This is a genomic window from Clostridium sp. UBA7791, from assembly GCF_002480755.1.
GTDB lineage: Bacteria > Bacillota > Clostridia > Clostridiales > Clostridiaceae > Clostridium_J > Clostridium_J sulfidigenes.
Genome location: NZ_DLCT01000013.1, coordinates 212,314 through 269,984 on the forward strand (window position 1 = coordinate 212,314; position 57,671 = coordinate 269,984).

At 29.0% G+C, this 57,671-nt stretch carries 58 protein-coding genes and 1 tRNA gene; 13 read left to right on the forward strand and 46 right to left on the reverse strand.

The annotated features are described in order from the left end of the window. Positions 1–79: 79 nt before the first annotated feature. Together B3Z56_RS16420 and glsA are read right to left on the reverse strand one after the other, a co-directional pair. Positions 80–178, reverse strand: a complete 99-nt coding sequence (locus B3Z56_RS16420) for a DUF554 family protein (protein ID WP_346846530.1) — start codon at positions 176–178, stop codon at positions 80–82. Positions 179–222: 44 nt separating this feature from the next. Beyond that, complete coding sequence (gene glsA / locus B3Z56_RS16425) at positions 223–1,137, reverse strand: glutaminase A (RefSeq protein ID WP_346846529.1); 915 nt, start codon at positions 1,135–1,137, stop codon at positions 223–225. Between the two features lie 158 nt (positions 1,138–1,295). On the opposite strand from glsA, the gene B3Z56_RS16430 reads away from it, so the two are divergent. From B3Z56_RS16430 to B3Z56_RS16440, 3 genes are all read left to right on the forward strand, one after another. Further along, a tRNA-Leu gene (locus B3Z56_RS16430) sits at positions 1,296–1,382 on the forward strand. Between the two features lie 124 nt (positions 1,383–1,506). Continuing rightward, positions 1,507–3,366, forward strand: a complete 1,860-nt coding sequence (locus B3Z56_RS16435) for a S8 family peptidase (protein ID WP_346846528.1) — start codon at positions 1,507–1,509, stop codon at positions 3,364–3,366. Next, on the forward strand, positions 3,363–5,081 hold the full coding sequence (locus B3Z56_RS16440) for a S8 family peptidase (RefSeq protein ID WP_346846527.1): 1,719 nt from the start codon (positions 3,363–3,365) through the stop codon (positions 5,079–5,081). Before B3Z56_RS16435 ends, B3Z56_RS16440 begins: the two co-directional genes overlap by 4 nt. Positions 5,082–5,156: 75 nt before the next feature. On the opposite strand, the gene B3Z56_RS16445 is transcribed toward B3Z56_RS16440, so the two are convergent. The 3 genes from B3Z56_RS16445 to B3Z56_RS16455 all read right to left on the reverse strand — a co-directional run bounded on the left by B3Z56_RS16445 (position 5,157) and on the right by B3Z56_RS16455 (position 8,466). Further along, positions 5,157–6,326 carry a SpoIIE family protein phosphatase gene (locus tag B3Z56_RS16445; RefSeq protein ID WP_346846526.1) on the reverse strand — a complete coding sequence of 390 codons (1,170 nt, stop codon included), beginning with the start codon at positions 6,324–6,326 and terminating at the stop codon, positions 5,157–5,159. Further along, entirely contained in the window at positions 6,319–8,013 is a 1,695-nt protein-coding gene (locus B3Z56_RS16450; RefSeq protein WP_346879206.1) for a [Fe-Fe] hydrogenase large subunit C-terminal domain-containing protein, read from the reverse strand. The genes B3Z56_RS16445 and B3Z56_RS16450 overlap by 8 nt, the downstream gene beginning before the upstream one ends. 243 nt (positions 8,014–8,256) lie before the next feature. Beyond that, positions 8,257–8,466: a DUF3006 domain-containing protein gene (locus B3Z56_RS16455; RefSeq protein ID WP_346846524.1), complete on the reverse strand. Its 210-nt coding sequence runs from the start codon at positions 8,464–8,466 to the stop codon at positions 8,257–8,259. 180 nt (positions 8,467–8,646) lie between these two features. On the opposite strand from B3Z56_RS16455, the gene B3Z56_RS16460 reads away from it, so the two are divergent. Next, a complete protein-coding gene (locus B3Z56_RS16460; protein ID WP_346846523.1) occupies positions 8,647–9,111 on the forward strand; it encodes a DUF4883 family protein in 465 nt (154 codons plus the stop codon). A 262-nt stretch (positions 9,112–9,373) separates the two neighbouring features. Here B3Z56_RS16460 and B3Z56_RS16465 read toward each other — a convergent pair whose 3' ends face one another. The 3 genes from B3Z56_RS16465 to B3Z56_RS16475 form a co-directional block, all read right to left on the reverse strand. Then, a complete protein-coding gene (locus tag B3Z56_RS16465; protein WP_414632287.1) occupies positions 9,374–10,780 on the reverse strand; it encodes an aminopeptidase in 1,407 nt (468 codons plus the stop codon). 205 nt (positions 10,781–10,985) lie between these two features. Then, positions 10,986–11,897, reverse strand: a complete 912-nt coding sequence (gene hprK / locus B3Z56_RS16470) for an HPr(Ser) kinase/phosphatase (protein WP_035133701.1) — start codon at positions 11,895–11,897, stop codon at positions 10,986–10,988. Positions 11,898–11,959: 62 nt separating this feature from the next. Further along, positions 11,960–12,160: a DUF896 domain-containing protein gene (locus B3Z56_RS16475; protein ID WP_035133744.1), complete on the reverse strand. Its 201-nt coding sequence runs from the start codon at positions 12,158–12,160 to the stop codon at positions 11,960–11,962. A 346-nt stretch (positions 12,161–12,506) separates the two neighbouring features. On the opposite strand from B3Z56_RS16475, the gene B3Z56_RS16480 reads away from it, so the two are divergent. After that, on the forward strand, positions 12,507–12,701 hold the full coding sequence (locus B3Z56_RS16480) for an aspartyl-phosphate phosphatase Spo0E family protein (RefSeq protein ID WP_035133703.1): 195 nt from the start codon (positions 12,507–12,509) through the stop codon (positions 12,699–12,701). Here the strand turns inward: B3Z56_RS16480 and B3Z56_RS16485 are convergent. From B3Z56_RS16485 to B3Z56_RS16505, 5 genes are all read right to left on the reverse strand, one after another. Further along, a complete protein-coding gene (locus B3Z56_RS16485) occupies positions 12,698–13,264 on the reverse strand; it encodes a flavodoxin family protein (RefSeq protein ID WP_346879207.1) in 567 nt (188 codons plus the stop codon). The genes B3Z56_RS16480 and B3Z56_RS16485 overlap by 4 nt on opposite strands. A 6-nt stretch (positions 13,265–13,270) precedes the next feature. After that, a complete protein-coding gene (locus B3Z56_RS16490; RefSeq protein WP_346846520.1) occupies positions 13,271–13,663 on the reverse strand; it encodes a hypothetical protein in 393 nt (130 codons plus the stop codon). A gap of 358 nt (positions 13,664–14,021) precedes the next feature. Beyond that, the gene (def, locus tag B3Z56_RS16495; RefSeq protein ID WP_035133709.1) at positions 14,022–14,501 is read right to left on the reverse strand and encodes a peptide deformylase; all 480 of its coding nucleotides are present in this window, start codon (positions 14,499–14,501) and stop codon (positions 14,022–14,024) included. A 92-nt stretch (positions 14,502–14,593) separates the two neighbouring features. After that, positions 14,594–14,935 carry a hypothetical protein gene (locus B3Z56_RS16500; protein ID WP_346876969.1) on the reverse strand — a complete coding sequence of 114 codons (342 nt, stop codon included), beginning with the start codon at positions 14,933–14,935 and terminating at the stop codon, positions 14,594–14,596. A gap of 44 nt (positions 14,936–14,979) precedes the next feature. Further along, positions 14,980–16,983, reverse strand: coding sequence for a S9 family peptidase (locus tag B3Z56_RS16505; RefSeq protein WP_346846518.1), 2,004 nt, complete (start codon positions 16,981–16,983; stop codon positions 14,980–14,982). Positions 16,984–17,316: 333 nt separating this feature from the next. Between B3Z56_RS16505 and B3Z56_RS18045 the strand changes: the two genes are divergently transcribed. Further along, positions 17,317–17,868 carry a metal-dependent hydrolase gene (locus tag B3Z56_RS18045; RefSeq protein ID WP_414632290.1) on the forward strand — a complete coding sequence of 184 codons (552 nt, stop codon included), beginning with the start codon at positions 17,317–17,319 and terminating at the stop codon, positions 17,866–17,868. Between the two features lie 78 nt (positions 17,869–17,946). Here B3Z56_RS18045 and B3Z56_RS16510 read toward each other — a convergent pair whose 3' ends face one another. After that, positions 17,947–18,870 (reverse strand): DMT family transporter, encoded by a 924-nt coding sequence (locus tag B3Z56_RS16510; protein ID WP_346846517.1) that lies wholly within the window; start codon positions 18,868–18,870, stop codon positions 17,947–17,949. Positions 18,871–19,117: 247 nt separating this feature from the next. Here B3Z56_RS16510 and B3Z56_RS16515 point away from each other — a divergent pair, with 247 nt between their 5' ends. Further along, a complete protein-coding gene (locus B3Z56_RS16515) occupies positions 19,118–19,381 on the forward strand; it encodes an ATP cone domain-containing protein (protein WP_150842366.1) in 264 nt (87 codons plus the stop codon). Positions 19,382–19,439: 58 nt separating this feature from the next. Here B3Z56_RS16515 and B3Z56_RS16520 read toward each other — a convergent pair whose 3' ends face one another. The 7 genes from B3Z56_RS16520 to B3Z56_RS16550 form a co-directional block, all read right to left on the reverse strand. After that, positions 19,440–19,964 carry a biotin transporter BioY gene (locus B3Z56_RS16520; protein ID WP_346846516.1) on the reverse strand — a complete coding sequence of 175 codons (525 nt, stop codon included), beginning with the start codon at positions 19,962–19,964 and terminating at the stop codon, positions 19,440–19,442. A gap of 265 nt (positions 19,965–20,229) precedes the next feature. Next, the gene (locus tag B3Z56_RS16525; RefSeq protein WP_035134925.1) at positions 20,230–20,769 is read right to left on the reverse strand and encodes a DUF402 domain-containing protein; all 540 of its coding nucleotides are present in this window, start codon (positions 20,767–20,769) and stop codon (positions 20,230–20,232) included. Between the two features lie 36 nt (positions 20,770–20,805). After that, positions 20,806–21,345, reverse strand: coding sequence for a 2'-5' RNA ligase family protein (locus B3Z56_RS16530; RefSeq protein ID WP_346876972.1), 540 nt, complete (start codon positions 21,343–21,345; stop codon positions 20,806–20,808). A 159-nt stretch (positions 21,346–21,504) separates the two neighbouring features. After that, positions 21,505–22,035: a 2'-5' RNA ligase family protein gene (locus B3Z56_RS16535; protein WP_150842363.1), complete on the reverse strand. Its 531-nt coding sequence runs from the start codon at positions 22,033–22,035 to the stop codon at positions 21,505–21,507. Between the two features lie 4 nt (positions 22,036–22,039). After that, positions 22,040–23,080 (reverse strand): S66 peptidase family protein, encoded by a 1,041-nt coding sequence (locus tag B3Z56_RS16540; RefSeq protein ID WP_346879357.1) that lies wholly within the window; start codon positions 23,078–23,080, stop codon positions 22,040–22,042. Positions 23,081–23,163: 83 nt separating this feature from the next. Next, a complete protein-coding gene (locus tag B3Z56_RS16545; RefSeq protein ID WP_346846513.1) occupies positions 23,164–23,640 on the reverse strand; it encodes an NUDIX hydrolase in 477 nt (158 codons plus the stop codon). 368 nt (positions 23,641–24,008) lie between these two features. Further along, on the reverse strand, positions 24,009–24,875 hold the full coding sequence (locus B3Z56_RS16550; protein ID WP_346879208.1) for a CAP domain-containing protein: 867 nt from the start codon (positions 24,873–24,875) through the stop codon (positions 24,009–24,011). Between the two features lie 371 nt (positions 24,876–25,246). Here B3Z56_RS16550 and B3Z56_RS16555 point away from each other — a divergent pair, with 371 nt between their 5' ends. Together B3Z56_RS16555 and B3Z56_RS16560 are read left to right on the forward strand one after the other, a co-directional pair. Beyond that, the gene (locus tag B3Z56_RS16555) at positions 25,247–25,858 is read left to right on the forward strand and encodes a histidine phosphatase family protein (RefSeq protein WP_346879209.1); all 612 of its coding nucleotides are present in this window, start codon (positions 25,247–25,249) and stop codon (positions 25,856–25,858) included. A gap of 30 nt (positions 25,859–25,888) precedes the next feature. After that, positions 25,889–26,422 (forward strand): GNAT family N-acetyltransferase, encoded by a 534-nt coding sequence (locus B3Z56_RS16560; protein WP_035134932.1) that lies wholly within the window; start codon positions 25,889–25,891, stop codon positions 26,420–26,422. 142 nt (positions 26,423–26,564) lie between these two features. Here B3Z56_RS16560 and B3Z56_RS16565 read toward each other — a convergent pair whose 3' ends face one another. The 10 genes from B3Z56_RS16565 to B3Z56_RS16610 all read right to left on the reverse strand — a co-directional run bounded on the left by B3Z56_RS16565 (position 26,565) and on the right by B3Z56_RS16610 (position 38,125). Further along, the gene (locus B3Z56_RS16565; RefSeq protein WP_346879210.1) at positions 26,565–28,331 is read right to left on the reverse strand and encodes an ABC transporter ATP-binding protein; all 1,767 of its coding nucleotides are present in this window, start codon (positions 28,329–28,331) and stop codon (positions 26,565–26,567) included. Beyond that, positions 28,328–30,073, reverse strand: coding sequence for an ABC transporter ATP-binding protein (locus B3Z56_RS16570; protein ID WP_346879211.1), 1,746 nt, complete (start codon positions 30,071–30,073; stop codon positions 28,328–28,330). Before B3Z56_RS16570 ends, B3Z56_RS16565 begins: the two co-directional genes overlap by 4 nt. Positions 30,074–30,119: 46 nt before the next feature. Continuing rightward, the gene (locus tag B3Z56_RS16575; protein ID WP_346879212.1) at positions 30,120–31,037 is read right to left on the reverse strand and encodes a GNAT family N-acetyltransferase; all 918 of its coding nucleotides are present in this window, start codon (positions 31,035–31,037) and stop codon (positions 30,120–30,122) included. Positions 31,038–31,115: 78 nt separating this feature from the next. Continuing rightward, positions 31,116–32,417: an alpha/beta hydrolase gene (locus tag B3Z56_RS16580; protein ID WP_346879213.1), complete on the reverse strand. Its 1,302-nt coding sequence runs from the start codon at positions 32,415–32,417 to the stop codon at positions 31,116–31,118. A gap of 139 nt (positions 32,418–32,556) precedes the next feature. After that, the gene (locus B3Z56_RS16585) at positions 32,557–33,099 is read right to left on the reverse strand and encodes a GNAT family N-acetyltransferase (protein WP_346876979.1); all 543 of its coding nucleotides are present in this window, start codon (positions 33,097–33,099) and stop codon (positions 32,557–32,559) included. Positions 33,100–33,787: 688 nt separating this feature from the next. Then, complete coding sequence (locus B3Z56_RS16590; protein ID WP_346846504.1) at positions 33,788–35,473, reverse strand: bifunctional metallophosphatase/5'-nucleotidase; 1,686 nt, start codon at positions 35,471–35,473, stop codon at positions 33,788–33,790. 186 nt (positions 35,474–35,659) lie between these two features. After that, positions 35,660–36,079, reverse strand: a complete 420-nt coding sequence (locus B3Z56_RS16595; protein ID WP_346846503.1) for a hypothetical protein — start codon at positions 36,077–36,079, stop codon at positions 35,660–35,662. A gap of 190 nt (positions 36,080–36,269) precedes the next feature. Further along, entirely contained in the window at positions 36,270–36,545 is a 276-nt protein-coding gene (locus tag B3Z56_RS16600) for a YgjV family protein (protein ID WP_414632288.1), read from the reverse strand. Between the two features lie 297 nt (positions 36,546–36,842). Next, positions 36,843–37,661, reverse strand: a complete 819-nt coding sequence (locus tag B3Z56_RS16605; RefSeq protein WP_346879214.1) for an Mrp/NBP35 family ATP-binding protein — start codon at positions 37,659–37,661, stop codon at positions 36,843–36,845. 296 nt (positions 37,662–37,957) lie between these two features. Next, entirely contained in the window at positions 37,958–38,125 is a 168-nt protein-coding gene (locus B3Z56_RS16610) for a hypothetical protein (protein ID WP_346846500.1), read from the reverse strand. 389 nt (positions 38,126–38,514) lie between these two features. On the opposite strand from B3Z56_RS16610, the gene B3Z56_RS16615 reads away from it, so the two are divergent. The 4 genes from B3Z56_RS16615 (at position 38,515) to B3Z56_RS16630 (ending at position 43,081) form a co-directional block, all read left to right on the forward strand. Beyond that, positions 38,515–40,107 (forward strand): ABC transporter substrate-binding protein, encoded by a 1,593-nt coding sequence (locus B3Z56_RS16615; protein WP_346879215.1) that lies wholly within the window; start codon positions 38,515–38,517, stop codon positions 40,105–40,107. Positions 40,108–40,190: 83 nt separating this feature from the next. Then, entirely contained in the window at positions 40,191–41,150 is a 960-nt protein-coding gene (locus tag B3Z56_RS16620; RefSeq protein WP_346876982.1) for an ABC transporter permease, read from the forward strand. Continuing rightward, complete coding sequence (locus B3Z56_RS16625) at positions 41,143–41,988, forward strand: ABC transporter permease (protein WP_346846497.1); 846 nt, start codon at positions 41,143–41,145, stop codon at positions 41,986–41,988. Before B3Z56_RS16620 ends, B3Z56_RS16625 begins: the two co-directional genes overlap by 8 nt. A gap of 73 nt (positions 41,989–42,061) precedes the next feature. Beyond that, positions 42,062–43,081, forward strand: coding sequence for a hypothetical protein (locus B3Z56_RS16630; protein WP_346879216.1), 1,020 nt, complete (start codon positions 42,062–42,064; stop codon positions 43,079–43,081). A gap of 85 nt (positions 43,082–43,166) precedes the next feature. Here B3Z56_RS16630 and B3Z56_RS16635 read toward each other — a convergent pair whose 3' ends face one another. From B3Z56_RS16635 to B3Z56_RS16705, 15 genes are all read right to left on the reverse strand, one after another. After that, complete coding sequence (locus B3Z56_RS16635) at positions 43,167–44,045, reverse strand: DegV family protein (protein WP_346846495.1); 879 nt, start codon at positions 44,043–44,045, stop codon at positions 43,167–43,169. Positions 44,046–44,195: 150 nt separating this feature from the next. After that, positions 44,196–44,759 carry a ferritin family protein gene (locus tag B3Z56_RS16640; RefSeq protein ID WP_346846494.1) on the reverse strand — a complete coding sequence of 188 codons (564 nt, stop codon included), beginning with the start codon at positions 44,757–44,759 and terminating at the stop codon, positions 44,196–44,198. A 177-nt stretch (positions 44,760–44,936) separates the two neighbouring features. Next, positions 44,937–45,797, reverse strand: coding sequence for a polyamine aminopropyltransferase (gene speE / locus B3Z56_RS16645; protein WP_346846493.1), 861 nt, complete (start codon positions 45,795–45,797; stop codon positions 44,937–44,939). Between the two features lie 26 nt (positions 45,798–45,823). Then, positions 45,824–46,633: an adenosylmethionine decarboxylase gene (speD, locus tag B3Z56_RS16650; RefSeq protein WP_035134951.1), complete on the reverse strand. Its 810-nt coding sequence runs from the start codon at positions 46,631–46,633 to the stop codon at positions 45,824–45,826. A gap of 188 nt (positions 46,634–46,821) precedes the next feature. Then, a complete protein-coding gene (locus B3Z56_RS16655) occupies positions 46,822–46,962 on the reverse strand; it encodes an LDCC motif putative metal-binding protein (RefSeq protein ID WP_156964382.1) in 141 nt (46 codons plus the stop codon). A gap of 132 nt (positions 46,963–47,094) precedes the next feature. Then, positions 47,095–47,310, reverse strand: a complete 216-nt coding sequence (locus B3Z56_RS16660; RefSeq protein WP_346876985.1) for a hypothetical protein — start codon at positions 47,308–47,310, stop codon at positions 47,095–47,097. A gap of 258 nt (positions 47,311–47,568) precedes the next feature. Beyond that, complete coding sequence (locus B3Z56_RS16665; RefSeq protein WP_346879217.1) at positions 47,569–49,590, reverse strand: methyl-accepting chemotaxis protein; 2,022 nt, start codon at positions 49,588–49,590, stop codon at positions 47,569–47,571. 286 nt (positions 49,591–49,876) lie between these two features. Further along, positions 49,877–50,884, reverse strand: a complete 1,008-nt coding sequence (gene hypE, locus B3Z56_RS16670; protein ID WP_346876987.1) for a hydrogenase expression/formation protein HypE — start codon at positions 50,882–50,884, stop codon at positions 49,877–49,879. Between the two features lie 84 nt (positions 50,885–50,968). Further along, on the reverse strand, positions 50,969–52,060 hold the full coding sequence (gene hypD, locus B3Z56_RS16675) for a hydrogenase formation protein HypD (protein ID WP_346876988.1): 1,092 nt from the start codon (positions 52,058–52,060) through the stop codon (positions 50,969–50,971). A 1-nt stretch (position 52,061) separates the two neighbouring features. After that, the gene (locus B3Z56_RS16680; protein ID WP_346846488.1) at positions 52,062–52,280 is read right to left on the reverse strand and encodes a HypC/HybG/HupF family hydrogenase formation chaperone; all 219 of its coding nucleotides are present in this window, start codon (positions 52,278–52,280) and stop codon (positions 52,062–52,064) included. 1 nt (position 52,281) lies between these two features. Continuing rightward, complete coding sequence (hypF, locus tag B3Z56_RS16685) at positions 52,282–54,585, reverse strand: carbamoyltransferase HypF (protein WP_346879218.1); 2,304 nt, start codon at positions 54,583–54,585, stop codon at positions 52,282–52,284. A gap of 1 nt (position 54,586) precedes the next feature. Continuing rightward, complete coding sequence (gene hypA, locus B3Z56_RS16690; protein ID WP_346846486.1) at positions 54,587–54,928, reverse strand: hydrogenase maturation nickel metallochaperone HypA; 342 nt, start codon at positions 54,926–54,928, stop codon at positions 54,587–54,589. Further along, the gene (locus tag B3Z56_RS16695) at positions 54,921–55,382 is read right to left on the reverse strand and encodes a hydrogenase maturation protease (protein WP_346846485.1); all 462 of its coding nucleotides are present in this window, start codon (positions 55,380–55,382) and stop codon (positions 54,921–54,923) included. The genes hypA and B3Z56_RS16695 overlap by 8 nt, the downstream gene beginning before the upstream one ends. Then, positions 55,379–56,794 carry a nickel-dependent hydrogenase large subunit gene (locus B3Z56_RS16700; protein ID WP_346846484.1) on the reverse strand — a complete coding sequence of 472 codons (1,416 nt, stop codon included), beginning with the start codon at positions 56,792–56,794 and terminating at the stop codon, positions 55,379–55,381. Before B3Z56_RS16700 ends, B3Z56_RS16695 begins: the two co-directional genes overlap by 4 nt. Before the next feature lie 2 nt (positions 56,795–56,796). After that, positions 56,797–57,669: a hydrogenase small subunit gene (locus B3Z56_RS16705; RefSeq protein ID WP_346846483.1), complete on the reverse strand. Its 873-nt coding sequence runs from the start codon at positions 57,667–57,669 to the stop codon at positions 56,797–56,799. Between the last annotated feature and the right edge of the window lie 2 nt (positions 57,670–57,671).

Consider the following 57,671-nt stretch of genomic DNA (forward strand, 5'->3'; position numbering starts at 1 on the left):
TCTTAGAAGGTTTATTAAATGCAAAAATATATTTCTAAATACAACTGAATATTTATATAAACAAATAAATAATAACTAATCAAAAAATTGCTGGTAAATAATTCTTAACTTTAAATCTTGATATCTTCATCATATTTAAGGCTAATTCAATAATTAAAAGTGAACCAACACAAGTCATTTCTGCAATAGATATATTTTTATCCTTACATTGTTTTTCAACTTCTAAAATATGCTTAAATCTAATTCATGGGATAATTTTTCTAGAATTTTAATTCCACCTATGCTATTTCCCTGAGCATCAAGAGCAGGACCTACAACTCCAATTCCCATCCTCCTAGGTACTGCAGCCATTATTCCACCACCTACTCCACTCTTTGCTGGAATTCCTATATGTACAGCAAACTTACCAGATGCATCATACATGCCACAAGTAACCATTATGGTTTTAACTATTCTGCATGCCTCTCTAGATATAACTCTTTCATTATTTATAAGAACTCCATCATTGGCAAGCATAGCTCCTATCCTAGCTATATCTTTACAAGTTATCTCCATAGAACAAGCTTTAAAGTAGACATCTAAAATTTCCTCTACATCCCCTTCTATTATACCATTACCCTTCATGTAATAAGCTAATGCTCTGTTTCTATTTCCTGTTTTCTTTTCACTCTCATACACATTGTAATTTATACCTATCTCATCATTTCCAGTTATTTTTCTAGTAAAATTAAGTATTCTATTTATTTTTTCATCAGCTGTTTCTCCATTAATTAAAGACACTGTTGCAATAGCTCCTGCGTTTATCATAGGATTTAATGGTTGTTTTTGTTCGTGAGTTTCCAAGTTAGTTATGGAATTAAACCCTGAATCTGTAGGCTCCATCCCCACTTTAGTGAAAACGTATTCTGTACCATTATCTAAGATTGCTAACATTAGGGTTATTACTTTAGACATACTTTGTATTGTGAATTTAATATCCCAATCACCTGCAAAATATTCTTCACCACCTAAATTGGTAACCCAAATACCTAAAGCTTCAGGATTAGCTTTTGCTAGTTCTGGTATATATGAAGCCACTTCACCTTTACTTGTCCATTTTCTACAATCTTCAATTATATTTTCCAAGATCCTCTTCATTATCATGTCTCCCCTCTGATTTAATTACTTACAGTTTTATTATATTAATCAAGTACCTATTTTTCAATACTTAAGTATTAACTTCTACACTATCCTTATCTAAGATAAAAATACTATTGTAATCCTTAGGATATTGTGGTAAAATACTAAATGTACTAGCCGGTGTGATGGAATTGGCAGACGTGCGGGACTCAAAATCCCGTGGTGGCAACACCGTACCGGTTCGACCCCGGTCACCGGCACCAGTAAAAAACCTCTTGATTAATCAAGAGGTTTTTTTATATTATAAACTTATTTTAGCAAATAATATCATGAAATATTTAAACTGAAATATAATAATATTATAAAGTATTATTATCAGGAGTATCTATGATTAATTCAAGAGATTGTAGTTTATATTACGATGAAAGTGTATCTAACTTTCTTGTTCAATATAAAAATAAAGATGAGTTTAAAGAACAGATAGATAAAATACCCTATGCTTGTGGTGATGTAATTACAGATAATCTAGCTGTAGTAGCAGTGTCCCATTTAGAAATGAATAGATTGTTAAAAGAAGTTCCCCAAATTATTTTTTTCGACTTTAGAAAAATGTTTGTATTAGGTGAAACTTCAAAATCTACTTCCCCTCCTTCTGTGGGTAATATAAATTCCATATTAATAAATCCTTATTTGAATTTAACTGGCAGAGGAGTTCTAATAGGTATTGTAGATACTGGTATAGATTATCTTAATAATGAATTTATTAGAGAAGATGATACCTCAAGAATAGTTAGCCTATGGGATCAAACTATCTCAAACAATAGTTCTAGCACCTATATGGGTACTACTTATTCTAATGAACAAATTAATGCAGCAATTAAAGCTTATAGAAACAATGAAGATCCTTATACCATTGTGCCATCTAAAGATACTATTGGGCATGGCACACAGGTTGCAGGGATTATAGGTGCCAGAGGTAATAACTCTGATGTAAGAGGTATAGCCAATGACAGTGACTTTGTAATTGTAAAGCTCTTTGAATCTACTAATTTTAGAAAAGCCTTATTAGAAAATGGTGTAGAGTATACCCCAGTATATAATGCCAGTGAAATCGTATCTGGAATCGAATATTTAAAAAATGTTGCTATTGAACTTAAAAGACCCATGGTAATATATTTAGGCTTAGGTTCTACAGAAAGTAGCCACGATGGAACTAGCTTGATTTCCAGATATGTATCCTCTATAGGTACTATTAGAGGAATATGTTTAGTCTCAGGCGTTGGAAATGAAGGAGCTGCTCAAACCCATGCTACTGGTTATATCAAAAACAAAACTGACCCATCATCCCTAGAGCTTAGAATAACAAAAGAAATGAAATTTTTCACATTTAACATATGGGTTAAAAAGCCAAACAGAGCTTCTTTGGTCATAGTATCTCCTACTGGTGAAAGCTCTAGCCTATTAAAATCCAAGGATGTTAATGAACAGAATACTAAATTCGTATTCTTAAACACTAGATCAAGAGTTCTATATTTTAATCCTGAACATTTTACTGGCCATGAAGTTATCCATGTAGAATTTTATGACATAAAACCTGGCATATGGACTTTTAGACTAATAGGAGAATATTTAATTGATGGTCGATATGATATTTGGCTACAACCCCATAATACTTTACCTGGCGGTACCGAATTTCTTCAACCTAACCCATTAAATACACTAACTGAACCATCCACAGCTGTTAATGTTGTTACTGTTTCTTATTACGGTGAAGATAATGCTTTAATTTCCACTTCTGGAAGAGGTTTTAATACCAACAACCTAATCAATCCTGATATAGCTACTTTAGGCACAAATATTTTAACAACCAAAGTTACTGGTGGCACTACCACCATGTCTGGTAGTTCTGCTGCAACTGCTATAGTTGCAGGAGCCTGTGCAATATTATTAGAATGGGGAATTATTAATGGCAATGATCAAACTATGTATTCTCAAAAAATTAGAAGTTATCTAATGCATGGTGCTGCTAGGAGCAGTTATTACCGTTTTCCTAATCAGGAATTAGGATATGGATATTTAGACCTATTAGGTGTTTTTAACTTTATAAGTAGATCCTATTCTACAGATATATCTCTTAACAGAACAAACACTTGCGATGAATGTAATAAAAATGATGATTATATTGTATATACTACTAATAATGTGTTTATAAGAATTCCAAAATGTATTGTAGGTGATTTTATATGAAGCGACATTTAGATGTTCCTGATAACATTTTTTATGATATAAATTACGATCATTATATTGTTCAGTATCAAGGAAATATTCAACAAGATATCACTCAAGAGCCGAGTCACTATTTAACTATAATTAATGACAGATATGCAATCATATCTCTGCCTAAAAACGTAGAAATATCTGTTGGTGACCCTGAATATCCATCCATTGTATATGTAAAACCAGTTGAAATGTATACCCTTCAACAGATTACCCCTACAGAGGCCTCTCAAGTAGGTTTCTTACAGCTAGACCTACCTTTAACTTTAAATGGCAGTGGTGTAAATATAGCAATTCTTGATACAGGTATAGATTACTTAAGCGAAGAATTTATGAGGGATAATGGAGAAACTAGAATAGAATGTATTTGGGATCAAACAATACCTTCTAATGGCAAAACTTTAGATTACTTTATTCCATACGGTACTGTATATGAAAAAGATGATATTCAATCTGCTATACAAGCAGCTAGAGAAGGCAAATCCCCCTATGATATAGTACCAACCATAGATGAAATTGGTCATGGTACAAATATGGCTGGGATAATTGGAGCCACTGGTAAAAATCCTCAGTTAAAGGGTGTAGTCCCAAATTGCGATTTTGTAATTGTAAAACTAATCGAAGATTTTTCCTATAAATCACAATTTAATGTTAAAGTTCCCCTTTATAATATAACTACTATTTTTGCAGCCCTAGAATTTTTATATAGATATTCTTTAACTTCATCTAAACCAATGGTCATCCTCTTTCCTCTTGGTACAAATTTAGGTAACCATTATGGAACTGGAATCTTAGAGCAGTATATAGAGTCTTTAAGCCAAAATAGTGGACTTGTAGTTGTTGTTCCAACTGGGAATCAAAGAGATAAAGGATGCCATGCTTCTGGAATATTATCTGAACCTGGAGAACTTCATATAGTAGAAGTTGATGTATCTCCAGAGCAAAATAGTTTATGGATGGATATTTGGGTAGATTCACCTAACATCATGTCAGTAGAAATTATATCTCCCTCTGGTGAAAGCACTGGTGTTATTGGGGCCGTAATTAATAGTACAGAATATTATGATTATATATTCGAAAAGACTTCGGTTAAGGTTAATTACTATTTACCTGAAGATATTACCGGTCATGAATTAATTCGAATTAGATTTTATGACATACAATCAGGCATATGGAAACTTAGATTGATTACAAATACTGTATTAAAAGGTAACTTTAATGCTTGGATTCCGGAAGAAGGCTTAACTGTTGGTGGTACTCACTTTAGCCATGCTGATCCCTTTGGAACATCTACTAATCCAAGCAATTCCCCTTATGTAATCTCTGTTGCAGCTTATAATCAAAATAATAATTATCTTCTAAACTACTCCGGCGCAGGTTTTAACGACCTTAAATTCAATTATGTTGATATAGCAGCTGGTGGTGTAAATGCTATAGCCGTAGCTCCTAACAACGAAATTGCAACAGTTAATGGTACCTGTGTAGCTGCTGCTGTTGTTGCTGGTGCTTGTGCCATGTTATTTGAATGGGGATTTACTAGACTTAATGATCCCTACATGTATTCTCAAAGTATAAAAACCTATATTGCAAGAGGCGCTGTACAACGTCTTGGCGATATATATCCTAATCCTCAATGGGGCTATGGATTATTAAATATACTTCAAATGTTTCAAAATATGATTTAACTATACTGGTAAAACCCTAATCATAAAATATACTATGATTAGGGTTTTGTAACTTTTCTTCTTTTAAACTCTTTTTTAACACATACTCACTTTAACATTTTTACCCATATTACTAAGTATCTTTTCTAATTCTCTTATTATTCCTAATTTTATAGTATAACTAATATGACTATTGGAATCATCATGAACAGGATTTATTGCATTCCCTATAAAAAAATTTATATCAGTTGATTCTTCAAATAAAATTTTTGCTATCATGGAAGCTCCGTCTATTTTATTTCTTAAATCTAAGGATATATTTGATGTAACACTATATTGTTTAGCAATATTTAAAACTTTTTCCAAAGTTATAACTCCTTCTGTAACTAAATCTACTCCTTCAATACACGCAGTTGATGGTGTTTCCTCATTGCATGTATTATTGTTTATTACAATAGGTTTATTTAAATATCTACTTACTATCTTAGCCGTAGTTCCTCCACAAATTATCTTCTTACCTTTTCTTGAAAAAAAAAGTTTTAATACCTTATTATCATCTTCTTTATGCTCTGGTGGACCTATCATAAGATTTACTACTTTTCTCTCACAAATTTTAAACACAGCAACGGTTATGTCATCATCTGGGGAATTTAAATATAAATCCATAGATGCATTTGCTATGGTTGCTGCCATCCTTTGTGGTGACATTTCTGGAGTGTACCATCTCTGAACGTATTCTATAACACTTTCTCTTCTCCACCCATTTTTTGTAGTTCTTCCAAGACCAGCACTTGTAACTCCATCAGTTAAAAGTATTATCATATCTCCTATATAAAGCTTAATATTGCTTTCATATATTTCTTTTTCATATATAACTTTGCACATTGAATCATATACAACGTTTTTCCCTTCTCTAATTAAAATTACCGACGGATTATCAAATTGTGCTAAATATGCATCACCTCGTTGATAAATTTGAAGTATAGTAAAAGTTGAATATGCCATATTTCTAACTTTGCAAATTGGTAAGCTTTTAGCTATTGTATATACGCTTTCCTCTATAGACATATTACTAGCCATCATGGTGCCTAATATCTTTGATGTTAAAGTTGCTAGTATATTAGCCTTAATACCACTTCCCAACCCATCAGACAATACAAATGTGGTCTTATCTTTACCTTTTAGTGTAGTATAAAAATCTCCAGAGATAGATTCACCATGTTTGTTAAAGCTTGCAAATCCGCTTTCCAAAAACAAATTAGTCATAATCCTCTTCCTCCATAAGTATTGCTTCTTTAAGGTCTGTAAGTGCTACTTGAGTTTCAGCGGCTGTTTCTCCAAGTAATGATGCAATCTCATGTACAATACACATATGCTTTTCAACAATTTTATCAGTTATCTCTGCTCTATGTGTCTTTTCTTTAATTAATTTCTCTCTTTTTAGTTTTAGTTTAGTTATATCCTTCATTATACAAATAACAATTCCGCTATTTTTATCATATATAAAATTCTGTTTAACAAACTTACCGTATTCAGGTAAGTAAACATTTTCATTCGCTACATTCTCTTCTTTGCTAATTACCTTTATAAAATCAAATTCATCCAAAATTCTAGATACTGAAAAACCAATAATATCTCCGGAATTTTGAATTTCAAATATATCACAAGCTGATTTATTAATCTGTTGAACTTTTAAATTAGTATCTACAGTAAGAATAGCATTAGGTGTAACACTTATAATCTTATCTGAAAAAGATTCTGCTTTTTCCTTCATATAGGGTAAACACATACTTATTTCTGCTTTTCCTAAAATTACTGCTATTGCTTTTTCTCTACAAGTTGAATACCCACAAGTTCCACAGTTCAATTCATCCTCAATACTGTTTTTCCCCATTTTTCTTAATATACTGCTAGTCTCCCTATCACTAGGAGATTGAACAACTACTTGTTCATCTGTAATTCTTCTACTTGTATCAATACTATATTTCAAATCAAAATCAGTAGGATTACATTCATTCAATGCTATACTTTCTACCTTATTCATTGAAGATATCCGTAGGGCTTTGTTATGAGATGATGCTGGTCCATTTATACAACTACCACTACACGCACTCATTTCAATAAAACAATTATCTAGATTATTATTAATTATTTCTTTTAGGGTTTCTATGCAATTATCTAGACCATCAATAGCAATATATCTATACTCAGAACTTTTATTCATTGTATTCAAAATTCCTCCAGTTATGGGGAATAATCTTGAAACATAAGTGTTTTTATCTATGTTTATATTATCTTCAAATTTTAATCCTTCTTCATTTATCCAAATATCTAGTTCTTCAAAAGTAATGGTTATATCATTGTATTCTTCTCCACTTCCACATTCTTCTTTTTTAGATATGCATGGACCAATAAACACAACAATAGCATCCTTTATATTACTTTTCAATAACTTACTATGAGCTTGCACTGGTGAAATTACAGGTGCTAAATACTTTACCGCTTCTGGATAATGCTTCTGAACTAATTTAACAACCGTAGGACAACATGAAGATATAATTATATTTTTCCAATGATTTTTAATCAAATTTTCATATTCACTTTTGACTATGTATGCTCCTTCTGCCGTTTCAAAAGCATTACTAAATCCAAGCTTTCTTAGCACATTAGCAAATTGTGAAAACTGAGTAACGTTGTAATTTGAAATATAAGAAGGCGCTATACTAGCAATAACCTGTTTCCCATCCCTGATCAAATTCTTTATAGTTAATACATCATTACGAACTTCTTTGGCATTCTGAGGGCAAACAACCATACAATTACCACATAAAATACAATCTCTTTCAATAATCTGAGCTTGATGATTTTTTACCTCTATAGCTTTAACAGGACAATTTCTAATGCATTTATAACAGTTCTTACAATTAGCTTTTTTAAATTTCAGTATACCCATGGAAAATCTATCCCCTATCATAAAATAAATAATGTAAACTATTTAACAATATCAATTTGATAAAGTTTTAACAACTCAATTGTATAGCCGAATAGTATAATTGTCAATTCTAACTAAGGCTCAAATTCCAAGTGCTAAAATATATTCTATAATTTTATTTTCTTAGTGTATATATGTATAAAGTATATTGTTTTCCATAAAAAAAGATATGCTTAACATATCTTTTTGATTAAATTAACACTATTATATCCACATATTATCTGTAAGTTTTTCAATTTCTTTCTTAAGTTTTTCCGTCTCTTTATTATTAATAATATATTTATCATTAACTAAATCCATACAATCTCCCTCTTTAACGCCCTTTGGTAAATATATAATTGGTATATTTACCATTTCCATATCTTCCTTTTCACATACAGCGTACTCTTCTTCAAACCTATCTATAATTATCATAACCTTCCTCCTTTTATACTATTATTAATATAAACATAATTTTTATAATTAAATGGTAAATATTTATAATACAAATATTGCATTTTTATTTATACATATTATACCTAGTATTTTTTCTTATTAGTAGTAATAATTACACCTTAACTTTCATAATTTATAAGGAATAGAGGGGTTGATATTTTGAAAAAGAAATTTTTAATTTTATTTATTATTATTATAACAATAACCACTGGCTGTACAAGGGTAAAGTCATCACTAAATAAAGAAAAAACATATCTTGATTATTATACTCAAGAACTAGTAACAAATCTTAATAAATCAGAGCCAACGCGTATTTCTGTATTTTATAAAGAATTTTTTAAAGAATTTGATTTTCCTTCTACAGAATCTAAAGATATTGTTAGTTTTTTAAATTCCTTAGATGAAAGCTATTTCATAAAAAAACCTAATGATTTACCTGAATCTTATAAATATAAAGTATATATTGAATTCCCAAATAAAAAATATGGCATAACTATATTTAACGAAAAATATATATCTATCTATGATTGGGATGGTAAATATGAAGTTGATTACTTAAACATTACTGAAGTGCCAATTTCCTATAACTTATATGGTATTTGTAAATACTTTACAGAAGAATAGTTAGCAATAAAAGAAAATATAAAAGGCAGAAGAATATTTCTTCTACCTTTTATATCTTATCCTATGACTACCAGCTCTAATACTACCCTCTTCTTCAAAGTAGGTGTAAAGAGCTGGTACGTCCCTGGATAACGATTTCCCCTAAAGGACAACGAATTCTAAGTATCGAAAATACTGATACTAAGAATTCTGCTAGTAACCTTCAGAGGGAGTGTAAAAACTCCCTCTGAAGCAAAGAACTCTGTTTATATAAATATTTAAATTAGATATCTAATAAAAATGCCTCATAAGCTCTGCAAGTTTCATATATGTCTGCTTTACTTGCAATTTCCCATGGCGCGTGCATATTGTGTAGAGCTACACCTGAATCTATAACTTCCATTCCATATTCAGCAAGAATGTATGCTATAGTACCACCGCCACCTTGGTCAACTTTTCCAAGTTCTGATGTTTGCCAATAAACATTATGTTTATCCATTACTCTTCTTAACTGAGCAATAAATTCTGGATTTGCATCATTACATCCACCTTTTCCTCTTGCTCCAGTATATTTATTGAATACCACACCCTTACCGAAGAATGCGTTATTTTGCTTTTCACTTACTGATGGATAATTTGGATCAAAAGCTGCACTTACGTCTGAAGAAAGCATTTTAGAATTTGCAAGTGCTCTTCTAACTTTAAGTTCACTATAATCTTCAACAAGGTTTACAAGTTCTGCTACAGTGTTTTCAAAGAATCTTGACTGCATTCCTGTTGCACCTTGACTTCCAACCTCTTCTTTATCTACAAGTAATGTGATACAAGTTTTATCTGTACTCTTAATTTTCATCATTGCTTCAAAAGAAGTATATGCACATATTCTATCGTCATGACCATAGGCCATAACCATTGAACTATCTAAACCATAACTTCTAGCTCTTCCTGCTGGAACAACCTCTAGCTCTGCTGATACAAAGTCTTCCTCTGTAATTCCGTATTTTTCATTAAGAAGTCTTAATATGTTAAGTTTAACTCTATTTTTAGCTTCTTTATCTTCTACTGGTATAGATCCAACACATACATTTAAACTTTCGCCTTCGATTCCTTTAGCTAATGTCTTAGCCATTTGATCTGCAGATAAGTGAACTAATAAATCTGATATTCCTACTACTGGCTCCCTATCATCTTCACCTATAACTATGTTTACTACACTTCCATCTTTTTTAATCACAACACCATGAATTGCTAGAGGTATAGTAACCCACTGATATTTTTTAATTCCTCCATAGTAATGAGTTTTAAGCATTGCAAAATCTGAATCTTCATATAATGGATTTTGCTTTAGATCAAGTCTTGGTGAGTCAACATGTGCTCCTAATATTTTAAAACCTTTTTCTATAGGTTCTGTTCCTATTAAGAATAATGCAAGAGTTTTTCCCATGCAATTAGCATAAACTTTATCTCCAGCTTTAAGCTTTCTTCCTTCAGCTATGCACTGATTTATATCTAAATATCCGTCTTTTTCTGCCATTTCTATGAATTCAGTAACACATTCTCTTTCAGTTTTACACTTTGACATAAAATCTATATATCTATCTGATAATTCGAATGCCTTATCAAGGTCTTCCTTTCCGTATTTATCCCAGACCAATTCATATTTCTTTTCTAATTTTTTTAAATCTTCCACTAAAATCCCTCCCAATAAAATCATAGTCATATAATTATACTTTTATATTAACTCAACTCAAATTGATTTACAATTTAAATTTGTGAAAATTTCAAATGTATACTATATTTAAATTTATTACAGTAAACTTTATAAGTAAGTGCCTAATACAACTTAAAATTTTTATAAAATTATTCTTTAAATTATATTTTTCGCACTAAAACTCTTAAGGATTTTGACTATCCATGATTCTCTTTTCAATTGTTTCTACCGCAGTACAATTTGATGTGGCATTATATCTAAAATTAGCTGCTGCAGCTTCGATTATAACTGCTATGTTACGCCCTGGCTTTAAAGGTAATACTATTTTCTCTACCTCAACCCCTAGTATCTCCATATACTCTTTATCTACTCCAAGTCTTTCATATTTATCATTTACGTCCCAGTTAACTAAAGAAATAACTAAGTTGATATTTTTTTGAGAAACTATACAGCTACTACCATAAATTGCTGATAAATCAATAATCCCCATACCTCTAACTTCAAGCATTCCTGTAGTTATATAAGGACAAGAACCATATAACTTTCCATCTATTTCTTTAATATCTACTGCATCATCAGCTCCAAGCCTATGACCTCTTTTAATAAGCTCCAATGCTGCTTCACTTTTTCCTATTCCACTTTCTCCTATAATCAATATGCCAATTCCATACACATCTACTAAAACACCATGAAGCCTAGTTTCTGGAGCTAACTCTGAGTCTAAAAAATTACTAACCCTATTAATGAATTTTGTAGTCTTATCAATACTTCTGAGAACCGTAACATTTTTATTTCTTGCTTCTTCTAAAAATTCATCATGTACTTTTAATCCACTTGTAATTATTACTCCAGGTATTGGGAAAGAAAAGTATTTTTTTATTCTACGTATCCTTACTTCTGGATCAAGACACTTTAGATAACTCCACTCAGTTTTACCTACAACTTGAATTCTCTTATTATCAAAATAATCATAGAAACCAGCAAATTGTAATCCAGGCCTATTTATCTCACTTACCACAATATTAGATTCTAAATCTCCTTCTACCAAAACCTCTAAATTATAGTTGTTAACTAAATCTAAAACTTGTACTCCCATCTTACGCCTCCCCTACCTCATATCTTGCATTTATAATTATTGATTACTTAAATTCTATTTTACTAATTATTATGTTTTGGGTCTACAGGTTTATATCCACTAATTTGAGCCTTAAAATTTCTTTTAACATTATCTATATACCTTCTTCTCAAAACTTGCTGTCTATTTTTTTCAGCTTCTGTTAAACCAGATTCTTGGCTCTTTTTATATAAAAAATTTATTTCCTCAATAACTTCTTCTATTTTCATATTATCAATATTTATATATTCTTTATTCATTTTTCCTCCTAATAGTCTATTATACGATTATATAATAACTCCCCCCAAATAATTACTATAATGTGAATTATAGCATTATTTATAGGTATTTTTTTAATTATTTTAAATTTATATTTGTTACATGTCGCAAAGTGTATTATTATATTTACTTCGATATCCGAGAAATGGCTTTAAGTCATCTTCATATATTTACTTATAAGTTTTTTATGATATATTTATCGCTTTTATGGTGATTTTTGTAAAACTTAATATGAATTTGACTATTAATAATCATTAACATTATGCTATATCTCTGTTAAAATAAAAATATAAAGTTTAAGGATGTGATGGTATGTTATTAAAATTTAAATTCCTAAATCAAAAAATTAAATCTTTTAAACTACTACTACATGTACTGCTTAGATTTAAGAGACCTACTGATAATATTGTTGTAATATGCTCTCAACATTTAGATGAATATATCGTAGAATATCAAAAGATGAGTAATAATTCTAATAATGATAAAAAACATAAGAAATTAGCCTAATTTACTTCCACATTTATCATGTTTTGACATTTTAAAATATCATCATAATGTTTATTAATATAATTATAATTTATGTCTGTATTGTCTATATATAGTTTAAATAAAATATCACAGTTAAGGGTATTAAAAAAATATTTACCTATAGTTTCCATATGGTTAAACATATTATTCCAGGAACTGCCCCCATTAAATATAAATATACCCTGTTTTCGTTCTTTTGTATTTTGTTTAAAAATAAACTTTTTACTCCAAAGCACTTGACACCTATCTATCAATGATTTTAATGGTGATGGAAACATACCAAAATACATAGGAGATGCTAAAATTATTATATCACATTCTTGTATATGTTTATAAATATCCGTCATAGAATCTTTAATTGAGCACTCCCCTAATACTTTACTACAATATTTACAATCAATACATGGATTAATATTCATATCATAACAATTAATATGCTTTATTTCCACGTTGGGATTAATACCTTCCAAAATTGAATCTATTATTTTATTTGTGTGACCTTCTTTATTGGGAGAACCATTTATTATAATTATTTTTTTCATAATTAATTATAACTCCATAATTAATTCATCAATATCTACAGGTAAAACTTCTCTATAAAATGCAACTAAAAAATTCATTGAATCATAATCCTCTTCAGAAAGCTCATAAGACAACATTTCATAATCTAAATCATACTCCTCTGAAATTTCATCTACTATGTCATTAATATTATCTATTGCAGTATCATTTAAATAAGGTAGAAAATACTCTTCATACCATTGTTCTCCTTCTCTTTTTTCCTCACAATCTTCATTGGCAAATTCTCTAGCTCCTTCAATTTCTAACTCGTCAAATTCGTAAGAAAATTTAATTATGAAGCAGTGATCATGCTTTTTTACTTCTGTAATATTTTCTAAAGCATTATCCTCTAAAATCTCTATAATTTCTTGTTTATTCATAGTATAGTACTCCTTTATTTTTATTTATTATATTTCTACTACATTTACTTAATTTTTGCATTTCTAAGTCTCTATATGCAAGATTTCTTTAATTCACTAAATTTATAAATTAATATTTGTTTATGTATTTCTTTATATTATATACTTTCACTTATTATATAATAAAGCTTAAATTTTACCTTTATTATATAATAATCTAAATTTTAGTATAAATCTATATGAAAGTTTTTAAATAGCCTATTTAAAGTTATTTATAATAACTTTAAATTCACAAAATAAACAAGAACTGTTAAAAGGTTATATTTATAAATAACCATTTAACAGTTCCATCTATTTTCACATTACCAATAAATAACTTTTATTCTTTACCTTCCACTAATTCATACATTTCATCAGCTTTTTCCATATAAAGAATTCCTTCTAAATGATCCATCTCATGACAAAAAACTCTTGCCATAAAATCTTCTACTTCATACTTTATAAGTTTACCATTTTCATTTAATGCTTCAACTATCATTTTTGTAGGTCTTTCAACCAATCCTTCATATCCCACATAGCTAAGACATCCCTCATAATCTCTAGCTGTTTCTTTAGATACTTTAATAGCTTTAGGATTAATCAGTATTAAAGGCGAAGAATTATCAGGCGTTAAGTCAATTAATATAACTCTTTTATTTACAGCAATTTGTGGAGCTGCAAGTCCAATACCTTCAACCGTTGATAATGTATCCTTTAAATCTTGAATTAAATCTCTTATTTCTTCATTTATCTCAACTACAGTATCACTAACCCTTTTTAAATGTTCATCTCCATATTGAACTATCTTCTTTACTGCCATCTTAAGTTACCCCTTTCATATTCTTTCATAAGTATATTAAACCATATTTTTATATATTTTTCATCCTATGTTTTTAGTATCTTACTAAAATACTAAGAAAAATAACCTACATAATAGCATATTAAAATTATCAAAGAAATACATCCCCTTAGTATATGATGTTTTAAATTCAGCTTATTAAATAATTTATATCCATGAATTATTGCAGCTACATGTATTGATATCAATCCTAACAAAAGTATATATAACATATTACTTCCACTTTTAAACTGTGTAATAGAAGCAAGTAAAATAGCTACGCTTCCTGTAATCATCAATAAATTAGGGAAAATACTTTCTCTACTTTCTTTGATGGCCATAGCACAAGCAAACATAGATAATCCACCATAGATTATTATTAAAATCAAGGATATAAGTTTAAAAGTCATAGCCATATTACTCCTCCTATTCTGAATTTTTTCATTTATAATTCATACAATTATTTTAGATGTTCTTCAAACCAATTTGTTATTTCTGTAATTCTTCTTATTCTATGCTTTGGTTTTCCACTTCTGCTAAGCTCATGGTTTTCTCCTCTAAACATGCAAAGTCTAGCTTCAACTCCATGATATTTTAAAGCTGTGAACATCTGTATACCTTCAGCTAACCAACATCTATAGTCTTCTTCTGAATGTATAAATAAAGTTGGTGTCTTAACTTTATCTGCATATTTAAGCGGTGAATGATACCATAACTTATCCACATTACTCCATGGAGTCCCACCATTTTGATCATCTACAAAATAGAACCCTATATCTGTAGTGCAAAACTTAGAAATCCAGTTAGATATACTTCTTTGAGATGCTGCAGCTTTAAATCTATCAGTATGACCAATTATCCAGTTAGTCATAAATCCTCCATAAGATCCACCAGTTACCCCTACATTGTTTACATCAATATTTTTATACTTCTCTAAAACTATATCTGTAAAAGTCATTATATCATGGTAATCAATAGTTCCATATTTCCCTCTAATGTCTGCATAAGCTCTCCCATGACCGTCACTACCCCTTGGGTTACAAAAGAATACAAAGTACCCCATATTAGCCCAAAGTTGCATCTCATGATAAAAAACTTCACCATATACAGTTTTAGGTCCACCATGAATATCTAAAATAGCAGGATATTTTTTATTTTCTTCAAAGTCTACAGGTTTTAATACCCATCCTTCTATTACAACACCTGGTTCTGTTTCAACCTCAACTCTTTCTGGTTTCGAGATTTTTAATTCATCATGAATCCACTGATTAAATTTTGAAATTTCACACTCGCTACCATCTTTTAAAGAATATATTTCTTGTAATTTTTGATTTCTAAGGCCTATAAATAATATACTACCATTCTTAACATCAAAACAATCTACAGACCCTTTATTAAAACATATTTTTTCTATATTTCCATCTATATTGATTCTATTTATATAAGAACTATCTATTTCTGTAGTTATAAAATATAAGTATTTACTATCTCTTACAATAGATTTTCCTCCTCCATATCTACAATCTGAACCTACAGAGTTCCATGTACTTTTATCAAAATCTGGAGTTAATAAGGTTTTAATCTTAGTATTTATATCTATTAGGTAGAATCTACCATCTTCATTAATTCCATATTCTTGCATATCACTTCCAAGTACTATTAATTTCTCTTCATCCATGAAATTTACATAGCTATAAGAAAATTTTTCTTCTCCGTTAATTAAAGAAAGCTCATCTAATTTAATATTATAAATATATAGCTCATCATTAATTGCTGCCTTATCTTTATAGGAGCTTGCAACAAATACTACCTTACTTTTATCTTCACTTAATTCTAATGACATAACCGAAGTATACTCATCAGTTATTAAGTTTATCTCCTCTGTACTTACTACATATTTATATAATCCACTTCTCTTTTTATTAGTGAATCCACCACCATTGCTCCAAAATGGAATCTCATCTAAAACTTCATAGTCCTTCTCTTCTTTTCTAGACTTTAATTCCTCAACTTTTTCAGCGTCAGAAAGTCCAATTAAACTTTTTCTCCCAACTTTATGAATCCCTGTGAATAGGAATGTATCTTCATCCACCTCAACTATAGTTTCAACTAACATAGGGATTTTAAAAGCCTTAACAGCTTCTCCACCACGGATATTTAACTTGTAGAATTGAGTAAATTCATCACCATCTTCAAGTTTCTTTTTATCCTTACTATCTCTTACTCCTTGAAATAATATAGTCTCATTATCTTGGAGCCATATATAACTTCTTTCTTTATTAAAAGCAGTCAATTGATGATACTTATTCAAAGTTAAATCATAAAGCCATAAATTAGAATCATATGTGTTATCCTCTAAATTACAATTAGACACTACAAAGCAAGCAGTATCTCCCTTTGGTGAAAAGTTTAGAGATGATAAAAAGTTATATTTTGTAAAATCTTCTAGTTGAATGTTTTTCATAACGCTCCCCCCAATTACATATTAAAATAATTATACCATATTTTAACTTCATTGTAATTATTATAGTATACCTTATTAACATACTTCACTATTTTTTTCTTAAACTAAACCAATTAATCATTGTACAGCTTTACTCCTTGTAGAACAGTAAAGGAAATATCTTTTTTAAATTTCACTTACTTGATTAATATAGTTCCATTATCAAAATTTTATCATACATATCACAAAAACATATGTACGTAACCCTATAATTAATATATAATGTATTTAACTACTGAGCAGATATTATAGCTTTAATAATTAGTAGTAAAACAAAAGATGACAGGTGAAAAAATGACAAAACAAACACATGAATCTGGTGGATTTTTAATTGGAGTTATAACTATTTACCCAATGGTCCTAAAGAACTTAAACAATTACTTATTAATTTATCAGTTATTATTGATAATTTTATATTTTCGTGCAGTAAATATTGGAGCACTCTTTCCTGATATAGATCTTAAAAGTTCTTATATAAGTAAAAGATATCCATTAATTTCAAAATCCTTAGGTAAAAAATTTAAACACAGAGGTTTTACTCATAGTTTACTGTGTTTAATAGTATTATATATAGTTTATATTTTTTTTATTTACATAAGCAACTGGAATGTGGTAATAGAAATATTATGCTATGGCTTTTGGTTTGGGTATGCATCACATATATTTCTAGATTTATTTACTCACCAAGGTGTAGAATTATTATTTCCACTTAAAATTAATATTAATTTCCTTAATCTTAAAACTAATTCAATAGGTGAAAAAATCTTTAATAAAATATTAAAGATTTTATATTTACTACCATTATCATATTATATTTATAAAATTTATATTTGTTTTCTACCATAACCTACTATGATTAAAGCTTGTATTATAATCTACTACATTCATAATTGCAGTAGCTATAGTACAAGCTTTAATATAATATTAAATATTTTCTACCATATCTTTTGAACCTTTTTCTGAAGGCTTTAGTTGAGAAATTATTATAGCTATAAATATAAGTATACATCCAACTAAGCCTCTAGCACCAATTCTTTCTCCTAAGAACATAGCACCTCCTAATGCACCAAATACAGATTCCATGCTAAGAAGTATAGCTGCATGTGACGGTTTTGCATTTTTTTGTGCTACTACTTGAAGAGTATATGCAACTCCTACAGATAAAAGCCCACCATATAATATTGATACCATAGCTCCAGAAATCCCTACCATATTAATATCTTCAAATATAATAGCCATTACTAAACTTAAAATTGAACATGTAGCAAATTGTACACTTGATAACTTTAATGGATCTATTTTTTTAGTAAAGTTGTCAATTAATAAAATATGTACAGCCCATCCTACAGATCCTATTAATACTAATAAATCACCATTTGATATAGAAAAATCTTCATTAATACTTAATAAATATAATCCAATAATTGCTATAACTATTCCTAGCCAAGTACTTTTATTAACCTTTTGCTTTAAAAATAATCCTAATATAGGAACTATAACCATATAGAGTCCAGTAATGAAACCAGCCTTTCCGGCAGTTGTACCCATAACTCCCATTTGCTGAAGACTTGTTGCTATAAACAAGGCACAACCCGCAATTATCCCAGCTTTAACTGTAAGTTTTAAAGAATCTCTATCATTATTTTTGGTTTTCTCATTTTCCCCCTTTTTCTTATTTAAAAATAAAATTAACGGTATCAACGATATACTTCCAAGGGCAAACCTAATACCATTATATGTAAAAGCCCCTACATGTTCTGCTCCTACCTTTTGAGCTACAAATGCTAACCCCCATATTGCAGCTGTAAGTAGAAGTAAAATATTTGCTTTTAGTTGAGTCTTAGTCATAATAATCCCCTTTCAATTTAAACCTTTTTCATTATGAGAAAATTTATTTCTCATAATGAATAATCTATATGTTTTTTAACATATACTTATTAAATTCTACAAATTTTTCATTATTCCTCTTTTAAATAAAATTTTATTAGTACTACAATTTTATTACTTAAATATATGTTATTATTATATATTTAAGTGTATAATTACTATAAATAAACTTATGTGTGAATAATAACTATAGTAAGGAGGCGTTTAAATGAAATTTATAAAGAAGAATGGAAATGTTGTTTCCTTTGAACCATCAAAAATTAAAACTAGTGTTGAAAATGCTGGCTCTGATGTAGATATTCAACTTAACTCTAAAGAACTAGAACTAATTGTTTCAGATGTAGAGTCAATCTTAATATCTTTATCTAGAGAAATAACTACTGGTTATGAAGTAAGAAGTATTGTAGTAGAAGCATTAATTAAATATGGATATAAAAACATAGCTAAGTCATATATGCTAAATATACTTTAATCCTAAATCAGTTATAAAAAGCACAGTAGTTAATATCTACCGTGCTTTTATTAATCCTCTATACATATTTTTTTAACTTTTTAACTAAGAAAGCTGATAAAATGATTTTTAATATATCTCCAATTAAAAATGGTACTACACACATAAGCAACGCCTCTATTAGTCCACTTTGAATTATATGCATAAACCATACTGTTCCTACGAAGTAACATCCTAAGATACCTACTACCATAGCCACTGTATAAGAATATATACTGTTCCCTAACCTTTTAACTATAACTCCAATTATAATTGTAGTTATAATATATCCTACTATATATCCCCCTGTAGGACCAACTAGAATTCCAAGCCCCCCTGTAAAGTTTGCATAAACAGGAACTCCGATAGCTCCAATTATTACATATACCAATTGACTAATTGCACTTATCTTAGTTTCTAACAAACCTCCTGCAATAAAAACTGATATCATAGCAAGATTTATAGGAACAGGAGTAAATGGCAGTGGTATTGATATTTGTGAGAGAATAGCTGTTAATGCAGCAAAAATAGCGCATAATATAATGTTCTTAGTTGTAATTTTCAATGTTGTACCTCCAATATTAATACTTATTATATTTATTTCAAATATTTATTCCCTCATATATTAACATATGTGTACATCCATTTCTATAGCTTTTGCGAAAATTGTAATCTTTTTATTAAGATTAGGTTTACAATTTCTTTTGTGGATTTTTTAAATTGTACCTATACTAAAAAATATTACACTAATCCTTATGAAATGTTCAACTTTGTTTGAAACATGCTCAGAGGTATCTTATACAAAACATTTCTTATATGTAATATATTTCCTAAGAAATATTTTGTAAATGGTTATAATATTTCTTAGTAAGTTCATATAATTTTTCAAAGTTTTTATTTATCCATACAATAAGTTCCTTAGCCTGTTCTTTTGCATCTCCATATTGTTTTTCTGTTATTTCCTTATTATTTAAAGCCTCTTCTAATTCCTCTTCGTCTAATAAAATTACTTCTCCTGTAGTTAACACTACTATATCCAAAAATAAGTCATCATAAAAAGGTATTCCATCCTCAGTAAGTTCATATTTTTCTGAAATGTCAAAATACCATTGAATTATATTGTGTTTTTCATCAATCATAACTGTTAATACATAGTTTTTATTTTCTGGAAAATACTGAATCCAAGAATATTCCTTATCCACAATACAATAATCCACACCCTTAGTTTGTATAATTAAGGGTTCTGTTATCTCTTTCATATGGATACTTGATATATATCCTCTTAACTCTTCATTATCTATGAATTCAATTTTAAACTCTTTCCTTAATACTCTACTCCAATCTGGCTTATTAGCAAATCTTCTCTTCATTATATATCGTCTCCTTATAATGCTTATTAATATAATCTACTCTTGTAAATTAATCTCTATTTCCCTAATCGATCTGTCATTTTTAACTACAATTTCTGCAGATATCTTGTCCACCTTAGAAAAAAACTTTTCTTTCACGTTTCCAATTTTTTTATAAGCAATATTTAGCTCTTCCTCAGAACTAAATTTACCAATAGTCATATGTGGTATAAATTCAATCTGACTTAACCACTGTGGCTTATACGCCTTAAGTATTCCATCATATAATCTACTGTGAATTTCTCTTATTTCTTCTTTGCCTTTCTTTACCTCTAAACATAAATATAAACTTGAATCACTGCTAATTTTTATTATTCCTTCAAGTTCCACATTAAAGGGCTTTACACCCTTTAATGCTTCATTCATCCAATTCCTCAATTGGTACTCTTTAATTTTACTTTCAAAAGGAAAGACTAACGTTATATGAGGGCTCACATTATTTACAAAAGGATCATAAGTTTCTCTTATTTCATTAATTGTATTTATATTTTGAAACTCTGGAAATATCATTATACATCTTTTTATATCATTACCCATAGCTACTCCTATCCAGATATATATTATAAATATATAAAGTTTATTCTAGCATAAACTAAAAATTTATTGTAATTTTAATTATATATATAACTATATCTATATTAATTTTCTATAATAACTATTGATATTAAATTATCACTCAGTAGTTATTATATTATTTTACTTTTGGAAAAGATACTCTCTATGTAATACCCAAGTATTAGTCTCCCACCTATAAATACATACATTATCAAAATAGCCATGAAAATTGCATGGATACTTATTTACATAATTCCAAAGATCATAATATATGGTTTTTATTCTTTTTGAACTTATGGTAATATGAAATATTTTATCCTTACCATCTTTATTAGTAAATTCAATATAAGGAATCCTACTCATTTTACTAATTAATTCATCGTGAAGAGCCTTTCCCTCTTCACTCATTATCATATCCATATATATCACTCTATCATCAAAGTGATTATAACCGTTAATCTCTAAAGGCTCTCTTTTATGAGATATACAATAATTTTCTATAGATTTCTCTAGTTCTTTAATATCTCCATCATATTCAAAGGGGGCTTTTATAGTAAAATGTGCAGGTAATTTTGAAGACTTAGCCTTAAACTTATCATAAACTTCTTTTCTAAGATTATTGTTAAAATCTCCTGCTTCTCCCTTTATAACGGAAACAATAACGTATCTCATTTTATCACTTCCTAACTCCACTTTCTATTATTGAAAAACCCTTCTCTTCACAATCTATTTCAGCTTTTGCTCCATAAGGAATTGTAATCATAGGTGCTGTGTGTCCAAAATTCACATTAAATAGTATTGGTAAATCTTTTAGTTTCAATTCATCTCTTATGACCTTAATAAAAGCTTCCTTATACTCATTATAATAAACATTATCATAAGGTTTTCCAAAAACTATTCCATTTATATTTTGTAAAATTCCTTGAGCTCCATAGTTTCGTAGCCAATATTCCACATAAGTAGGTTCTGGTTTATCTTCTGATGTTTCCAAAAACAATATTCCATCTTTCCACTTGTCACTACTTGGCCATACTTCAGTTCCTTTTAACATTTCTAATACATCAATACAACCACCTATTAAATGTCCTTGAACCTTTCCACTTCCTTGTAATATTTCATATTCCATATTTCTATTTACTTTTCTTGGAATAAATTTATTCTCTATTTGCCAAGGTAGATGTTCACTTGTCCAAATTTCTGATGGTCTAATATTACCAATAACATCATTAGTAAATAATACTCTATTTATATAAAACTTAGTATAGTCAAACATTTTTATATTTTCTGCAAATTCAGAAAGTACCGCAGGTCCATAAAAGCTACAAATTCCAGCTTTCATACATATAAAATGTGTAACTGTACTATCAGAATAACCAATAAAGATTTTGGGATTATTTCTTATTACTTCGTAATCAATATAAGGTAAAATTCTTATGCTTTCATCGCCCCCGATACAAGAAAAAATACCTTTAATCGAAGGATCTTTAAAAGCTTCCATCAAATCCTTTGCCCGTTCTTCTGGATTATTGTATACATATTCTGTACCCTTAAGAGTTGTCTTCATTTCAATAACTTGAAGCCCAAAATCTTCTTGGAGTCTTTTTTTCCCAACTTCATATCTCCAAAGAATATTTTCATCTCCTGCTCCGCCCCAAGATAGACTTATAGTTGCAACTTTATCTCCTTCCATTAACATAATGGGTTTTTTAAGTCCCATGGAGTTTAAATCATTTCCTTCATTGTTTTTATAATCTGATTTTAACACATCTTCAAAGTTTTTTCCCATTTTTTAACTCCCTCCTACCTAATGCTTATAGGTTTATTTATACTTGCTCCATCATCTAAAGTATATATTCTGCAAACTTTATTAAATAAATGAGGCTGTATTGATGGATAAGTAAGATTTTTAGGTTGATTATCGAATAAGCAAATTTCCCTAATTTCCAAGTTAGGAAGTTCACCTAACTCCTCAATATCGGCAAAGAAAAGTGCCCCATAGGATTCATCATATTCATCAGTGTCATTACTCTCCCTTACAACAGAGTATATATTTACAGGATTAAGTTTAAATTTTATAGCTCCTGTTTCTTCTCTCAATTCTCTATTTGCAGTATCCTTTATACTTTCATTCTCTTCTCTATGTCCTCCTGGAATCTCCCAAGTATCTCTTTCTTTATGCTTTACAAATATCCATTGATTCATATATCTTGCCATTATTACTGCAAATTTCAATTTATAATCATCTATTTCGCTAAATTTATAAAAATTAACTTTCATTATTCCACTCCTTACCAATATAAGATTACTCTATAAACAGAGTTCTTAGCTTCTCTGAAGCTTACTAACAGAATTCTTAGTATCAATTTATTTGATACTTAGAAGTCGTTGTCCTTTAGGGGAAATCGTTATCCAGGGACGTACCAGCTCTTACTCCCACTTTGAAAAAGATGGAGTATTAGAGCTGGTAGTCATCGGATTAGCCTTTATTATATATTACAATAAACTTACAGTATTAACAAATGAATAATAACTTTTAATAAATGTTTTATGTAAAATAAAAGCACTAAAGATATTTTTTATCTTAGTGCTTTTTTAATTTAATCCTTAATTATATATTTACAGTGAAACTTTTAATGCTTGTACTATTATTTATAAAACTCTTGTGTAGCATAGTATCTATTCCCAGCTTTATATACACCAACACCTATACTTGTAAAGTTAGGAGATAGTATGTTTTCTCTATGTCCTTGTGAATTCATCCAATTTATCATAAATTGATTTGCAAGTTCATTTATATCAGATACTCCACCTATATAAGCTATATTCTCTCCCCAAGATCTATAAGAAATACCATCTCTAGCCATTTGTGCTGTTATAAGCTCACCCTCTAGATTTCTATGGTCAAAATAATTTTTATCTCCCATATCCTTTGATTTTATTCTTGCGTATTTCTCCATAAGATTACTGTAACTTAGGGTGCTCATACCCGCTGTAGCTCTCTCTTCATTTACTTTTGTAAATATAAGCTGTTCTATTTGCGATGAAAAATCACCTGTAACTGTTGTAGTCGGTGTAGTTGATTTAGATGGTGTATTCACTTTTTCCTGAGATGGTACCGATGACTTTTCAGTATTACTATAAGAATTACCTCCAGTTATTTCTTCTTGATTATTAACTGTAGTATTAGAACTTTCTTTTTCCTCTAAATTACTTCCTTCATAATTATTAACTACATTTTTATCATTTTGTGAATTATCAGCTTGTCCACCACCCCGAGATAACCTAGTATCTTTACTAAGGTTTATTTCTTCATTACTGTTTTTATCTTTTTCATCTACTTCATCAGACAAAGCAATTTCATTTCTCTTGTCCTCTATTGTGTCTTCTTTTTCATCTACACTTTCAATTGTTGAATTATTAATGTACTTAGAATTATTTTGTAAAGTTAATCCTACCAGTGCAGTGCCTGCTAATGCTCCACATATAATTAATGTAATAAGTTTCCTTTTCATTAGTATCACTCCTTTTAATTCCCTTATTATTTATTTATAACATAAAATATAGAATTTTTTATTAGTAGAACACTTCCTATGATTCTATAATAATTAATAATTTCATATTATTTACTTATAATAACGTTCCTCTCTTCCATAAATTTTTCTACTAACTATAATACAGATGCTATAATTGTTACCCTTTTCCAGGTTAATAAATGAATATAATCTATATATAAATTTTAATTTATTAAAAAATTTATTATTCTTCACCTATGAATAGCCACTTAATTGCAATTATATTTAACTAAAAATTCATATAATTCATTTTATTTATATTATATAATTATTTTATAACCTTAAATTAATTATGAGGGGGAACTATAAATTTGGATATCATTATAATTAGACATGGTCAATCAGAAGCAGACATATTAAATGTTCATGAAGGAAGAGCAGATTTTCCATTAACAGAGCTTGGAAATAAGCAAGGTTTAGCTATGTCAAATTTTTTATCAATTAATTATAATATTGATAAAATTTATTCCAGTCCGTTAAAACGTGCTAGTGAAACTGCTAAAATATTATCTAATGCTACTAACATTCCTATTATATATGAAAATGGGCTTATGGAATTTAATAATGGACTATTAGCAGGGTTATCTAGAGAAGAGGCAAATGAACGCTATCCTGAACCTGCTATAAGATGGCCTCACACATCTATGTATGGAATGGAAAGTATGATAGAATTCAGAGCTAGGGCTGAATCCATATTATCAAAGATAGTTAGCGAAAACTCCTCTGATTCTACTATAGCCATTGTTGCTCATGGTGGCATTATAAATATGCTTTTTAGAAGTTTTCTTGAGCTTCCTATAAATTCACAACTTTTTATATCTACAGGTGATACTGGAATACACCACTGGCAGATAACTAGCTGTTGTCATAGAATAATTTATACAAATAAATTATCTCATTTAGATACCTTAGATAGTAAATAATCTATTAATATAAGTTATGAAAGGAAATAAATGATGATATATAAAGAATTAAAAATAACTGACTTAGTTCCTGAACTATTAAATGATTTTGATAGACATGAGAAAATATACAGAGCTTGGAGACTAAGAGATGATGGAAGTGAGTATCTAAAAGATATCTATTATGAAGAGAATTGGGATAATAATGAGCTATTATGCATATGTAATGAATTAAAATCTACATTTGAAAAAGGTGGTTCAGTTTTTGCAGCCTTTGATGAAAGTAAATTAGTAGGGTTTGCTTCCCTAGAAAATGAATTCTTTGGGAGTAAAAAACAATATATTCAATTGTCCAATCTTCACATTACAAACAGCCACCGCCATAAAGGTATTGGGAAAACACTATTTAACATGTGTATTGATAAAGCTAGAGAATTAAAGGCTAGTAAAGTTTATATCTCTGCCTCATCTTGTGAAAATGCTCAAACCTTTTATAGGTGTATGGGATGTATACTAACTAAAGAAGTAAATAAAAAGCTATATAATCTTGAACCCTTTGATTATCATATGGAATATATCTTATAAAATATATTATATTTAACTCAATATAAAATGCTTAAAAGGAAGGAAATTAATTAAACATGTAATTAATCTCCTTCCTCCTATTCAATAGGTAAATAAAGTCTAACTTTGGATATTCAGAAACTTCTTCTATATAGGCTATCTTCTATGCTTCAAGGCCCCATATCTGCCTCATTTCTTCACAGTTTTTAAGAAGTTCTTCAAGTTTTCCCTGTCCTGCAATTTTTCCATCCTTCATAACTAAAATTTTATCTGCATTCTTTAAGGCTACATGTCTATTAGAAACTACTAAGGCCGTTATATTTTTTCTTTCAAACATCCTATCCCAAAGCTTTATTTCTGTTTCTATGTCTAAGGCACTAGATATATCATCAAAGACATATAAATCAGCCTTTCTTACAAACATTCTTGCTACAGCTACTCTTTGTCTTTGACCTCCGGAAAGTTTTACTCCTTTAGAACCTATCAATGTATCTATTCCATCCTTAAAATTCTTAATATCCCTATCTAAAACTGCTGAATATATAGCTTGCTCCAATTTTTCTCCTTCATCCTTTAGTCCTAAAAGAACATTATTTTTAATAGTATCACTAAATAAATTAGGATTCTGAGATGTATAAGCTACTATTGGCGGTGTTAGCTTTTCACTATTTTTTTTAACTTCTTCATTATTTAGATAGATTTTCCCACTATCTACAGGTAACATTCCTAAAATAGATTTTATAAGAGTTGTCTTCCCTGCTCCAATTCTTCCTGTAACTACTACTAAATCACCCTTATTTACTCTTAAGTTAATATTTTCTATACCACTAGTTTCATTATACTTATAGGTTAGCTCCTTAACCTCTAAACTCTTAAATTCTATATCTTCTTGTTTACATTTCTCTTCAATTAATTCACCTTTTAGATATAATGAATTATGAGCTAATAACTCTTTTTCCATATTTTCATCTAAGAGTTTAAACATTCTCTTAAATGCAATTCCCCCTTGCTGATACCTAGCAAAAATTTCTCCAAGGAAGCCTGCAAAATCAGCTACAAAGGGAAGATAATATAGAAATAGTGAAAAATCTCCTACTGAAAAGCTCCCTTTCAGCATATATTTACCTGTTAATAGCAATATAAATCCAGTACCAATAGTTACAGCATTTTCATATATAGCATCCATGATATTTACAAAAATCTTATCGCGCACCATATATTTCATTCTTTTTTCATTAAGATTATTTAGATTATTAATTATATACTTCTCACTTCCAGATATTTTTATGGCTTGTATTCCAGTAAATATTTCCCCTATAGCCCCTGATACATCACCAGTTGCTTCCCTAGCAGTAGTCCTGTATTTTGAAATATACTTCATAGCCTTTTGTGATAATAATATTACTATAACTAAAGGAGCAAAAATAAATAAAGTTACCTTTACATTTATGGTTAATAAAATAATTAGTGCTCCTAAAGCAAATAATCCATCCCCAATTATATCTAAGGTGAAGCTTATAACAGTCTCAATCTCTTCTATATCATCTCTAAAACAGTTCATAGACTCACCTAAAGAAGTCTTATTTTCAATTAATGGATTATTTATAATACACTCTAGTAGATTTCTTCTAAGTAATCCACTCATAGAAAATCTATGGTTAGCGTCTACTCTTCCACCCATAGCTATAATAATTGATCTAGTTAATGCTACTACTAAAATTAATGCCATAAGGCTTAGAATTTCACTATTCAACCCTCCACTTTTCTCTAAGACTTCAAAAAATCTCTTAGTAATTAAACCCGGTATCAGTGGAAACATATGAATTGTTATCCATAAAAAGCAGTTGAGTAAATAATACCATGGTCTATACATTATCATCTTACCAACATACTCAAGCACTGGAATTTTCTCCTTTTTACTTTTTATCATGCCAGCACCTCCTCCATACCCTTTTGTAGTAAATTATAAAATTTTGAATTATTATCTTTATAAAGTTTCTTTCTATTGCCGTACTCTACAATTGTTCCTTCTTCAAGAATCAAAATGCTATCTGCTCTACCAACTGTTCCAAGTCTATGAGCTATAATTATACAAGTCCTATTTTGGAGTAGTTTATTTAGCGCATTATCTATAAGTCCTTCAGTGATTGGATCAAGTTTTGAAGTAGCTTCATCTAAAATAACTAATTTGGGATTTTTAAGAAACACTCTTACAAAAGCGAGAAGTTGAGCTTCTCCTGAAGATAAGCCACTACCACCATTATCTAGAATAGTATTTAGCCCTTGGGGTAAATTATTAAGCCATGGCATTAATCCAATATCTTCAATGATATTAAGTATAGTTTCATCTTTAATACTAGGATTAAAGAGTGTGAGATTTTCTCTAACTGTTGCATGAAAAATTTGTACTTCTTGAGTAACATAACTAATATTTTCCATTAAACTTTCTTTAGTGAAGCTCTTTAAATCCTCTCCATTAAATCTAATAGCTCCATTGCATACATCGTATATCCTTACAATTAACCTAGCTAAGGTAGTTTTACCACTCCCTGTATGACCTAGTACTCCTAAAATAGTATTTTTTTCTATATTAATATTTATATCTTTAAGTACAGCTTCTCCATCTTCATAACTAAATGAAACTCCATCTATAGCTACATCAATAGAATCTTTACTATTTAGACCATTATAGCCGTACTTTATTGTACTTTTAATTTGCAAAAGCTCTTTTATACGCTTAATACTTGCTTCAGCTCTTTGAAGTTTTTGCATCTGTGATCTGATTTCTTCTAGTGGATTAGCCATAAGCTCAACATAGTGAAATATTAAATATACAGTACCAAAGGTTATTAATGAATTCCCATAAAAATACGCTGAAAGTATTAATGCTGCAGCATTACCTAATGCAAAGACAATTATGTTAGCTATCCACATATAATAGTGGCCTAAACTGGCTTTTATTTCAACGGGCAGCATTTTTCTAAATAATTTATATAAACTATTCATAGTGTAATTTTTACTGCCACAAGTATTTATATCTTCCACACTAGTAATGTGTTCCCCTAAAAAACCATACAACTGCGCACTATATTCCCTTGATTTTTCCCAATGCTTTGATGAATGTTTTTCTATATATTTCATTACAACCATATCCAAAATAGCAATCATGGTTAATGTTAATCCAATCCTCCAATCTTCTTTATATAGCAATAAAATTATTCCTATTAAAAGTCCTAAATTTGATATAAATTGCAATACAAAAGTGGAGAAGAAACTAAATAGAGCATTTACATCTCCATCAACCCTTTCAAGCATCTCTCCTGATTGATGTGTTTTATGGAAATCCATATCTAAGTTTATACAGTGCTCTATTAAATCTCCTCTTAATGCATTAGTTGCTCTCCATCCAACCTTTTCACTAATATAAGTTGATATAATTTTAAATACTTGCCTTATAATTCCAAAAGCTATAAATAACAGAGCTGCTATTACTAAATTTTCGCTGCCCAAATTCTCTGTTACAGCATCAATATAATATCTCAATATTTGTGGGTTAGCTAATTGTATTACTAAGTTAATAACTAATATAAAAAATAGTAGTATTACCATATTTTTTTGCTTTTTTAAGTACTTATATAATAATCCAAAGTAATCTTTTATTGGCAACTTCATTGTCATCCCTCCTTTCAATTGATTATATTGAAACCATTTCTTTTAATTAAACTAACTTCATCTGTGTCAGCTCAAGTCCCTTTAAAAAGCCTAAGTTCTCATAAACCTCCTCAGCTTCATTTCCTATATCAACATACAGCCTAACTACAGGATATTCTTTCTTTAGAATAGTAAGCGCCTTTTTTAGCATCTTAGTTCCAATACCCCTGCCTTCATAGCTTGGCTTAACAGCTATCTGAGATATTAAAGGCCATTCCTGCCAAAGTGATACATAGCAAACTCCCACTAGCTCATTAGTATTCCCATCATATACAAGGGTAGAAGCTCTATTTAGCATGTCACTGTCTAAATAATCATCAAAGTATTCTTTTACCCAACCTGTATATTCCTCTAGAGTATAACTACTATGAAGATTCACATTGTTTTCAAATGCCTCATAAAGTAACTTTCCTATTTCTCCTTGATTTTCTCTTTTAGGTAAATTCGCATAAAAACCTTCTCTCCACATAATATTGAATTCTTCTGTCGGTCTTATCATCCACCTACCGCTTTCAATTTTCTTAAATCCTATTTTCTCATAATTTTCAACTAAAGATGGTTGTACTATATCCGCAAGTATATCCTTTGTAGTATCTGACCAAAAAACTAGAATTTCTTTAAGTCTTTCTAATAATAAATCTACATTTGAATAGGGAGGTATAATGAATAATTCTGATATATTATTAGGTTCTATAAACACTCCACCTATTTTTTTATCATCTTTAATAATCCAAAAGCATTCATCTTCATCATCAACTACAGTTCTCATTACGTCATAACTTTTCTTAAAGAAGCCATTGGCAATGTTCATCTGTGAGTAAACTGTATAGTAATCAGTGAACCCTTTATTATCAGCCCTTTCTAGTCTATATCCATCCCTTAATTCATAACTTAATATTTCCTTTGACCACTTTTGAAATTTCATATACTATACCCCCTTAAGTATCTGTTCAAATCATTTTAATAATAAAAATTATCTAATAATTTTATTTAATTAACCTCTTTATTTTTTATCTACTAACAAAGCTTTTACACCATTTGCTAGATTATCTTGCCAATCATAATAAAGATGAGCACCTATAAAAGTTTCAGAAGTTACATTGTATCCTTTACTTTTTAATGTAGCTATCATTCTGTTATTTGCCTCCACATGACCTTTTGAAAATCCCTCTAGGCTTCCCATATTTAAATAGAAGTCTATTGGTAATACCTCTGAATCCTTGTATTCCTCTATTAGTTTACTATTTCCTTCAGAATCAAGTTGTATTTCTCCCTTATCATCAATAAACCATGCAAAGGCTCCTGATTGTGATAGAACATTTCCGAATATATCATATCCATTAAGTGCTGCATAAGCTGCAAATTGTCCACCTAAACTTAATCCTGTAATAATTGTATTTTTAGGATTTTTTGTCACCTTATAATTTTCCCTAACCCATGGTAATATATCTTCTGTAATAAATTTTAAAAATTCATTATTACAAATTAATTCTTTTGCTCTATTATCTGAGCCTTCAATAAATACAGCACAGGTAGGACTTATATGCCTATCACCTATGAGATTATCTAGTATTTTGGGAGCTTCTACTAAGTTTATATATTCCCATCCATCAGTAAACACCATTAGATTGTTATCACTTCCATCTTCTTCATATCCATAAGGGGTGTATATCCAAACTCTTCTTTCCTTTTTATCTGACTTAAGTTTAAATCTAGACATATGAATTTTTCCTGTTTTATTATCAGTTCTTTCCTTTGTCCATATTTTTTCTTTAGCCTCAGGCATCTCAATTATATTTTCGGTAGGTACAAGAAGCGCTATATCTTCTGGATTTTCTTCATCTCTTACAGGTGTATAAGTTTTAGGATTAAGAGGATCTATGATTACATCTTCATCCCTCCATTCATACTCTTCATTAACATTTGCTATCAATGTATATAAACAACGAGCTTTTTTAGATAAAATAGCACTTCTATACCATAAATCACTATTGCCTAATCTATATAAATTAGTTTTTTTATCGCCTTCTCCGAACATCCATCCTCCAAAGATTTCACTGAAAACAAATATATTATCAATTTCTCTATCCTGTCTCCAAATTACAGTTACAATTGAATTTTCTTCATCTCCCTCTATGTCTTCAATAAGAGGCGCCCCTTCTCTTTCGATCTTTTCCCAAAATATATCTATAGCATTATCATTTCCAGAATTCATATCCTCTTCAAGTTTTAATATCATTGGACTTAACATTTTTTTATTCTTCATAATTAATTTAGCAATAAGGTTATCTAATAGATACCTCAATCGCTTCCCCCCTTCAATTTAAGTATATTTTAATTTATTCTTTATCTAAACTTACTGAATTCAACTATTTAACTAGTTGTATAGTTCTATATTTAAATAGTTTCACAGGTAAATTTCTGTATATGAAACTATTTAAAATTTATTCGTTATGAGATTTAATGTCCATTACTATAAATTTAAATTCTCCATCTTCCATATACTCATCGCATTTTTTAAATCCTAGCTTGTTAAATAGTAACAATGATGGCTTATTATTTTCTTCAATCTCCACATATATTCTATTTATATCCATGGTATTAAATATATAGTTCATGGCTATCTTGATAGAGTCATAAGCTATGCTTTTCCTCCAATATCTTTTATCACCTATAGTAACTCCCATTTCCCCCTGCTTTGCAACTGTATCTATACTAAAGAAGTTGACAAAACCTATAAAATTTTCATCATTATCGGTGATTATAAAATACTTATACATTCGATCTTCTAATCTATCATTGATCACATTTCTTTCAAAGTTATCACAATAGATTTTACATTCTTGAATTAATTCTCTACTATTACTTGGTATAGGTCTTGGATCATACCTATTAATCTCCTTGTCAATTCTACAAGAAAACAAATTAATGATATCTCCTTTTTCTATGTCTCTTATCCTAATTTTCTTATCCTCATAATAATTCACTATTAAATCCCCCTTTTTCTACTTTATCTTTTTACTTTTTTAGAAATCCCCTTATTGAGCAACAAAAAAGCTGTAAGAAAGAATCTCTCTCTTACAGCCAAATCTAACATTTTTATTTTACTTAGTTAATATACTAAATCTCTAATTTAGTATATATCATCTACTTTACCCAGTATATACAGATAAAGTTTCATATTATTATATATCCTATAAATTCAAAGACACAGCAAAGTATTAAATATGTTACCATATTTACTCATACTTTAAGTACTTCTTTACATTTAGAAATATATATTAACAAATATTATTATAAACTTAGGACACCTTGTAAATCACAAATTATTTAAAACATAAATAATTGTGGCATTCACTAAAAATAATCCTATAAAATACCCTTCTTAAGATTCACATCTTAAGCAAAGCTAATTATAATAATTAAGTAAAATTTAGAAATAGCTCAATAAGATTGATTTCATTTCAATTGTTTTAAAAAGAAGTATCACAAAAAATCCTATAGATGTACTATAGACCTATAACGTAAACAAAACCTCTTTTAATTTAAATATTTTCTTTTCTCGAAAATTTAACTAACAATTGATTCTAATCAACATCTCATTGTCCCCTTCCTAAATTTAAAATTACAAGTATAATTTACCATAATAAATATATATAGTCAATACAAATATTCCTACTTCACATCTATTAAACCCAATTTTTTAAGTTCATCTATATTTAAAGCTTTATTATAGGGTAATTCAATACTACCTTCATTAACTAATTTAATTATTTTCTCTTTATATGGTGATTCCAAATTAACTCCAGTTATCTCCCAGTTATTATCCACTTGTGGAGATATAATACCTTGATTTTTAATATATTCTACTATCATATCTCTAATTGTATTAGAAGATTTCCAAATATAATTATTCTTTGCTAATTTTCTACCTTTTAAATTTGCAAAATAGCAATAATCACTGGTTGCTAATTTTAATTTTTGATTTTCTTTCACTAAATCACCTTTGAAAATTAAATCTACAATTCGATGACCTACTGGTTTAGAAATATCTACTTTATAATTTACTCCAGCAAAAAATTCATGTTGATATCCTGGAATATCCATGGTAAAGCTTATAGAAATATCTCCTGACTTCCACTGATTGTAAGCTGAAGCAGCCCATTCCATATAATTCTTTAACTCTTTCCCTGTAACTTCTACTACATAAAGAAAAGTAGTAAACTTGTATACATTGAAAATATGTCCATAAGTAATAACACCTTTTTTTATATTACTATCATCCCTAATTAAAGAAGTTGATGTAACATCTGCACCAGAATTTATAAGTTGAACCTTATTTATCAACTCTATAAGTGGAGTATCTCTAAGCCGTCCTTCAGGTATAAAGCTTATCTCATCCTTTGGTTGAAAATCTTCTGTGGCTTCTCCTATTATTTCTGTGACAAAATCCATAGTTGTTTCATGTGCTTTCTTAATAACTGGTAATCCACTTAACTCTTCGCTAGGATAATACGGCTTCATGGATACAACTTTAACTTGTCCATCTATAACATGATTATTATTGTCCAAGGTTAAATCAAAACGAATTACTTCCTGTCCACTATCTGTAGCCCCTCCAATGAGCGTTTTTCCTCTTTTTTCTTTTACTGTTATATGAAAATGCCCAACTACTAGTACATCTATCTCCGGACATAATCTCAATATTTTTTCAGCTGCATCTCTTTCATTCTTCTTATCATGTTCTGAAACCATGCTTGCATGAGCCATAACCATTATAATATCTACTTTATCCCTAATTTCACTTACATACCTATAGGCAGTTTCACCAAGATCATGAAAATTTAGATCCTTCACTAGATTTCCTACCCATCTTGGTACATTAGGAGTAGTTAACCCTATAATTCCAACTCTCACTCCACCACAATTTATAATTGTATGTGTCTTTACAAAGTCTTCACCACTTTCTCTATAGTCTACATTTGCTGAAAGAAATGGAAAGTTACTTTGCTTTTCAAGAGATTTTATTAAATCAAGTCCAAAGTTAAATTCATGATTTCCCAATACCATAGCATCATATCCCATAAAATTCATAGCAGAAATCACAGGATGTTTTTCATCCTTTTTATTACTATACATTTCATCTGTTAACGTATTTCCTTGAATTATATCTCCATTATCCACTACCAAAGTATTAAGATTTTCACTCTTAACTTGCTTTATATAAGAATAAATACGATTCATTCCACTATTATTGAAGCTTTCACCCTTATCATAGTTATATCCTAAAATGTTTCCATGTATATCTGTAGTTGCTAAGATTGTAATTTTCTTATTCTTTGTTGTAGTGATTCTATTCATTTATATTTAATCCTCCAGCTTAAAACATTAATTATTAATAATAACTTTCTCAACAATAATTTCTTAATTCAATTTTTTCTTATTATAATTATATCATTTGCTTCTGTATAATATATACTTTAGCATGGTATCTATCTTTTTCTCCATAAATAAAAAACGCATCTAAACACAGACACGTTTTCACTACTATAATTTAAAAATAAATTTTCCTATAGTTGTTTTTAGCTTAGTAGCTTCCATTATAATACCATATAAAATATTTACAATTACATATATTACTAAAAATCCTAATACTTTGTCTCCAAATCTATATCCAAAAGGCATTAATATTAAATTAAATAAATAGAGTAATGCAAAACTTACTAATAAACTTATGCTCTGATCAATTATATTAGCACCTAGTTTGGCTAAAAATCCACCTTTCTTTTTAACATTTTCATTAGAACACTCTTCTGCCTTTTCAGCTTCATCTATATGCTCTAATACTTCTTCATTTTCTAAAGTTGCTTCCATGTTTTCTTGTGTTTCAGCTATAGTTTCTTCTGTTACATTTTCCTCTTCTATACTTTCATTATCACTTTTTATATTTTCTTCATCCTTTAACATCCAATATCCTCCTTAAATAATAATTATAAACTCTCTGATAAATATACTATACTTTAAATTATCTGTAAATTAATTCTATGTAAACTTAGTATGAATTTACATAGAAAATTAACTTTTTAATTCTATATTTAAAGCTATAGTGTAATTTTTCTATTTCACTATAGCTTAACTTTTATTATTATATTAAAATTTAAATATTATTTTTAGTATTCATTTCTCTAAATAACTTGTATAAGTAATATAGATTTATAAAAACTATTATTGCATTAGCTATAGCTACAGGATATGCTCCAATAATCAGCCCGTATATTACAAATAATATACATCCCATTAAATTAATAAATCTTAGCTTAAATATTTTCTTCATAAACATAGAAATAGTAATTAGTATAGATGCTAAATAACCTATCCACTCAATCAATGTATCATTAAACATAGAACTCCTCCTAAAGTTTATTATATTCATTAATAAATAACAAACATTCACTCTAAATACTAATAAAACTAATGTTTTAAAAAATATGTTTATTTATAGTTTCTCTATTATATATTTTTTTATTTATATAATAATTATTTTTTATTTTAGTTTTTGGATTTTTATCTCTTATACAACAATGTAGCTCAATCCTTAGATTTAAATCAAAAAATATAAAAACTATCTCAAATCAAAGACTTAAGATAGTTTTTATATGATAAATTTTTATACTGTTATAAGCTGATATAATGATACACTAATCTATAAAAAAGTTATAATAATTATCTATTATAAATTATTAATTATGTTTTCAACAATTTTATTAAATATGTTTTTAAATTCATCTTGATGCTCTTCACCTTTTGATAAATTGCTTATACTACTTATCATAGGTAATTCACCTAAAAGATTTAAATCTAGATTTTTCAAGAACTTTTCTGTATCTTCTCCATTAAATAATTTAATTTTTTTATAGCAATCAGGACACTTAATATAACTCATATTCTCAATAACACCTAAAACTTTTATATTTAATTTTCTAGTCATATTAACTGCCTTTGCAACTATCATAGATACAAAATCTTGAGGAACAGATACCATTACTATTCCATTTATCGGAATATCTTGCATTACAGTTAGTGCTACGTCTCCTGTTCCTGGTGGCATATCAACAACTAAATAGTCTAATTCTCCCCAAATTACATCTGTCCAAAACTGCTTAACCATTCCACCAATCATAGGACCTCTCCAAATTACAGGATCTTCTTCATTCTCTACTAGCAGATTTAACGACATAACCTTTATTCCTTCTTGAGATTCAATAGGATATATATTTTTACCATCCGCCATAGCTTTTTGTCCTGTAATTCCAAGAAGTCTTGGTATACTTGGCCCTGTAATATCTGCATCTAAAATCCCTACTTTATATCCTTTTTCCTTTAATTGTCTTGCTATTAAAGTAGCCATGGATGATTTACCAACGCCACCTTTTCCACTCATAACTCCAATAATTTTTTTAACATTGTTTAAAGGATTGTTCTCAACTCCACAACTTCCTTTATCTTTACTGCATCCACCATTGGATGGACATGTATCACATGTTGACATAAAATCATCTCCTCATTATTATTGGTATTTACTAAATTTATATTACTGCTGTTTTAAATTGTTGTCAAATGCCAATAATGAAATTTATTATAATCCTATATGAATAAATTATATTTTTGTCTAGCATATTATAAAATTAAAATATAACATCTAAAAATTACTGTAATAATCTCTAAAGGATAACGACTTCTAAGTATCAAATAAATTGATACTTAGAAGTCTGTTAGTAAGCTTTAGGGGGAGAAAAACTCCCTCTAAAGCAAAGAACTATGTTTATATCATTAAAACATTTAATTTTATTCCCAAGTTTCACTACAGTAACTACATAATCTTTTATTGTCTAAACACTCCCTATTACCACATCGTATACATTCTTCATATCCTTCATCATAATAACTAATTTCATTTTCAAAATTATATTCTTCTCCTAAATTGTCTTCTGGTAATACATAATTATTCATCATATTTTCCTCCTAATTTTAATATTCCTTACTCCATAGAATTTAATAATATATTTTCCTGTTTTTAATATATTTATACTTAACAAACCATTTTATAATACAATTCACTATTATGAAATGTTAAGAATTTCAGAAATTATTATATGGCTTATTTCTGCCAGTTACTATTAGCAAAACCTTTAATTTATTATGTAATAAATTGTTGATTTTTGTAGTTATAACGTTTTCTGATAGACTGATTTTATTTATTTTAATTTATAATAAGAGTTATATACTAATATTTATTATGTTATCCTATATAAGGAATTGTTGCGTATTTTCACGTAACTACAACTATCATAAAATTCATTCATAAACATGAATTGATTTTACAGTGTATAAGGGGGATTACAATGAAAAAGACTAGATTCCTCAGTATTGGACTATCTTTAATACTATCCTTGTCCTTAATTGGATGTAGTTCAAAAAATAGTTCTACTAATACTGAGTCCAAAAAGAATGAAACTGCTCAACAACAAATAAAGGATGGAGGAACAATGATATTTTCTGCTAGAACTGATCCAAGTTGCCTAAATCCTTTTTTTCAACAAAACAGAGTTACTTATACAATAAACAATGCTTTATTTGATCCACTATATGTAGTTGATAAAGATGAAGTAAGATATTACTTAGCAGAAAGTATGGAAACTTCTGAAGATAAACTTACATATACATTAAAATTAAAAGATAATTTAACATGGCATGATGGTACAAAAATAACAGCAGATGATGTTGTTTATAGTGTAAATGTAGCTAAAGATGAAAGTCAGGGAATTGATGCTAGACAAACTTTTGTTATTGATAAAAAAGAAGTCCAAGCTAATAAAATTGATGACTTAACTGTTGAATTTAAACTTCCAAATACCTTTGCACCATTCTATATATCAATTGGAGATTTTAAAATAATTCCAAAACATATATTTGAGGGTGAAAGCAATTTAGCAGAATCAGATAAAAATAATACTCCAGTAGGTTCTGGTCCTTTTAAATTCAAAGAATGGAAAAAGGGTGAGATGGTAACCCTAGAAAGATTTGATGATTATTATTTAGGAAAACCTCATTTAGATAGTGTGGTTTATAGAATAATTCCAGATGATAATACTTCAAAAATTGCTTTTGAAAATGGAGAAGTTTCTGCAGCATATTTAGCTGAAGATAAGTTTGAAACTTTCTCATCAGATGATAGGTTTAAAACTCATTCTTTTGATGAAGGAATGCTAAACTATATTATACTTAATGAAAAAAATGAAAACTTAAGTAAAAAAGAAGTTAGACAAGCTATATCCTATGCCCTAAATAAAGAAGAGATTTTAAAAACATCCTATACTAATTTAGAAAATACTGAAAAAGCTTACTCTATTCTAACTCCAAATACAAAATTCTATACTGATGATGTAGAAAAATATGACCAAAATTTAGAAAAAGCAAAAGAGCTTATGGAAAAGTCTGGTGTAGGTAATATAAAATTGAATTTTCAATACACTCCAAAAGATAGCAAAATTGCTATGGTTGTTAAACAACAACTTTCTACTATCGGCATAGAAGTAGATGCTCAGCAAATAGATGACAATGTATACTTCTCAAAAATCCTTGGAGAACAAGAAAGAGATTATGATATACTTATAAATGGATATGTAATGGGAAATGATCCAGATGGATATTCTAGTGCTTATATGTCTAGTGGTAGCTTTAATGCTCAATGTTATAATAACAAAGAACTAGACAAGTTGTGGAAGGATGGAGCTTCTCAATCAGATGATGCAAAGAGAAAAGAATTATATGAAAAAATTCAAAAGACCATAGCTGATGATGCTGTAGTATACCCATTATATTATTCAAAGTCATTAATCGGAGTTGATGCTAAATTTGGTGGAATTGAAGATGCCAAATTAGTACCTATATATATGTTTGAAGATTTATCAAAAATATATATGATTCAACAATAAAAATATATTTCTATGGCTCATTTACCCTTTCCGGGTACTTGAGCCATTTTTACATAAATTTTTTACATAGAAAGGATAGTATTATGAAAAATAAAATTACAAAGAGAATTTTACAAGCTATTCCTATGCTTTTATTTATATCCTTTGTATCCTTTTTACTTATGAATCTGGCTCCAGGAGATCCAGCTCAAGGATATATAACCCCTAAAATGTCAAAGGAGCAAGCAGATTTAATAAGAGTAAGTCTTGGACTGGATAAACCTATGCTAACTAGATATTTCTTATGGCTAAAAAATGTATTAAGTGGTGATTTGGGTTACTCCTTGGTTTCTAGACAAGCTGTAGCTAGTGAAATTTCTTCAAGATTTTTTGCTACCCTTGGACTTATGGGTTCTTCCCTACTTCTAGCTATTTTAATATCAATTCCCCTAGGATTACATACGGGCATGCATAGAAATAAATTCTTAGACAGATTTACAAATATATTAAACTATATTGCAATCTCTATACCTAGCTTTTGGTTTGCAATGATATTGCTTTCAATATTTTCTTTAAAATTAAAGTGGCTTCCTAGTGTTGGTATGAGAACTATAGGTGTAACTTCAATATTAGATGTTATAAAACACGGTATATTACCTACTATAGTACTTAGTTTTTCTAATATAGCTGTTCTTACAAGATATGTACGTTCTTGTACTATAACAGAACTAAAGCAAGATTATATTGTTACCGCAATTTCCAAAGGCGCAAGTAAGAATAGAATTCTATTTAAACATATCATGAAAAATGCTCTTCTTCCAATGATAACAATTCTTGGAATGAGCTTACCATCTTTAGTTTCTGGTGCATTTATCACTGAAACTATCTTTGGATGGCCTGGTATGGGAAGACTTGGCATTAACTCAATAAAAGCCTTAGATTATCCAGTTATAATGGCTATGACTTTAGTTACCTCAATAATGGTTGTTATAGGAAATCTACTTGCTGATATTAGTTATGTACTAGTAGATCCTAGAATACGTAGGGGGGATGAAAATGTTTAGTATTAGATTTAAAGAAAATTTTATAAGAGAGCTTAAAAAAAATAAATTAGGAATATTTGCTTTAGTATGCTTAATTTTAATAATTATTTTATCTGTTTTTGCATTTTTGACTCCTTATAATCCTGATACTATTGATATGAGTAATCAATTTATTTCTCCAAATTTAAAAAATATATTTGGAACAGATGAACTCGGAAGAGATTACTTTACTAGAGCTTTATATGGTGCACGAATCTCCTTAATAGTAGGTGTACTCTCCATGATGGTATCTATATTCATCGGCACCCTAGTTGGTGCTATAAGCGGACTATTAGGAGGCAAAGTTGATGCTATTATAATGAGAATAATAGACATGTTAATGAGTATACCTCTATTCTTTTTACTACTAATAGTAAATTCTTATTTAAGACCAAGTATAGCCAATATAATAATCATTATAGGTATATTTGGATGGATGAGTATCGCTAGAATAGTCCGCTCAGAAACATTATCTATAAAAGAAAGGGATTATATTCTATGTTCTAAAGCCTTAGGTAGCAATAATATAAAAATAGTAAAAACACATATAATACCTAATGCTATTTCCACAGTAATTGTTGCAGCTAGCATAAATATAGCCGATGCTATACTTATGGAATCATCTTTAAGTTTTTTAGGTCTAGGGGTACAACAACCGATGGCTTCTCTCGGAAGCATGCTTCAAACTGCTCAAGCCAGAATTGGTGATAAGACTTACTTAGCAATTTTTCCAGGTCTTATGATACTATTAATTGTATTAAGCTTTAATGTTCTTGGTGATATCTTGAGAGTAGCATTAGATCCGTCTCAAGGAGAGTAATTAAAACATATAAGTATAAAAATAAAAATTATGCTATAATTTATATTATAACATAATTTTTTAGGAGGTTTTTATGGACACTTATACCCTTCCACTTTATCAAAAATCAAGCTTAAAAAAGTCTCTAAAATTTCTTTATTTATTTTTTGTACTATTTTTTTTAATATTATCTATTCTTATATTTATATTTATTACTAAAGAAAATCCCATTATGGGCATTGTTTTTAGCTTGATTTTACTTGTACTTTCTATTTTCTTTATGTATCTATTTATAAATATTGAAATTCTAAAGAAATTTCAAATTGAAATTACTTATGAATATATTAAAATCACTACACCATTTATTAAAAAATTTGCATTTTGGAAAGATATTTATAATATACAAATCTATAATTATCAAAATAATCCTATGTTATCTTTCTTGCTAATTAAGGACCTAAATAAAAAAACAAAATCATCTATATGTAATAATTTAAATTCACTTTTAGGGATTCCACCAACTTCCTTTCAGATATCTCTTAATCTTTTTAAAGATATAGATATGGAAAAACTTTATAATACTATAATTATGCAACTAGACAAAGTATCTGTAAATGATACTGATGTAATTACCGAGATTTCAAATAATATTTATAACAAACCAAATAATAACCTAATTAAATCAATTATACTTTCCTTTATTTTTACATTTATAATTGGAATTATATATGGATTCTCCATATATAAGCTAGAAAGCAATTATTTAATTATACCTATATTGGGTTCTTTATTAATTATATCTGTCTTTAATAAATACTATTTAGAAAAATCTTTTAAATTATCTATTAGATGTTTAGTAGGTTTTATCTGTTCTCTTCAAGTGCCTATTTCAATTATTTCTATGCTGTTCATAGATTTAAAATCATTATTACCACACACCAAATTACTAATGATACTAAAAATGTTAAAGTCAGATGTAAAATATATAATTTATAATCCCATTGACCATTTTTTACTCTTCTTAATTTTTATAGTATGTTTTGGAATTGGATTCTTATATGGAAGAGTTTCTAAAAAAAATTCAGAAGAAAACTCTGAATATCTAGATATATAAAAGAATCCTAGGTTAAATTACCACTAACCTAGGCTTCTTTTGCTATATTATAAATAAATATTCCATAATAATTCTTAATAAGTTCTTATTTTAAGTTTTTGTTTCCCATAAATGTTAGTCCTATCATTCCTTGACCAGTGTGAGTTCCAATTATTGGACCTATAGTACTAATAATAATATCTTTTACGAGTTCCTTTTCTCTAATAATATTAGCAAGATACTCAGCTCTTTCTAAGCTATCTGCATGACCTATGATAATAGTTTGTTCCTTCAGGTTTATACCATCTTCTAGCATCTTATCTAGTAATTTCTCCAAGGATTTTTTTTCTCCTCTTACTTTAGATACATTTACTAACTTTCCCTCATAGTCAACACTCAATACAGGCTTTATCTTTAAGGTTGTCCCAATAATTGCTTCCACTGAAGAAATCCTTCCACCTCGTTTTAAGTGATGTAAATCTTCAACTGTAAACCAGTGACAAGTATTATTTCTATGTTCTTCTATCCACTTTACCAATTCCTCAATGGATAAGCCTTCTTCTTTTTTCATTGCAGCATTATATACTAGAAGCCCTTCCCCAACTGAAGCTGAAAGAGAGTCAACTGATATAATTTTTCTTTCAGGGTATTCCTCTTTAAGATCTTGTATCACTAATTGAGAGTTATTATATGTTCCACTAAGTCCTGAAGAAAACGCTATATATAAAATATCCTTTCCTTCCTTCAGTAGCTTTTCAAAGCACTCTCTATAAGTAAAATAATTTATCTGTGTTGTAACAGAAGTATCACCATTTTTTAGTCTCTCGTAAAACTCATGGCTTGTCATTTCTCTCTCATCAGGATAGTGTGTATAGGTTTTATTTTCCATATCAAAGGCCATAGGTATAATGCCTATATTTATTTTCTCTATATTATCAAGAGGTAAATCTACCGTTGAATCTGTAATAATAACATAATCTTTCATATATTCTCCTCCTTTATAATTCATTTTTTCCATACTATATTCGCCTAAAATACTATTTTAACATTTTTTAAGCCTAATGTATATGAATAGATTTCTCAATTTGTTCATATAGTAACTAATTTTCTTGTGTTTAATCTATATAAAGCTTATCTATATTAAATTATACTCATAGGTAAGCTCTATATGTTCCTTTTCCACTTCAATTAAAGCTTGGAAAACTCTTTTTACATTTTCATCGCATACTTCATTCTTATATCTTTCATAATAGTAAACAGCATGCTCTTCTCTTTCCTTTGCCAATTTCAAAAGTGCTTCGTCACTATCATACTTGTCATAGTTTATTTTAGTCAAAGCAGGTGTTTTAGTAAAACCTCCTAATCCCATATGAACCTTTGAATGAAAAATTTCTATTTTTGATAAAGCCTGAAAAGCCTTAGAAACTTCTTCACTCTTTGCTTTTTTAGCTGCTTCTTTATAAAACTCTCCATTAAATATTTCAAGCTTAACGGCATGGTCTAAAATTCTTAATGTGTTTATATCTAGCTTCTTACTATCTACTTCAATAACTTCATCATCACCACTTAAATAAATACTGCTTACTCCACAGAACGGACAGTATACTATGTTACTTATAGAATTTTTATTTATAAAAGCAAATGAATTAAAATCATAATTCTTTTCATTAATATTCATTCCACATATTTTACACTTCATATTAATTCCTCCTAAACTCAATATACATTTTACCATATATTCAAAATGTTTAAAAATAAAAAACCTTTAAAACATGTTAAATTAATTTTAATATGTCAAAGGTTTTTTATTAATATTTTTAATTTTATCTATATAGAAAAATATATCTTCAATTTCCTTTATTATGTATATTGAATATTATTCTTCATCACAAGCATGATCTAGCATATCTAAAACATAGTTAGGGAGAGCAAAAGATCCCACATGTAAGTCTGTATTATAATACTTAGTCTTTAACCCTAAAGAGTTCCATGCCTCAGCATTTAAATCTTTTACTGGATCATACTTTTTAGATGCGAATCCAAATAACCAATGTCCTGATGAGTAAGTTGGAATATGAACTTGATACACTTTCCCTATTGGGAAGGATTCTTTTATACGCTTATGAGCTCTCTTCATAGAACTAGCATACATTTCATAATAAGGACTTTCATGTTGATTTACTAAAATTCCTTCTTCATTTAATGCATCGTAACAATCTCTATAGAATTCTTTTGTAAATAAGCCCTCTCCAGGTCCTATTGGATCAGTAGAATCTACTATTATTAAATCATAGTAATTTTTCCTATTTTTTACAAATTTAATACCATCTTCAAAGTATAAGTTTACTCTTTCATCCTTTAGTTTACTTGATGTTATAGGAAAATACTCTAAACATACATCAACTACTTTTTTATCGATTTCAACCATGTCTATTTCTTTTATTGTATTATATCTTGTTAGTTCTCTGATTGTTCCACCATCTCCAGCTCCTATAACTAAAACTTTTTCAATCTTAGGATTTGTAGCCATAGGAACATGAACTATCATATCATGATAAATAAATTCATCCTTTTCTGTTATCATAACTATTCCATCTAAAGTGAAAAATCTTCCGAATTCCTTTGTCTCAAATACATCTATTCTTTGAAAATCACTTTTCCCAGCATATATTTGCTTGTCAACCTTTATTGAAAACCTAACAGTCTCTGAGTGATTCTCAGTATACCATAACTCCATTTTTCATCCTCCTAGTTAATATAATATTATTCATTATAAACATTCTTACCACTAAATATTTCTATCATTTCTTTTCTAAGTGCATTACTTATATTAAGTCTTTCTCTTGGTAAAAATTCATGAGTATCTTTTTTAAATAGGTAGTTCTGTAAATCAATTTCCTTTATAAGCATTTTAGTATGAAATATATTTGTTTGATACATGTTTATATCCATAGCATCATACTTTTGCAAAGTCTTATCATCAATATAATCTTGAATTGATTTAATTGGTGTATCTATAAAACACTTTTTACCATTAATGTCACGAGTGAATCCTCGAACACGGTAATCAATGGTAATTATATCAGAGTCAAAACTGCTAATTAGATAATCTAATGCATTTAGCGGAGAAATTTGTCCACAAGTAGATACGTCTATATCTACTCGAAAGGTTGCTATAGAATTATCTGGATGATATTCAGGATAAGTATGTACCGTTACATGACTCTTATCCAAATGTGCAACAACAGTCTCCTTAGTTTTTAAAATATATTTACCACTATTACATGATTCATCTATTACCCCATCCCCTAAAGGTTCCTCAGAAATTAATATGGTTACACTTGCACCTTGAGGATCATAGTCCTGCTTGGATATGTTTAACACATGAGCACCAATAATATCAGTAACATCGCATAATATTTTAGTTAATCTTTCTGAATTGTATTGCTCATCAATATAATCTACATACTCCTTTTGTTCTCTTTCACCCTTTGCATAGCAAATGTCATAGATGTTAAAACTTAGTGTCTTAGTAAGATTATTAAAGCCATATAATTTGATTTTATTCTCCATTCTTTTATATACACCTTTCCTTTAGATGAAATTCACTGAGTAAATTTTATTAGGAGTTGTTGAATTTGTCAATAAAAATTTAAAATATAATTATTATATTTTGTTATATGTGAAACCTTATCTATAATTTCAATGTATATACTATAAATATATCTTATAATTCTTATATTATATAAAACATTTATCTATTACTTATTTCTTATAGACTTCTTCTGATTTTGATTATTTAAATTACAGCAATCCATTTTTCTCTTCCCATATAGTTCCTCATTTTGTTTTGCAATCTTATCTAAAAAGCTATTAACCGATTTCTTTATTCTAGTAAACATGCTATCCCTCCATAATAATTATTTATTAGATTATACCAATAACTTATGTGTTTTTAATGGAGTTTTTAATTAAAATATTTTTCATAAAGTTTATGCTCTATCTTAAATAATTTATTAAATATCACTCTAAAATTATACTACGTAACATTTTATTAAGTCATCACCATCTTTATTTTTATCAGTACTTAATATTTTTTCAAGACCTTCTATGACAAAATACTCATTATCCTGTTGTCTTACCATAACTTGAGTATTACTTAACATCATAGGTTCTTTTGAACATCTATTAATTTGATCTATTGAAACATTTTTAAGTAACTGGCTTTTGGGAATTTCTCTTATATCCATAAATACCTCTCCTTTTAACATGCACAATATTGCACGAAACTAAATATATTTTGAGTTCTAACATATAGTATAAACAAATTAAAATATTTTATTTGATATTGACCTAGGTCCTTAAATTTAATTATGCATCTACATAATACTAAGTTTCTATTACATATTATACATATTATTGAGAAAAAAATTTATCCTTTTATTAAATAACTTTTGTATAAAATAAGAAGGAATACAGCTTATTCCATATTCCTTCTCTTATAATCTTTATTCAAATTTGAAAGTATTTATTATTTCTTTTAGTTTTTCAGACATATGTTGTAACTCATTAGCATGACCCGTAAGCTCCTCTGAAATTCCTGTTACCTCTTCTGTTGAAGCAGTAACCTCTTCTGAAGACGCCGCAGTCTCTTGTGATATAGATGATATATTTTCTATCTGAGTTACTACATTATCCTTCTTTTTATTAATAACTACTATATATTCACTAATTTCAGTAACTTTACTTATTAAATCTTGCACTCCTGCCATTATATCGTTAAATACAGCCTTTGCTTCGTCTACTACACCATCTTGTTCCTCTACAATTTTTTCAGTATCCTTAATAGCCACAACAGCAATGTTAGTCTTAGTTTTTATATCATCCACTATCTTCTTAATTTCCATAGTAGAATCCTTTGATTGCTCTGCTAGCTTTCTAATTTCTTCTGCTACTACTGCAAAACCTCGACCAGCTTCACCAGCTCTAGCTGCTTCAATAGATGCATTAAGAGAAAGTAAGTTAGTTTGTTCTGTAATCTGAGAAATAGTATCTGATACTGAATTTATTTTTCCTGTACTTTCATCCATATCTATAACTAACTCTGAAACCTTATTAGTGGAAACCCTTGTATCATTAGACTTTTCTATCAATGTATCTACCATGGTCAATCCTCTGTTGCTTAGGTGATTAGCATTTTCATATACCGCACCCATAGCTTCTGTAGCTTCATTTAATAATTTTAAGTTCTCTGATAATTCAATTATAGCTGTGGCTCCGTCTTGAGCACTATTAGCTTGTTCAATGGCTCCACCAGACACATCTTCTATAGCTCTTGCTACTTCACTGATAGAAGCACTAGTTTCCTCGGCTATAGCAGATAAATTTGATGAAGTTTCTAAAACTATATTAGAAGACTTGTTAACGCTTTTAATTAATGATGATATGTTTTCTATCATTCCATTGAAATTTTCACCTAAGTCTTTAAATTCATCTCTTGACTTTATATTAACATTAACCCTTAAATCTCCATCTTTAACTTTGTTAAAAGCCGTCAATAATCTATTAATATTCTTTGATATAGAATTACTAAATATTAAAGATACTGCTATAGCTATTATAGCTATTACTCCTGAGGTTAGTATAATTATATTTAGAATATTTTGTGTATCCTTTAATAGTTCTTTCTCATCCAAAGATGCTACTATTTTCCAGCCTGTTAATTGACTTGTAGTGTAAACTGCAAACTTCTTTTCCCCATTAAAATCATATTCAGTAAATCCTTCTTTATTTGAGCTTATGTCACTCCAAACAGAAAGCTTAGCAGCTTCATCAGTACCTATGATTTCTTTATTAGGATGTGCTACTAAATTACCATTTGAATCAGATACATACATGTACCCTTCGTTTCCTACCTTAATCTCAGATAATCCATCAGAAAGATTTTTTAAACTTACATTAACTCCTACAACTCCAACTACATTGCTATTTTTTTCTATAGTCTTAGCTACAGTTACTACATTTTCACCAGTAGTTGCACTTTTATATGGTGAAGTTATCACTATTTGACCTTTATTTTCCATAGCCAGTTTATACCATGGTCTAGATTTATAGTCATAATTAGCGTCAGTATTTGCTTCTGGGTAAATATGAAATTTCCCCTTTTCTGTTCCCATAAATACATTTAGAATATCTTCATCCGAATTTTTAACATCTGTCATTAATAGTTTAGCAAATTTAAAGTATTCTTCTTTATCTTCCGTTTCCACAATATTTATATTATTAGATAGTAGCTCTATAGACTTAGACATGCCGATAAAATAGTTATCTATTCCTCTATTCACCTCTAAAATTGTTTGTCTGCTTGTAGTTTCAAGCTTATCGCTTAAAATTGATTTTGATTGTGAGTATATAGTTATTCCCATTCCGGAAACTGGTACTAAACAAATCAGTAAAAGTATAACTATAAGTTTGACTCTAATGCTCTGTAATTTAAATTTCTTAAGCTTATTAAGTTTCTTATGTTTCATATTTTTTCCTCCTAAGTGTATAATTTTTTTAATTTATATATTTTTGTAATTTATATACTTATTATTAATAATGATTAAATTACTTAAAAATCTATAATATTTAATCTATAAAAATATTTCTTTAATCCTTTCTTTAAATTTAATTACAAAATATATTATAAAACTTACTATTATATACTCGAGTACATCTTATTTATCTTTATAAATAATTTAATTATATTTTTATTGAATATAGGTATTTTTAATAATAAAAAAGAAGCAAAATTTCTCTCACTTCTTAAATCAATCAACATATTCTTGGGATTAATTCTCCTTGTAGCATTCCCAAAACCTTAGTTCCTCCAATGTAAGTTTTTAAATATAATTTACTTTTGCCATCATCTAGTACCTTACCAATAATAGCGCCTTCTCTTCCTAAAGGATTTGATTTAATTACATTTAAAACCCTATGAGCATCTTTATTACTTACAATACAAATTAACTTGCCTTCATTAGCCATATAAAGAGGATCAAATCCTAAAAGATCACAAAAATTCCTTACATCCTCTCTTATAGGTATATCTTTTTGCCATATTTCCATAGACTTTCCACTAGTGCTCACTAACTCCTTTAAAGTGTTAGCTAACCCTCCTCTAGTTGGATCTCGCATTACTCTAATTTCATTGCTAGTATCCATTATAGCTTTTGTTAGTTCATTAAGAGCAGCACAATCACTCTTTAAACCTGACTCTATATCTAAATTTTCTCTTTCATTTATAATAGATGTGCCATGATCTCCAATAGTACCACTTATAATTATTGCATCTCCTTCTTTTATCTCCTTTATGTTTAACTGATAATTATTTTTTTCTATATATCCTATTCCTGTTGTATTAATATAAATTTTATGACCTTTTCCTCTTTGTACAACCTTAGTATCTCCTGTTACTATTTTAACTCCTATTTTATTAGCAGTATCAGCCATAGATTTTACTATTTTCTCTAAATCTTTAATTTCTAATCCTTCTTCAAGAATAAAACCAGCAGATATATATATGGGAGTTGAACCACTTACGCACAAATCATTCACAGTACCACAAATACTCAGTTTCCCTATATCTCCCCCCTTAAAAAACAGAGGATCTACCACAAAACTATCTGTAGTTACTGCTATTTTCCCCTTAATCATATCTAATATAGCTGAATCCCCTTGTTCCTTTAATATATCATTATTAAAATACCTTAGAAATACATTCTTTATTAATTTATACGTTTCCTCTCCTCCACTCCCATGGGCTAATGTTATAACTTCCATAGCTCCTCCTAATATTAAACTTCAAAATAATTTAAATATGCATATAATTAAACTTGTTACCTTATTCTATGTTAAACTTATAAGCTACAATTCTTTTGTACTGTATACAATACCACAACTTCCTTCTTTAGATACCATGCATGGACCAATTGGAGTCCTTGGTGTACACATCTTTCCAAAAGCATTACAATCCATAGGACTTTTTATTCCCCTTAATATATCTCCACAAATACACTGATTATTTTTATTTACAATTTTATTTTTTAAAGAAAATTTATTTCTAGCATCAAAGTAGCTATATTCCTCTCTTAGTTTATATCCTGTACCGTCTATTTCTCCAAAACCCCTCCAAAAACTAGATGAAGTTTCAAAGACCTGATTTAATATCTCTTGTGCTTTTCTATTTCCTTCTGGATAAACAAAACCTTTATATAAATTTTCACATCCGTAATTACCTCTCTCTTTTTTATATATGATATAAAGTATCCCAACTAATATATCTATAGCCTTGAAGCCGCATATAGCCATAGGAGTTTTATACTCATTAGATAATCTCTCAAAGGGTCTGCAACCAATTATTGTTGCTACATGTCCTGGACATATAAATCCATGAATTTTAACTTCTTCATCTAAAATTAGGGTAGACATAACCTTAGGCATAGCCTTTAGAGAATTCAAAATAAAAAAGTTATTTACATTTTTCTCTAGTGCTTCTTTTATTGTAAGAGCTATTATAGGTGCTGTAGTTTCAAAGCCTATAGCTAAAAAAACTATAATCTTATCTCTATTATTTATTGCTATCTTCAAAGCATCTAATGGGGAATATACAACTTCTACCTTTCTTCCTTTAGCCATCTGTTCTCTTAATGAGCTACAACTCCCTGGAACTTTAATCATGTCGCCAAAGGTAGTTATTATTACATCTTTTTTCTCACTTAACTCTATGGCATGATCTATATAGCTCTCATCTGTTACACAAACAGGACATCCTGGTCCTGATAACAACCTAATATTAGGTGGTAACAGCTTATCAATACCTGAATTATAAATACTTCGTGTATGTGTACCACAAACCTCCATTATATTTATGTTTTCCTTACACCTTTCCTTTATGTTTTTTAATAGTTTAATTGCCAAATTAATTTCCCTTGAATTTCCTTCATCTCTATAAAACATACTAAAAGTCTCCCATTAACTCCTTAAATATTATTAAAGTCTCCATAGCCTCTTTTTCTTCTATTTTTTCAATGGCACAACCAACATGAACCAAAACATATTCTCCAACAACTAAATTTTCTATTAGACTAGTATTAATTTTTTTTCTTAAACTCCCAAATTCAACTAAGGAATTACCTTCACATATTTCTAATACCTTTCCTGGAATGGCTACACACATATTAATTCTCCTTACATAACTCATTTCCAATAACTATCTGACCTATAGACAATCCCCCATCATTGCAAGGTATTAATCTATGGGTTATAACTTGAAATCCACTGTCCTTCAACGACGTCTCAATTCCTTCTAATAAAATAGAGTTTTGAAATACACCTCCACTTAAAGCTACCTTATTTATTTTATATTCTTCTCTTAACTTAATACAAATTTTATTTGAAAAATCTATTATAGTATTATGAAATTTTAGAGCTATACACCCTTTATCAATGTTATTATTTAAATCCTTTATAATGCCTCTAATTATATTATTTATATTTATAATATAAGGCAGGCTACCACTAATTTCCCATTGATATATATTCTCACACCTTTTTATATAATCATAATTATTAGTACCCTTTAAAGAATCAATGAAATCTTCTGCTAAGCTTTCAACATACATAGCAGCCTCTCCTTCATAGGATACTTCTTTGTTAAAATCTAAAAGACTGGCAATTCCATCAAATAGTCTTCCCATACTAGAAGTTAGTGGACAATTAAAATTCTTTCTTAGCATGTTAATAATTATCCTTGATTCCATACCATAAAAATATTTACAAGCAGCTTCTTCAATCTCCTCTTCCTTTAAAACTCCAAACAAAAGAGATAGTCCAATTCTCCATGGAAATTTTACTGCTCTATCCCTTCCAGGCAAAGGAATATATTTTAAGTGTGCTCCCCTAATAAAGTTCTTTTTATCACATATTAAAAACTCTCCTCCCCAAAGGTTTCCATCTTCTCCATATCCCACTCCATCAAAGGCTATCCCTATAACTTTATCCTTTTCTTTATTTTCTATCATGCAGCTCACTATGTGACTATGATGATGATAAACACCTAAAGTTTTCACCTTGTTTTTATCTAAATAATTCTTACTCCAATAATTAGGATGCATATCATGAATAATTGTATTCGGTTCAACTTTAAAAATATTCTTCATGTGCTTTAACACTCTATTAAATCTTAAATAATTCTCTTCTCCCTCCATGTCTCCAATATAAGGACTTGTAAAAATACAATCTCCACTTCCAAGAGAAAATGAATTTTTAAATTGAGATCCTAAGGCTAGGATATTTTCTTTGAATATATACTTATTATAGTAAGGGGCATAACCTCTACCAGCCCTTATAACCCTACCGTAACCACCAATTACTTGAACTACAGAATCATCAACGGGCATATTAATTTCTCTATTATGAATAAAAAAATAATCTACTATTTCCATAAGATTGTCTATAGCCTCTATATCCTCATATATTATTGGCATAGTACTTAGATTCCCGCTAGTAAAAACTAAAATATCTATGTTGTTACCAAATATTAAATAATGAAGGGGAGAATAGGGTAATACTACTCCTAGTCTTTTATTATTAAAAGAAATATTAGTTGGTAGTTTATTGTTCTTTTTCTTTAAAAGCAATATAGGTTTCTTATTTCCTGTTAAAATTTCTTTTTCTTCATTATTTACATAACAATATTTTTCTACTACATTTATATCTTTCATCATAAGGGCTAATGCCTTATCTGGTCTATGTTTTCTAAGCCTTAGTTTTTCTATAGCTAGTTCATTATTTCCATCACAAACAAGATTAAAACCACCTATGCCCTTAACTCCAATTATTTTTCCTTCCCTTAAATACTTTCTCACACTTTCAAATTTATCGCTAGATTTTATAGGGCTCCCCTTATTATCTAAGAGGATTACTCTTGGACCACAAGAGTAACAACAGGTAGGCTCTGCATGAAATCTTCTATCATTAAGATTTTCATATTCTTTCTTACATTTGTCACACATAATAAAATTATCCATAGAAGTATATTCTCTATCATAGGGAGTATTTTTTATTATTGAAAATCGAGGACCACAATTTGTACAATTTATAAAAGGATATAAATATCTTCTTGGATTATTACTATCCCCTAGCTCTTTTTCACACTCCTTACATGTAGCTATATCTGGAGAAATTAAAGTCCTCCCCTTCTCTTCGGTACTTTCTACTATGAGAAACTCCTTATAATCCTTTAGGCTTTTTTTATTCTCAACTACTACTTCTTCAATACTACTTAACTCAGGTGCCCTTTCCTTAAGGTTAGTTAAAAAATTATCTATACCTACTTCAGCTCCTTGAATTTCCATAACCACTCCCTTACTTGTATTATTCACCCAACCTGATAGTTGATTTTCTAAAGCTATTCTATATACAAAAGGTCTAAATCCTACGCCTTGAACTGTCCCTTTAACTATAATTCCTTTTCTAATCACTTTATTCTCCTTCTATTCTGTAGAGTAAAATTTCATAACCTGAAGTTATTTCATTACTTATCTGATTACAAATAGGACACTTTCTATTTGTAGTCTTTAAAGGAAATTCCTTATGACAATTATTACAATATGCCTTACTTAATAACTTTTCTATAATAAGTTTTGCACCCTCACAACAACTCCCTGAACTCATTTCTTTAAAAATAAAATCAATGGAGGAATTATCTATACAAGAAAATTCTCCTATTTGTAAAAATACTTTTGATACCTTAGTTATATTATTTTTAATACACTGTTTCTCAACCATATCTATAACGTAACTAATTATTGAAATTTCATGCATTTATATCACCAATTATCCTTTTAATTTCCCTAAATACTTTTTTAGTAATTTCAGAAAATTTATCCTTTAAAGTATTAGATAACTCTAAGGAATAATTCACCTTTTCCACTTCAATACCAACTAAATATCCAGCAATTTCTCTATATTCTTCTCTTAAAACCCTCAAAAGATTTTCACTATGCATATCTCTGCAAGGGTTAATAAATTTATCACATTCCTTTAAATTTAAGACTGAAACTCTGCCAGGTTCAATTCCAAAGTAGGTACTGTCTACCAGAATAACAGTATCTTCCTTATTAATTTCATTTAAATAATATATATAATCAATTCCAACTATTAATACCTTAACTTCTTTGCTATAGCTTTCCAGTTGGGCCCCTATGAACTCCATTACCTTTACTCCTATACCATCATCACCCAAAATAATATTTCCTATGGCAAAAATCTTTATCATAGTATATTTATTGTTATAGGCTCATATTTATCACTGGTTACATGTGCGGCACAGTTTAAACATGGATCAAAGCTTCTTACTATACGTCCTATTTCTACTGGATGGACCATATCTTTTATTTCCGTTCCTATCAACGCTTCTTCCACTGGCCCTTTTATTCCCCTATTATCAGTAGGTGATAAATTCCAAGATGAAGGTGGTATTAAAGTATAGTGGTGTACTAACTTATTCTTAATAGACAACCAATGTCCTAGGGATCCTCTCTCTGCTTCTATTAATCCAACGCCTCTTGATTCCTCAGGTATTTCCCATTGCTCTTGATAAGCCTTTTTTAGTTTTAATAAATCTATTAATCCCTCTATAGCTTCACAAAGTCTCTTCGCCTCTATTGATTTAGCAATTATTCTATCCATAATAGATACTCCTCCACTATAGTCACCACTTAAAGTCATTCTAGCTAGTGCCCCAACCTCCATAGGATTCCCCTTATATCTAGGTGCATTAACCCAACTATATGCTTCTGGTTTATAAGGATTATAGGTGATTTTATTGTCTTCTCCTGGTATTAAAGTTTGCAAATCTGATTCTACCCAAGTTTTAGAAATATCTTCTGCTATATTGCTAGACTGAAATTCTTCTCTAATTCCATTTATCATTACTCCAGTTGATACCATTTTAATTGGATGCAAGTAATTGTCATACAATCCATAACTCATAAAATTCTTATATCCATCACCAATTTTAAAATAATCTTCATAAGTGGCTGCTATAGTATATACATCCGGTATAAGCTTATCTACAATAAAACTTTTTATTACTTTTATACTATATTTAATGTTTTCTATTTGTGGTATATCAATATTGGTAGTTGTGCCACCTACAAAAATGCCATGACAATGAGGAACTTTTCCAGCTAATTCAGCTACAGCTCTATGTGCTTCTCTACTATACCTTACTGCTCCTAAGTAATCTTCATTTATTCTTTTTGTATCCTCTCTAGATAACCTGTAATCAGCAGCTTTAGCACTTTCCGTTTTATACAACGGATTTATATGAACTATATCTACATAATCTGGAAATACGAAAAAATATATGTGCCTCAAATAATTCTGCAAAAATTCAAATCCGTTAGCAATATCTCTAACTACTTTCCCATTAAAATCAGGTGTAACTTTCATTGCATCTTCTAGACATAAAGTAGCAGCTACAGCATGATGGGTAGAACAAATTCCACATACCCTTGGAGCCAGTCTTATAATATCTAAGGGATATCTACCTTTAAACATCTCCTCAAATCCCCTAAACTGACTTCCACTACTTTTTGCATCTATAATCTTATTATTAACTACATTTACTTCTATATTTAAAAGTCCACTTACCCTAGTCAATGGATCAATTACTATCTTAGTCATAATTAAACTCCTCCATATTTTACAAAAGGCTCTGTTCCATCTGGAAATCTAGGTCCTGCACAGCCTATACAATTAGTATTATCCCCGATAGGCCAATTATCAGTGCCATTCCATCGACTTACAGGACAATATGCATGGGTTATTGGACCTCTGCACCCTAGAGAAAATAAACATTCTGGATCTCCAAATTTCTTAGCAAATATCCCATTATCAAAAAACCTTCTTCTTGGACAATTGTCATGAATTGTCTCTCCATAATAAGCCTTTGGTCTTCCATCACTATCAACTTCTGGCATACCATAGGATGTAATATAACCCAAAATTCCCATAGTCCAAACAGGATTTGCAGGACAACCTGGTATTCTAATAATGTCATCTCTTTTTAAAAACTCTGATATGCTAACTCCATTAGATATATTAGGTCTTGCTGCAGTAGGTCCTCCATAACAAGCACATGTTCCCACAGAAATAATATATTTAGCGTTTTTAGCTATAGTTTCTACCGCCTCCATTGCTGTTATTTTTCTTCCATTATAGGTAGCAACAGTAGTAAATAGACCATTATCTCTTAATGGTACTGCGCCACAAACTAAAAATATATATTCAGTATCCAAAATTTCAAATATTCTCTCATAGCTTTCTTGTCCCTCATCTCCATTTATACTGCCAAAGAAAATCATATTAACAAATTCCTTTAGCATATATATAACATCTGGTTCATCTCCATTTAACAGAGAAATTACTTCTCCAAAACACCCTGATATCTCTAACCATATAGCATTGATTCTCCCCTTTTTACCTTGTTGTACTTCTTCAATCGCTCTTTTTGCATAGGAGATAGCCAATTCTTCTTTATTTCTTAGAAAATTACACATAA

Excerpts from the sequence above, each read along its gene's own strand:
- B3Z56_RS16640 (WP_346846494.1), bottom strand. The coding sequence starts at position 44,759 with ATGAAGTGTAAAATATGTGGAATGAATATTAATGAAAAGAATTATGAT.
- B3Z56_RS16530 (WP_346876972.1), bottom strand. The coding sequence starts at position 21,345 with ATGGGTAATGATATAAAAAGATGTATAATGATATTTCCAGAGTTTCAA.
- B3Z56_RS16600 (WP_414632288.1), bottom strand. The coding sequence starts at position 36,545 with ATGAATATAATAAACTTTAGGAGGAGTTCTATGTTTAATGATACATTG.
- B3Z56_RS16525 (WP_035134925.1), bottom strand. The coding sequence starts at position 20,769 with ATGAAGAGAAGATTTGCTAATAAGCCAGATTGGAGTAGAGTATTAAGG.
- B3Z56_RS16565 (WP_346879210.1), bottom strand. The coding sequence starts at position 28,331 with ATGATAAAAAGTAAAAAGGAGAAAATTCCAGTGCTTGAGTATGTTGGT.
- B3Z56_RS16590 (WP_346846504.1), bottom strand. The coding sequence starts at position 35,473 with ATGAATAGAATCACTACAACAAAGAATAAGAAAATTACAATCTTAGCA.
- B3Z56_RS16560 (WP_035134932.1), top strand. The coding sequence starts at position 25,889 with ATGATGATATATAAAGAATTAAAAATAACTGACTTAGTTCCTGAACTA.
- B3Z56_RS16660 (WP_346876985.1), bottom strand. The coding sequence starts at position 47,310 with ATGGATATAAGAGAAATTCCCAAAAGCCAGTTACTTAAAAATGTTTCA.
- B3Z56_RS16480 (WP_035133703.1), top strand. The coding sequence starts at position 12,507 with ATGTTATTAAAATTTAAATTCCTAAATCAAAAAATTAAATCTTTTAAA.
- B3Z56_RS16450 (WP_346879206.1), bottom strand. The coding sequence starts at position 8,013 with ATGGGTATACTGAAATTTAAAAAAGCTAATTGTAAGAACTGTTATAAA.
- B3Z56_RS16635 (WP_346846495.1), bottom strand. The coding sequence starts at position 44,045 with ATGAAAGATTATGTTATTATTACAGATTCAACGGTAGATTTACCTCTT.
- B3Z56_RS16680 (WP_346846488.1), bottom strand. The coding sequence starts at position 52,280 with ATGTGTGTAGCCATTCCAGGAAAGGTATTAGAAATATGTGAAGGTAAT.
- B3Z56_RS16510 (WP_346846517.1), bottom strand. The coding sequence starts at position 18,870 with ATGACTAAGACTCAACTAAAAGCAAATATTTTACTTCTACTTACAGCT.
- B3Z56_RS16630 (WP_346879216.1), top strand. The coding sequence starts at position 42,062 with ATGGACACTTATACCCTTCCACTTTATCAAAAATCAAGCTTAAAAAAG.
- speD (WP_035134951.1), bottom strand. The coding sequence starts at position 46,633 with ATGGAGAATAAAATCAAATTATATGGCTTTAATAATCTTACTAAGACA.
- hypD (WP_346876988.1), bottom strand. The coding sequence starts at position 52,060 with ATGTTTTATAGAGATGAAGGAAATTCAAGGGAAATTAATTTGGCAATT.
- B3Z56_RS16545 (WP_346846513.1), bottom strand. The coding sequence starts at position 23,640 with ATGAAAGTTAATTTTTATAAATTTAGCGAAATAGATGATTATAAATTG.
- B3Z56_RS16515 (WP_150842366.1), top strand. The coding sequence starts at position 19,118 with ATGAAATTTATAAAGAAGAATGGAAATGTTGTTTCCTTTGAACCATCA.
- B3Z56_RS16485 (WP_346879207.1), bottom strand. The coding sequence starts at position 13,264 with ATGAAAAAAATAATTATAATAAATGGTTCTCCCAATAAAGAAGGTCAC.
- B3Z56_RS16455 (WP_346846524.1), bottom strand. The coding sequence starts at position 8,466 with ATGATAATTATAGATAGGTTTGAAGAAGAGTACGCTGTATGTGAAAAG.
- B3Z56_RS16440 (WP_346846527.1), top strand. The coding sequence starts at position 3,363 with ATGAAGCGACATTTAGATGTTCCTGATAACATTTTTTATGATATAAAT.
- B3Z56_RS16575 (WP_346879212.1), bottom strand. The coding sequence starts at position 31,037 with ATGAAATTTCAAAAGTGGTCAAAGGAAATATTAAGTTATGAATTAAGG.
- B3Z56_RS16535 (WP_150842363.1), bottom strand. The coding sequence starts at position 22,035 with ATGAGATACGTTATTGTTTCCGTTATAAAGGGAGAAGCAGGAGATTTT.
- B3Z56_RS16595 (WP_346846503.1), bottom strand. The coding sequence starts at position 36,079 with ATGTTAAAGGATGAAGAAAATATAAAAAGTGATAATGAAAGTATAGAA.
- B3Z56_RS16540 (WP_346879357.1), bottom strand. The coding sequence starts at position 23,080 with ATGGGACTTAAAAAACCCATTATGTTAATGGAAGGAGATAAAGTTGCA.
- B3Z56_RS18045 (WP_414632290.1), top strand. The coding sequence starts at position 17,317 with ATGACAAAACAAACACATGAATCTGGTGGATTTTTAATTGGAGTTATA.
- B3Z56_RS16490 (WP_346846520.1), bottom strand. The coding sequence starts at position 13,663 with ATGAATAAACAAGAAATTATAGAGATTTTAGAGGATAATGCTTTAGAA.
- hypE (WP_346876987.1), bottom strand. The coding sequence starts at position 50,884 with ATGGAAGTTATAACATTAGCCCATGGGAGTGGAGGAGAGGAAACGTAT.
- B3Z56_RS16655 (WP_156964382.1), bottom strand. The coding sequence starts at position 46,962 with ATGTTTACTAGAATAAAGAAATCGGTTAATAGCTTTTTAGATAAGATT.
- B3Z56_RS16445 (WP_346846526.1), bottom strand. The coding sequence starts at position 6,326 with ATGACTAATTTGTTTTTGGAAAGCGGATTTGCAAGCTTTAACAAACAT.
- B3Z56_RS16665 (WP_346879217.1), bottom strand. The coding sequence starts at position 49,590 with ATGAAACATAAGAAACTTAATAAGCTTAAGAAATTTAAATTACAGAGC.
- B3Z56_RS16700 (WP_346846484.1), bottom strand. The coding sequence starts at position 56,794 with ATGACTAAGATAGTAATTGATCCATTGACTAGGGTAAGTGGACTTTTA.
- hprK (WP_035133701.1), bottom strand. The coding sequence starts at position 11,897 with ATGGGAGTACAAGTTTTAGATTTAGTTAACAACTATAATTTAGAGGTT.
- hypA (WP_346846486.1), bottom strand. The coding sequence starts at position 54,928 with ATGCATGAAATTTCAATAATTAGTTACGTTATAGATATGGTTGAGAAA.
- B3Z56_RS16620 (WP_346876982.1), top strand. The coding sequence starts at position 40,191 with ATGAAAAATAAAATTACAAAGAGAATTTTACAAGCTATTCCTATGCTT.
- B3Z56_RS16500 (WP_346876969.1), bottom strand. The coding sequence starts at position 14,935 with ATGGCTATGACTTTTAAACTTATATCCTTGATTTTAATAATAATCTAT.
- glsA (WP_346846529.1), bottom strand. The coding sequence starts at position 1,137 with ATGAAGAGGATCTTGGAAAATATAATTGAAGATTGTAGAAAATGGACA.
- B3Z56_RS16705 (WP_346846483.1), bottom strand. The coding sequence starts at position 57,669 with ATGTGTAATTTTCTAAGAAATAAAGAAGAATTGGCTATCTCCTATGCA.
- B3Z56_RS16550 (WP_346879208.1), bottom strand. The coding sequence starts at position 24,875 with ATGAAAAGGAAACTTATTACATTAATTATATGTGGAGCATTAGCAGGC.
- B3Z56_RS16505 (WP_346846518.1), bottom strand. The coding sequence starts at position 16,983 with ATGAAAAACATTCAACTAGAAGATTTTACAAAATATAACTTTTTATCA.
- def (WP_035133709.1), bottom strand. The coding sequence starts at position 14,501 with ATGGCAGTAAAGAAGATAGTTCAATATGGAGATGAACATTTAAAAAGG.
- B3Z56_RS16615 (WP_346879215.1), top strand. The coding sequence starts at position 38,515 with ATGAAAAAGACTAGATTCCTCAGTATTGGACTATCTTTAATACTATCC.
- B3Z56_RS16435 (WP_346846528.1), top strand. The coding sequence starts at position 1,507 with ATGATTAATTCAAGAGATTGTAGTTTATATTACGATGAAAGTGTATCT.
- B3Z56_RS16695 (WP_346846485.1), bottom strand. The coding sequence starts at position 55,382 with ATGATAAAGATTTTTGCCATAGGAAATATTATTTTGGGTGATGATGGT.
- speE (WP_346846493.1), bottom strand. The coding sequence starts at position 45,797 with ATGGAGTTATGGTATACTGAGAATCACTCAGAGACTGTTAGGTTTTCA.
- B3Z56_RS16610 (WP_346846500.1), bottom strand. The coding sequence starts at position 38,125 with ATGATGAATAATTATGTATTACCAGAAGACAATTTAGGAGAAGAATAT.
- B3Z56_RS16420 (WP_346846530.1), bottom strand. The coding sequence starts at position 178 with ATGACTTGTGTTGGTTCACTTTTAATTATTGAATTAGCCTTAAATATG.
- B3Z56_RS16605 (WP_346879214.1), bottom strand. The coding sequence starts at position 37,661 with ATGTCAACATGTGATACATGTCCATCCAATGGTGGATGCAGTAAAGAT.
- B3Z56_RS16625 (WP_346846497.1), top strand. The coding sequence starts at position 41,143 with ATGTTTAGTATTAGATTTAAAGAAAATTTTATAAGAGAGCTTAAAAAA.
- B3Z56_RS16570 (WP_346879211.1), bottom strand. The coding sequence starts at position 30,073 with ATGAAGTTGCCAATAAAAGATTACTTTGGATTATTATATAAGTACTTA.